This window comes from Corynebacterium sp. HMSC072G08, from assembly GCF_001809185.1.
In the GTDB taxonomy this organism is placed as follows: domain Bacteria; phylum Actinomycetota; class Actinomycetes; order Mycobacteriales; family Mycobacteriaceae; genus Corynebacterium; species Corynebacterium phoceense.
On record NZ_KV796404.1, the window covers coordinates 1 to 57,031 of the forward strand.

The 57,031-nt window shown below is 63.7% G+C and carries 49 protein-coding genes and 1 tRNA gene (1 of these 50 cut by a window edge); 13 read left to right on the top strand and 37 right to left on the bottom strand.

Annotated features, from left to right (window positions below):
* Positions 1-299: 299 nt before the first annotated feature.
* From tyrS to uvrA, 21 genes are all read right to left on the bottom strand, one after another.
* On the bottom strand, positions 300-1,559 hold the full coding sequence (tyrS, locus tag HMPREF2559_RS03310) for a tyrosine--tRNA ligase (protein ID WP_066484386.1): 1,260 nt from the start codon (positions 1,557-1,559) through the stop codon (positions 300-302).
* Between the two features lie 66 nt (positions 1,560-1,625).
* Positions 1,626-1,808 carry a Trm112 family protein gene (locus HMPREF2559_RS03315; protein WP_066484388.1) on the bottom strand — a complete coding sequence of 61 codons (183 nt, stop codon included), beginning with the start codon at positions 1,806-1,808 and terminating at the stop codon, positions 1,626-1,628.
* A gap of 112 nt (positions 1,809-1,920) precedes the next feature.
* Positions 1,921-2,949, bottom strand: coding sequence for an ornithine cyclodeaminase (locus HMPREF2559_RS03320; RefSeq protein ID WP_066484716.1), 1,029 nt, complete (start codon positions 2,947-2,949; stop codon positions 1,921-1,923).
* A 61-nt stretch (positions 2,950-3,010) separates the two neighbouring features.
* Positions 3,011-4,519, bottom strand: coding sequence for an amino acid permease (locus HMPREF2559_RS03325; protein ID WP_066484395.1), 1,509 nt, complete (start codon positions 4,517-4,519; stop codon positions 3,011-3,013).
* A 219-nt stretch (positions 4,520-4,738) separates the two neighbouring features.
* The gene (gene argH, locus HMPREF2559_RS03330; protein WP_066484398.1) at positions 4,739-6,178 is read right to left on the bottom strand and encodes an argininosuccinate lyase; all 1,440 of its coding nucleotides are present in this window, start codon (positions 6,176-6,178) and stop codon (positions 4,739-4,741) included.
* Between the two features lie 6 nt (positions 6,179-6,184).
* Complete coding sequence (locus HMPREF2559_RS03335) at positions 6,185-7,399, bottom strand: argininosuccinate synthase (RefSeq protein ID WP_066484400.1); 1,215 nt, start codon at positions 7,397-7,399, stop codon at positions 6,185-6,187.
* Between the two features lie 219 nt (positions 7,400-7,618).
* Entirely contained in the window at positions 7,619-8,098 is a 480-nt protein-coding gene (locus tag HMPREF2559_RS03340) for an arginine repressor (protein ID WP_066484402.1), read from the bottom strand.
* Between the two features lie 21 nt (positions 8,099-8,119).
* Complete coding sequence (argF, locus tag HMPREF2559_RS03345) at positions 8,120-9,043, bottom strand: ornithine carbamoyltransferase (RefSeq protein ID WP_066510300.1); 924 nt, start codon at positions 9,041-9,043, stop codon at positions 8,120-8,122.
* A 3-nt stretch (positions 9,044-9,046) separates the two neighbouring features.
* The gene (locus HMPREF2559_RS03350) at positions 9,047-10,240 is read right to left on the bottom strand and encodes an acetylornithine transaminase (RefSeq protein ID WP_066510302.1); all 1,194 of its coding nucleotides are present in this window, start codon (positions 10,238-10,240) and stop codon (positions 9,047-9,049) included.
* Positions 10,237-11,172, bottom strand: coding sequence for an acetylglutamate kinase (argB, locus tag HMPREF2559_RS03355; RefSeq protein ID WP_066510304.1), 936 nt, complete (start codon positions 11,170-11,172; stop codon positions 10,237-10,239). Before argB ends, HMPREF2559_RS03350 begins: the two co-directional genes overlap by 4 nt.
* A gap of 13 nt (positions 11,173-11,185) precedes the next feature.
* The gene (gene argJ, locus HMPREF2559_RS03360) at positions 11,186-12,340 is read right to left on the bottom strand and encodes a bifunctional glutamate N-acetyltransferase/amino-acid acetyltransferase ArgJ (protein WP_066484418.1); all 1,155 of its coding nucleotides are present in this window, start codon (positions 12,338-12,340) and stop codon (positions 11,186-11,188) included.
* Between the two features lie 58 nt (positions 12,341-12,398).
* Positions 12,399-13,445 (bottom strand): N-acetyl-gamma-glutamyl-phosphate reductase, encoded by a 1,047-nt coding sequence (gene argC, locus HMPREF2559_RS03365; RefSeq protein WP_070539529.1) that lies wholly within the window; start codon positions 13,443-13,445, stop codon positions 12,399-12,401.
* A 149-nt stretch (positions 13,446-13,594) separates the two neighbouring features.
* Positions 13,595-14,074: a hypothetical protein gene (locus HMPREF2559_RS03370; protein ID WP_148138769.1), complete on the bottom strand. Its 480-nt coding sequence runs from the start codon at positions 14,072-14,074 to the stop codon at positions 13,595-13,597.
* Positions 14,075-14,333: 259 nt separating this feature from the next.
* Complete coding sequence (gene pheT, locus HMPREF2559_RS03375; RefSeq protein WP_070539531.1) at positions 14,334-16,868, bottom strand: phenylalanine--tRNA ligase subunit beta; 2,535 nt, start codon at positions 16,866-16,868, stop codon at positions 14,334-14,336.
* 29 nt (positions 16,869-16,897) lie between these two features.
* Positions 16,898-17,944 carry a phenylalanine--tRNA ligase subunit alpha gene (pheS, locus tag HMPREF2559_RS03380; protein ID WP_066484436.1) on the bottom strand — a complete coding sequence of 349 codons (1,047 nt, stop codon included), beginning with the start codon at positions 17,942-17,944 and terminating at the stop codon, positions 16,898-16,900.
* Positions 17,945-18,194: 250 nt separating this feature from the next.
* Complete coding sequence (locus HMPREF2559_RS03385) at positions 18,195-19,004, bottom strand: TrmH family RNA methyltransferase (RefSeq protein ID WP_066510321.1); 810 nt, start codon at positions 19,002-19,004, stop codon at positions 18,195-18,197.
* A 375-nt stretch (positions 19,005-19,379) separates the two neighbouring features.
* Entirely contained in the window at positions 19,380-19,763 is a 384-nt protein-coding gene (rplT, locus tag HMPREF2559_RS03390; protein WP_066484446.1) for a 50S ribosomal protein L20, read from the bottom strand.
* 57 nt (positions 19,764-19,820) lie between these two features.
* Positions 19,821-20,015: a 50S ribosomal protein L35 gene (gene rpmI, locus HMPREF2559_RS03395; RefSeq protein WP_066484451.1), complete on the bottom strand. Its 195-nt coding sequence runs from the start codon at positions 20,013-20,015 to the stop codon at positions 19,821-19,823.
* Between the two features lie 38 nt (positions 20,016-20,053).
* On the bottom strand, positions 20,054-20,623 hold the full coding sequence (infC, locus tag HMPREF2559_RS03400) for a translation initiation factor IF-3 (protein WP_141629043.1): 570 nt from the start codon (positions 20,621-20,623) through the stop codon (positions 20,054-20,056).
* A gap of 219 nt (positions 20,624-20,842) precedes the next feature.
* Positions 20,843-21,886 carry a serine hydrolase gene (locus HMPREF2559_RS03405; protein WP_068801747.1) on the bottom strand — a complete coding sequence of 348 codons (1,044 nt, stop codon included), beginning with the start codon at positions 21,884-21,886 and terminating at the stop codon, positions 20,843-20,845.
* A gap of 27 nt (positions 21,887-21,913) precedes the next feature.
* Positions 21,914-24,757, bottom strand: a complete 2,844-nt coding sequence (gene uvrA / locus HMPREF2559_RS03410; protein ID WP_070539533.1) for an excinuclease ABC subunit UvrA — start codon at positions 24,755-24,757, stop codon at positions 21,914-21,916.
* A 113-nt stretch (positions 24,758-24,870) separates the two neighbouring features.
* On the opposite strand from uvrA, the gene HMPREF2559_RS03415 reads away from it, so the two are divergent.
* From HMPREF2559_RS03415 to HMPREF2559_RS03430, 4 genes are all read left to right on the top strand, one after another.
* Positions 24,871-25,473 carry an MBL fold metallo-hydrolase gene (locus HMPREF2559_RS03415; RefSeq protein WP_066484466.1) on the top strand — a complete coding sequence of 201 codons (603 nt, stop codon included), beginning with the start codon at positions 24,871-24,873 and terminating at the stop codon, positions 25,471-25,473.
* A gap of 106 nt (positions 25,474-25,579) precedes the next feature.
* Entirely contained in the window at positions 25,580-26,518 is a 939-nt protein-coding gene (locus HMPREF2559_RS03420) for a DoxX family protein (RefSeq protein WP_066484467.1), read from the top strand.
* A 146-nt stretch (positions 26,519-26,664) separates the two neighbouring features.
* Complete coding sequence (locus HMPREF2559_RS03425; RefSeq protein ID WP_070539535.1) at positions 26,665-28,953, top strand: HelD family protein; 2,289 nt, start codon at positions 26,665-26,667, stop codon at positions 28,951-28,953.
* Between the two features lie 45 nt (positions 28,954-28,998).
* Positions 28,999-30,036 (top strand): App1 family protein, encoded by a 1,038-nt coding sequence (locus HMPREF2559_RS03430; protein WP_066484478.1) that lies wholly within the window; start codon positions 28,999-29,001, stop codon positions 30,034-30,036.
* Between the two features lie 115 nt (positions 30,037-30,151).
* Here HMPREF2559_RS03430 and HMPREF2559_RS03435 read toward each other — a convergent pair whose 3' ends face one another.
* From HMPREF2559_RS03435 to uvrB, 3 genes are all read right to left on the bottom strand, one after another.
* Complete coding sequence (locus HMPREF2559_RS03435; RefSeq protein ID WP_066484484.1) at positions 30,152-30,592, bottom strand: universal stress protein; 441 nt, start codon at positions 30,590-30,592, stop codon at positions 30,152-30,154.
* A gap of 60 nt (positions 30,593-30,652) precedes the next feature.
* Positions 30,653-31,096 (bottom strand): universal stress protein, encoded by a 444-nt coding sequence (locus HMPREF2559_RS03440; protein WP_066484488.1) that lies wholly within the window; start codon positions 31,094-31,096, stop codon positions 30,653-30,655.
* A gap of 149 nt (positions 31,097-31,245) precedes the next feature.
* The gene (gene uvrB, locus HMPREF2559_RS03445) at positions 31,246-33,357 is read right to left on the bottom strand and encodes an excinuclease ABC subunit UvrB (RefSeq protein WP_070539537.1); all 2,112 of its coding nucleotides are present in this window, start codon (positions 33,355-33,357) and stop codon (positions 31,246-31,248) included.
* A gap of 399 nt (positions 33,358-33,756) precedes the next feature.
* Here uvrB and HMPREF2559_RS03450 point away from each other — a divergent pair, with 399 nt between their 5' ends.
* Positions 33,757-35,142 (top strand): DUF4185 domain-containing protein, encoded by a 1,386-nt coding sequence (locus tag HMPREF2559_RS03450; RefSeq protein WP_066484499.1) that lies wholly within the window; start codon positions 33,757-33,759, stop codon positions 35,140-35,142.
* 137 nt (positions 35,143-35,279) lie between these two features.
* On the opposite strand, the gene coaE is transcribed toward HMPREF2559_RS03450, so the two are convergent.
* The 3 genes from coaE to rpsA form a co-directional block, all read right to left on the bottom strand.
* A complete protein-coding gene (gene coaE, locus HMPREF2559_RS03455; RefSeq protein ID WP_066484502.1) occupies positions 35,280-35,879 on the bottom strand; it encodes a dephospho-CoA kinase in 600 nt (199 codons plus the stop codon).
* An 85-nt stretch (positions 35,880-35,964) separates the two neighbouring features.
* Entirely contained in the window at positions 35,965-38,031 is a 2,067-nt protein-coding gene (locus HMPREF2559_RS03460) for a glucose PTS transporter subunit IIA (RefSeq protein ID WP_066484727.1), read from the bottom strand.
* A 341-nt stretch (positions 38,032-38,372) separates the two neighbouring features.
* Positions 38,373-39,830 (bottom strand): 30S ribosomal protein S1, encoded by a 1,458-nt coding sequence (gene rpsA / locus HMPREF2559_RS03465; protein ID WP_066484734.1) that lies wholly within the window; start codon positions 39,828-39,830, stop codon positions 38,373-38,375.
* 287 nt (positions 39,831-40,117) lie between these two features.
* On the opposite strand from rpsA, the gene HMPREF2559_RS03470 reads away from it, so the two are divergent.
* Complete coding sequence (locus HMPREF2559_RS03470) at positions 40,118-40,858, top strand: class I SAM-dependent methyltransferase (protein WP_066484504.1); 741 nt, start codon at positions 40,118-40,120, stop codon at positions 40,856-40,858.
* An 11-nt stretch (positions 40,859-40,869) separates the two neighbouring features.
* Positions 40,870-41,295 (top strand): RDD family protein, encoded by a 426-nt coding sequence (locus HMPREF2559_RS03475; protein ID WP_070539539.1) that lies wholly within the window; start codon positions 40,870-40,872, stop codon positions 41,293-41,295.
* Here HMPREF2559_RS03475 and HMPREF2559_RS03480 read toward each other — a convergent pair.
* Both HMPREF2559_RS03480 and polA read right to left on the bottom strand, forming a co-directional pair.
* Entirely contained in the window at positions 41,292-42,227 is a 936-nt protein-coding gene (locus HMPREF2559_RS03480) for a DNA glycosylase AlkZ-like family protein (protein WP_066484515.1), read from the bottom strand. The two genes, HMPREF2559_RS03475 and HMPREF2559_RS03480, sit on opposite strands and share 4 nt — an antisense overlap.
* Positions 42,211-44,886 (bottom strand): DNA polymerase I, encoded by a 2,676-nt coding sequence (gene polA, locus HMPREF2559_RS03485; protein ID WP_066484518.1) that lies wholly within the window; start codon positions 44,884-44,886, stop codon positions 42,211-42,213. Before polA ends, HMPREF2559_RS03480 begins: the two co-directional genes overlap by 17 nt.
* A gap of 99 nt (positions 44,887-44,985) precedes the next feature.
* On the opposite strand from polA, the gene HMPREF2559_RS03490 reads away from it, so the two are divergent.
* A tRNA-Leu gene (locus HMPREF2559_RS03490) sits at positions 44,986-45,059 on the top strand.
* Positions 45,060-45,346: 287 nt separating this feature from the next.
* Positions 45,347-46,159, top strand: coding sequence for a DUF368 domain-containing protein (locus tag HMPREF2559_RS03495; protein ID WP_070539541.1), 813 nt, complete (start codon positions 45,347-45,349; stop codon positions 46,157-46,159).
* On the opposite strand, the gene HMPREF2559_RS03500 is transcribed toward HMPREF2559_RS03495, so the two are convergent.
* Positions 46,156-47,715 (bottom strand): hypothetical protein, encoded by a 1,560-nt coding sequence (locus HMPREF2559_RS03500; protein ID WP_070539544.1) that lies wholly within the window; start codon positions 47,713-47,715, stop codon positions 46,156-46,158. The genes HMPREF2559_RS03495 and HMPREF2559_RS03500 overlap by 4 nt on opposite strands.
* A 66-nt stretch (positions 47,716-47,781) precedes the next feature.
* Between HMPREF2559_RS03500 and HMPREF2559_RS03505 the strand changes: the two genes are divergently transcribed.
* From HMPREF2559_RS03505 to HMPREF2559_RS03520, 4 genes are all read left to right on the top strand, one after another.
* Positions 47,782-48,069: a hypothetical protein gene (locus HMPREF2559_RS03505; RefSeq protein WP_066484536.1), complete on the top strand. Its 288-nt coding sequence runs from the start codon at positions 47,782-47,784 to the stop codon at positions 48,067-48,069.
* Between the two features lie 97 nt (positions 48,070-48,166).
* A complete protein-coding gene (locus HMPREF2559_RS03510; protein WP_068801740.1) occupies positions 48,167-49,048 on the top strand; it encodes an ABC transporter substrate-binding protein in 882 nt (293 codons plus the stop codon).
* Positions 49,041-49,964 (top strand): amino acid ABC transporter permease, encoded by a 924-nt coding sequence (locus HMPREF2559_RS03515; RefSeq protein ID WP_066484544.1) that lies wholly within the window; start codon positions 49,041-49,043, stop codon positions 49,962-49,964. The genes HMPREF2559_RS03510 and HMPREF2559_RS03515 overlap by 8 nt, the downstream gene beginning before the upstream one ends.
* Positions 49,965-50,729 (top strand): amino acid ABC transporter ATP-binding protein, encoded by a 765-nt coding sequence (locus HMPREF2559_RS03520; RefSeq protein ID WP_066484552.1) that lies wholly within the window; start codon positions 49,965-49,967, stop codon positions 50,727-50,729.
* A 318-nt stretch (positions 50,730-51,047) separates the two neighbouring features.
* Here the strand turns inward: HMPREF2559_RS03520 and HMPREF2559_RS03525 are convergent, their stop codons facing one another.
* The 7 genes in view from HMPREF2559_RS03525 to HMPREF2559_RS03555 are tightly spaced (at most 27 nt apart) and all read right to left on the bottom strand, a layout consistent with a single transcriptional unit that may run on beyond the window.
* Positions 51,048-51,788 carry a sulfite exporter TauE/SafE family protein gene (locus tag HMPREF2559_RS03525; RefSeq protein WP_066484555.1) on the bottom strand — a complete coding sequence of 247 codons (741 nt, stop codon included), beginning with the start codon at positions 51,786-51,788 and terminating at the stop codon, positions 51,048-51,050.
* The gene (gene coaD / locus HMPREF2559_RS03530; RefSeq protein ID WP_070539546.1) at positions 51,788-52,261 is read right to left on the bottom strand and encodes a pantetheine-phosphate adenylyltransferase; all 474 of its coding nucleotides are present in this window, start codon (positions 52,259-52,261) and stop codon (positions 51,788-51,790) included. The genes HMPREF2559_RS03525 and coaD overlap by 1 nt, the downstream gene beginning before the upstream one ends.
* Entirely contained in the window at positions 52,254-52,835 is a 582-nt protein-coding gene (gene rsmD, locus HMPREF2559_RS03535) for a 16S rRNA (guanine(966)-N(2))-methyltransferase RsmD (protein ID WP_066484562.1), read from the bottom strand. Before rsmD ends, coaD begins: the two co-directional genes overlap by 8 nt.
* A complete protein-coding gene (locus HMPREF2559_RS03540; RefSeq protein ID WP_066484565.1) occupies positions 52,832-53,059 on the bottom strand; it encodes an acyl-CoA carboxylase biotin carboxyl carrier protein subunit in 228 nt (75 codons plus the stop codon). Before HMPREF2559_RS03540 ends, rsmD begins: the two co-directional genes overlap by 4 nt.
* Before the next feature lie 27 nt (positions 53,060-53,086).
* On the bottom strand, positions 53,087-55,159 hold the full coding sequence (locus tag HMPREF2559_RS03545) for an ATP-dependent DNA helicase RecG (RefSeq protein WP_070539549.1): 2,073 nt from the start codon (positions 55,157-55,159) through the stop codon (positions 53,087-53,089).
* Positions 55,160-55,163: 4 nt separating this feature from the next.
* Entirely contained in the window at positions 55,164-56,501 is a 1,338-nt protein-coding gene (locus HMPREF2559_RS03550) for a DAK2 domain-containing protein (RefSeq protein WP_066484578.1), read from the bottom strand.
* A gap of 11 nt (positions 56,502-56,512) precedes the next feature.
* Positions 56,513-57,031, bottom strand: partial view of a uracil-DNA glycosylase gene (locus tag HMPREF2559_RS03555; RefSeq protein ID WP_066484584.1) — the 3' portion only. 84 nt of this gene lie beyond the right edge of the window; 519 of the gene's 603 nt are visible here — the last part of the coding sequence; its start codon lies off the right edge, out of view — the gene reads right to left on this strand; the stop codon is at positions 56,513-56,515.

The following is a 57,031-nucleotide window of genomic DNA, read 5'->3' on the forward strand; positions in this document are numbered from 1 at the left end:
TGGCACACTATTGAGTTCTCAAACATCATCCGCACTCAAAAAGTTTCATCCTATCGGGATACCCCTTCTCGAAGCAGTCGCACACTCACTGTAGTGCAAGTCTTTAAGGCTTGTCAACCTGCAGTTCATGTCGTTGTCACCTCGTTTCCGCGGCGACTTGAAATAATCTACACAGCTCCGTTGTTTCCCACAAATCTGCAGGTTAAAGACGAAGTCCCCCACGTCACGAGGGCGAGGGGGACGAACTTAGGGCGGTGAATCTGTGGAAACCACAGCCAACGACCTTGCAGCTGTGCTAGCTAGGCAAGCTTCGCACCAGCGAAGTTCTTCTTACCGCGGCGCAGCACGAGCCAGGAACCGTGGAGCAGATCCTCGTCGGCCGGCTCCCAGTCCTCGGACTCAATGCGTGCATTGTTCACGTAGGCACCGCCTTCCTTAATGGTGCGGCGAGCCGCACCCTTAGAGTCGGCGAGACCGGAGGCGACGAGCAGATCGACGATGGTGCGCTGTTCACCAGCGGCGATCTCGGCGACGGTGGTCTCTTGGAGAGCACCGGCAAGGGTGGCCTCGTCCAACTCGGTGAGTTCGGCCTTGCCGAAGAGAGCCTGGGCGGCGAGCTCTACAGCCTTGGTGGCATCCTCGCCGTGAACGAGGTTCGTCATCTCCTGTGCCAGGCGGCGCTGGGCTTCGCGGCGGAAGGGCTCGTTGGCGACCTTCTCCTCGTACTCGGCGATTTCTTCCTGGGTGAGGAAGGTGAACCAACGCAGGTAGTCGATGACCACGGAATCACCGGCGTTGAGGAAGTACTGGTACCAGGCGTACGGGGAGGTCTTCTCCGCATCGAGCCACAACTTGCCGCCACCGGTGGACTTGCCGAACTTCTGGCCTTGCGCGTCGGTGACAAGAGGAACGGTCAGGGCGTGGGCCTTGTCGCCGTCCACGCGACGGATAAGGTCGACACCGGAGACGATATTTCCCCACTGGTCGCCGCCGCCGATCTGCAGGTCGCAACCCTTCTCGCGGTGCAGCGTGAGGAAGTCGTTGGCCTGGAGCAGCATGTAGGAAAACTCCGTGTAGGAAATGCCGTCGGACTCCAGGCGGCGCTTGACCGTGTCACGGTCGAGCATGGTGTTGAGCGAGAAGTTCTTACCCACGTCGCGCAGGAAGGTGATGACGGACATGTTCGCAGTCCAATCAGCGTTGTTGACCATCTCGGCGGGGTTCTCACCGTCGAAGTCGACGAAGCGGCGCAGCTGCTTCTTAATGGCCTCGAGATTGTGCTGAATGGTTTCTTCGGAGAGCATGGAGCGCTCCCCCACGTCGCGGGGATCACCAATGAAGCCGGTTGCGCCACCGGCCAGCGCCAGCGGGTGGTGTCCAGCTTTTTGGAAACGCCGCAACATGATCATTGGGACAAGGTGGCCGGCGTGCAAGGAATCGCCCGTCGGGTCGAACCCACAGTAAAGCGTGATGGGGTTCTCGCACGCTTCACGGAGCGTATCAAGGTCGGTGGACTGATTAATGAGGCCGCGCCACTGCAGCTCATCAATGATGTTCATGGAAGTGTGATCTTTCTCTTCGAAGTAGCCGCTGTGCGCGGCTGTGACGTGTGGAAAATTTCGCGCCTAGGCGGCGTCCGGTGGCCAGGCCATGGCGGAATCGACGAGCATGACAGGGATGCCATCTTCGATGGGATAGGCAATCCCCTTGCGCTCATTGACAAGCACCTGCTTGTCCTCCAGATACGTCAAAGGGCCCTTGTCCTGCGGGCAAACAAGGACCTCTAGCAACTTCGGATCGAGACTCATAACTTCATAGGGTACACGGGACGCCGCGCGCAGACTGCGTCAGGCACGCGCGGCGTACTCACCCCCTCGAGCGGTCGCACCAGTCATCCGGTACGACCCGGGTCAGACCAGATCAGAGCGGAGCTGGGACGTGGGCAACGAGTGAGAAGAGATCCTTTGGGTCGTCGGGATTAGCGATGATGTCGATCTCAGATTCTAGATCCGTCCCCGCAACTGCATCGCGCACATAGCGCAGCGCAGAGAAATCATTGATGGCAAATCCGACGTCATCGAACAACGTAATCTGCTCAGGATTATCGCGACCTGTCTCTTCGCCGGTAAGCACCTTCCAGAACTCGACGACTGGGAAGTCTGCTGGCTTTTGCTGGATTTCGCCCTCGATACGGGTCTGCTCGGGGAACTCGACGAACACCTTCGACATATCAAGGATCTTTTCCTCGAGCTCCGTCTTTCCTGGGCAGTCACCGCCCACCGCGTTGAGGTGCACGCCGGGGGCGACGTGACGCTCGGCCAAGATCTGGTTTTGCGCTTTGTCGGCCGTGCATGTGGTGATGATGTCGGCACCTACCACTGCTTCATCAACACTCGAGCACACCGTGATGTTGAAGCCAAGCGGCTCGAGGTTGCGCTTGAATTTCTCTACCGCCGCTGGGTCAATGTCATAGATGGTGAGATCCTCAATGCCGAGGACACCGCGGAAGCCCAAGGCCTGGAACTCGGATTGAGAGCCAGCGCCGATCATGGCCATGCGCTTGGAATCCGGGCGGGCGAGGTGTTTTGCCACCATCGCGGACGTTGCAGCAGTGCGCAAGGCGGTGAGAAGGGTCATCTCCGCTTCGAAGGTCGGATAACCGTTATCTACGTCCGCAAGAACTCCAAAAGCAGTCACGGTCTGGAAACCGCGTGCGGGGTTGGAGGGATGGCCGTTGACATATTTGAACGAGTATTCCTCGCCGTCGGACGTCGGCATGAGCTCGATTACGCCAAAGGGCGTATGCGAAGCTACTCGCGGGATCTTGTCGAAACGAGCCCAGCGCTTGTAGTCGCGCTCGAGGTAGTCGACCATGCCGGTGATGATGTTTTCAACTCCATCACGCTGGATCCAGCGGGCCATATTGGTCACGTCGACAAACTTAATCATCATTGGGGAAATGAGTCCTTTCTCAAAGTCAAAATGTGTTCAGCGTGGCCGAAGCAAGATGTTACCGCTTCGGGTGCAGATCTTGGTGCGGATCCGCCGTAAAGCGGAAGCTTGGCAGATGCGTGCGCTTGCGCTCCTCCGCGATGGCGTTGATGCGGTCACGCCACAAGAACCACAGGCCAACGAAGACGGGAATGAGGCCGATGGTCGCGAGCAGCGTATAGGAGCCGATGGGATAGTCGAAGGCCATGAGCACGAGGACGATGCCTACGAAGATCACCGTCACCCAATCCCCAACGACGCCAAAGGGCGAGCGATAATCCGGGCGGGTAAACTTCCCGCGCGCGGCTAGACGAACAAAGCGCTGGTGTGCCAAAACGATGGCGACCCACGACGCGAGGGTGCCAAGAGCTGCGAGGTTCAAGACGATTTCGAAGGCCATTTCGGGCACCACGTAGTTGAGGAAAACTCCAGCTAGTGCGACGAGCACAGCCATGACGATGCCGCCGTAGGGCACGCCGGAGTCTGACATGCGCTTGCCAAAGGCAGGGCCGGAGCCAGCCTGCGACATGTTGTACATGATGCGCCCAGTCGAATACAGCCCGGCGTTGAGCGACGAGATGGCGGCGGTAATCACGACCAACTGGAAGATAGCGGCAGCGTACGGGATGCCGAGTGACTCGAAGAATACGACGAACGGTGAGGTATCCGAGGCGTATGCCGTGTAGGGAAGAACGAGCGTGAGCAACAGGATAGAACCGAAGTAGAACACCACGATGCGGAAGAGAACCGAGTTCACGGCCGACGGGATGTGCTTTTGCACGTCCTCAGTCTCACCCGAGGTGGTGCCAACGAGCTCGATGCCGGCGTAGGCGAACACGACGCCCTGAATTACGATCACTGCGGGCAGCAGGCCGTTCGGCATCCATCCGCCGTTGTCCGTAATGAGGCTAAAGCCGGTGGGAGTCCCCTCTGGGTGGCCGAGAATGAGGACGCCGATGGCAATGAGCATGAAGATCACCAGTGCAACGACCTTGATCATCGAGAACCAATACTCGAGCTTGCCGAAGATAGCGACGGAGAGCATGTTGAAGAAGAAGATGAAACCGACCACGACGAGGGCGAGTGTCCACTGGGGAATTCCATCAAGCCACGTGGTGTACTGGCCAAACCACTTGATGTAAATCGCGACCGCCGTTGCGTCGGCAACGAGGGTCATAGCCCAGTTGCCCCAATAGAGCCACCCCGTGACGAAGGCGGCCTTTTCTCCATAGAACTCACGAGCGTAAGAAACGAAGGAACCAGAGCTCGGGCGGTAGACAATAAGTTCGCCGAGGGCCCGGAGAATGATGTAGCCAAAGAAGCCACAAATGAGATAAAGGATGGCGAGCGAGGGGCCAGCAGTTTGCAGACGGCTACCTGAGCCAAGCAAAAGACCTGTGCCGATGGCGGAGCCGATGGCAATCATCTGCAGCTGGCGCTTGCCCATTCCCTGCTGAAGACCATGATCCTCAGCGTCAAAGACCGCGCGTCCCTCTTCTGAGGGCGCCGGACGAGAAGTTATAGACATGCGGTGTACCTTCACAGACAGTTAGTAAATTTCTTCGCGAAAACCTTCGCCGACATAGAAGAGTAACGAAAAGCACGCTTTTCAGTGACTGGTTTCACTTATTTTAAGTCGTGTCTCACTTGACACAGAGTAGCGAGACACAAAAAAGCCCAGCACACTACGTGCTGGGCCATTTTCAATAGGACTATCGTTAACCCCCACGTCCGGGGGATATGCCGTTTACTTGTGGGGTATCACCGGGGTGGCGGCCCACGACCGAAAGTCGGCGGCAAGTTCATCGACATTGGCTCGCTGCTCGGCGACGCGGACACCGGCGGTGCCGCCCTTCGTTGAGCGCGACGCAACCGCACCGTCGATAGTAAGTACCTCGCGTACAGCCGGTGTCAGTCGCGCGTCGACACTGGCGAGCTCCTCATCGGTCAGCTCGATAAGGTCAACGCCACGGGACTCGGCGATGCGCACGCATGCTCCCGATGCCTCATGTGCCTCACGGAACGGCACCCCTTGGCGCACCATCCACTCGGCCAAGTCAGTGGCCAAGGTGTAACCACGAGGGGCCAGTTCGCGCATGCGGTCCTCGTGGAAGGTCAACGTAGAGACTAGGCCGGTCAACGCGGGCAGCAGCAGGTTGAGGTTCGCCACGGAGTCCACGATGGGCTCCTTGTCCTCCTGCAAATCGCGGTTATACGCGAGTGGCTGCGCCTTCAGGGTTGCCAGAAGGCCGGTGAGGTTTCCGATGAGGCGGCCGGTCTTGCCGCGCGTGAGCTCGGCGACGTCCGGGTTCTTCTTCTGCGGCATAATTGACGAGCCCGTCGACCATGCGTCGTCGAGAGTCACATAGCCGTACTCCGGCGTGCACCAGTAGACGATCTCCTCCGCCAGACGCGACATGTCGATCGCAATCTGAGCCAGGACGAAGGCCGTCTCGGACGCGAAGTCACGCGAGGACGTACCGTCAAGGGAGTTCTCCGCAGCGGAATCGAAGCCGAGCTCCTCCGCAATGGCTTCCGGGTCCAGGTGCAGCGAGGAACCCGCCAGGGCACCCGAGCCATAGGGCGAGATGGCCAGGCGTTTGTCAAGATCCTGGATACGCTCGCAGTCACGCAGCAGCGGCTGCGCGTGCGCGAGCAGCTGGTGCGCAAGCAGGACGGGCTGGGCGGCCTGGGAGTGGGTCTTGCCCGGCATGATGGCATCGGGGTGGGCTGCGGCCTGGGCCGAGAGGGCATCGACAAGCTCAGTGACCTGGATGGCGATGTCGCGCACGGCGTCGCGGACCCACATGCGGAAGAGGGTGGCGACCTGGTCGTTGCGGGAACGGCCCGCGCGCAGGCGGCCGCCGACCTCGGGGCCAACGATATCGATGAGGCCGCGCTCCATGGCGCCGTGGACGTCCTCGTCTGTGGGCAGCGGGCGGAACTCGCCCGAAGCGACCTTCTCGCCGAGCTGCGTGAGCCCGTTGAGCATGGTGGCAAAATCCTCGTCCGTGAGCAGACCGGCGTTGTGCAGGACCTTGGCGTGGGCCTTGGAGGCCAGCACGTCATAGGGAGCGAGCACCCAGTCGAAATGCGTGGACACGGACAGGGCAAACATGGCCTCAGACGGGCCGCCGGAGAAGCGGCCGCCCCACAGCGCGCCTTCGTTCGTCTTGTGCTGCTCCATGTGAACCTACTTTCCGGTGGGGAAACCGCCCTCGCGGTCACGCTGGTTGGAGATCTGGGTGGACAGGCCGTGAAGCTGGACAAAGCCCTTGGCTGCGGTCTGGTCGAAGGTGTCGCCCGTGTCGTAGGTGGCCAGATCGTAGGAGTACAGCGACTGGGAGGAGCGGCGGCCGTTGACGGTGGCGGTACCCGCGTGCAGAACCATGCGGATATCGCCCGAGACGGTCTTCTGGGTCTCGCCAATGAAGGCGTCGAGGGAGCGCTTGAGCGGGCTGAACCACAGACCGTCGTAGACCTCCTCGGACCAGCGGGAGTCGACGAGGCGCTTGTAGCGGCCGAGCTCGCGCTCCACGGTGACGTCTTCGAGGGCCTCGTGGGCCTTGATGAGGACGATGGCGCCCGGTGCCTCGTAAATCTCGCGGGACTTAATGCCCACGAGGCGGTCCTCGACCATGTCGAGGCGGCCGATGCCCTGAGCGCCGGCGCGGCGGTTGAGTTCCTCGATAATCTGCAGGACGGTCATCTTCTTGCCGTCGATGGCGACAGGCTTGCCTTCCTCGAAGGAAATGACGACCTCGTCCGGGGCGTTGCCCAGGGCAGGATCCTCGGTGTAGGCGTAGAGATCCTTCGTGGGCGGGTTCCACAGGTCCTCGAGGAAGCCGGTCTCGACGGCACGGCCCCAGACGTTCTGGTCGATAGAGAACGGCGAGGACGCAGACTGCTCGATGGGCAGCTTGATTTCCTCAGCGAAGGCAATCGCCTTATCACGAGTCCAGGCGTAGTCACGCGCCGGTGCAATGATCTCCAGGGACGGGTCGAGGGCGCGGAAGGAGACCTCGAAGCGGACCTGGTCATTGCCCTTACCGGTGCAGCCGTGGGAGACATGCGTGCCGCCGTGCTCCTGGGCAGCTTCAACGAGGTGCTTGACGATGAGCGGGCGGGAAATAGCAGAGACCAGCGGGTACTGCTTCATGTACATGGCATTGGCCTGGATGGCCGGCAGGCAGTAGTTGTCTGCGAACTCGTCCTTGGCGTCCACGACGATGGACTCCACGGCGCCACAGTCCAGTGCGCGCTGACGCACGGACTCCATATCCTCGCCACCCTGGCCTAGGTCGAGCGAGACGGCAATGACCTCGCCGCCGGTCATCTTAGCGAGGTACGGAATGGCGACCGAGGTATCCAGGCCACCGGAGTACGCGAGCACAACGCGTGCAGTCATGGTTTCTATCTCCTTGCGAGATTGTGGAAATAATACAATAGACTCGATAATATACGAAACGTATGCGGGATGTAAAACACTCCCTTTCGATGATGACTGCGCGCGCACTGTGCAACCGCCTGACCGCGGAAAATGGTCTATGACGGTGGAGGCACTCATGCCCTGCCACCCGCGGGAGCCGGACAGCGGCGCAGCGCGGGAGCAGGGCTAAAACATCAACTAATTACGCACCAAATTGCGCACCAATTCCTCACCAGTGATCGGATCTCGAGCCAGGATGAAGATCGTGTCATCGCCAGCAATACAGCCCACAACATCTGGAATCCCAGCACGGTCGATATAGGACGCCAGGTATTGCGCCGCGCCCGCGGGTGTGCGCAGCATGCCGATATTGCCTGAGTGATCCGTGGTGGTGACGAGCTCATCGAGCATGCGACGCAATTTCTCCCGCGGTCCATTGACCTGGTCATCGAACTGCTCGAGCTCACCACCCACCATGTAAAACGAGCGACCACCGTCCCGCTTGACCTTCTTGGCCCCCAGCTCATCTAAGTCACGCGACAGCGTGGCCTGCGTGATGTCGATGCCTTCTTCGAGCAGCATTTCAGACAACTGCACCTGGCTCGTCACGCGCGAGCGATCAAGGATTTCCAAAATCTTTGCTTGGCGCGCGTTGCGATTGGCCGGGTTGGTGGGCATGGGGGTTGATCTCCTCGTTTGTTAATCGTTTTGGTGGCGAAGCAGCCACGCAAGCACGGCTTTTTGCGCGTGCAGGCGATTTTCTGCTTCGTCGAATACCCGCGACTGCGGGCCGTCGATGACACTGGCCGCCACCTCATTGCCGCGGTACGCCGGAAGGCAATGCAGGAAGATGGCGTTTTCCGCCGCACGGTCCATGACAGCGCCGTTGACCTGGTACGGCAGGAACGGCGTCCGGCGGTCGATCCCGTCATTTTCGTGTCCCATCGACACCCAGGTATCAGTGATCACAACATTGGCACCTGCAACGGCGTCAAGCGACTCCGTAACCGTCACGGTCGCCCCCGTAAGCTCCGCTCGCGCTTCGGCGCGCTGCACGTACTCTGCGCGGGGTTGGAACTCCGGTGGCGCGACAATAGCGATGTCCATACCGGCGGTGGCGAAACCAATCATGTACGAGTTGGCCATGTTGTTGCCGCCATCGCCGAGGTAGACCGCCTTTAACCCTTGGGTGGCTCCAAAGTTCTCACGGATCGTCTGCAAGTCGGCGAGGATTTGGCACGGATGGAAATCCTCAGACAGCGCGTTGATGAGCGGCACGCGCGTAGTCTCCGCCATAGCCGCAAAATTGGCGTGGTCATAGGTGCGCCACACAATGGCCGAAACATAACGGGAGAGCACCGCCGCCGTGTCTTGCAGCGTCTCTCCTTTGCCCATTTGCGTCGATCCAGTGTTGGTCACAACAGCGTGGCCGCCCAGCTCCGCGATACCTGCTTCAAAGGAGAAGCGAGTGCGCGTCGATGTCTTATCGAAGAGCACGGCAACCGACTGCGGGCCTTCGAGAGGGCGGTGCGCAAAGCGGTCCACCTTCATCTGTGCAGCAAGGTCGAGCACCTCTGCTTGCTCCGCCGGCGACAGATCATCGTCTACGAGAAAATGGCGCATGGTCTAGGCTTCCTCCTTTTCAATCTCCTCGACAACGGCTGCCAGTCCCGCGGCTGCCCGAGTAATTTCCTCGTCGGTGATGATGAGCGGCGGCGTCAAACGAATAACGTCAGCTGCCGGCGCGTTGAGGATGAGTCCGTGCTCAAGCCCCTTCGCGACAATCTGCTTGGCCACGGGTGCATTTAATACGGCTCCCAGCATAAGCCCTCGTCCGCGGATCTGCATAATATACGGTATTGTGCTCAGCTCACGCACAAATAGCTCGCCCTTGCGCGCTACCTCTGCCAAGAAGTCCTCGTCCAATAAGTCCAGTACAACGTTGGCCGCTGCGCAGACTACCGGGTTTCCGCCGAATGTCGTACCGTGCGATCCCGGCGTGAATAGTTTCGCTGCCGCTCCCCGTGCTATACACGCGCCAACAGGTAACCCGGCGCCGAGCCCTTTCGCCATAGTGATGACATCGGGCTTAACCCCGGCCGCCGTGTGCGCAAAAAATTCGCCCGTACGGCCGACTCCGGTCTGCACCTCGTCGACGATCATGAGCATCCCATTTTCATCACAGAGAGCGCGCACCCCCTGGAGAAAGCCCTCCGGCGCCGGGATGACCCCGGTTTCGCCCTGAATCGGTTCCAGGATGATAGCTGCGGTGTCCGAGGGGTTCATCTCTACGAGCTTTCGCAAGTAGTCGATATCCCCGTAGGGATAAAACTCCACTCCACCGGGCATCGGTTCAAAGGCCTTCCGCTTGCTGGGCTGCCCCGTCATCGCGAGCGAGCCCATCGTGCGGCCATGGAAACCGTGTTCAGCGGCCAGTATGCGCCGGCGGCCAGTCAGACGCGCGAGTTTGAAGGCCGCCTCGTTGGCTTCGGCGCCGGAGTTGGCAAAGATAACGCGGGCAGAAGTATCTCCGACACGAGCCCGCAGTTTTTCCGCCACGTCGATAACCGGCTGCGACGCGAAGAGGTTAGACACGTGACCCAACGTAGAGATCTGTTCCGTGACGGCCTCAACGACCTTGGGGTGTGCCTGTCCCAGCGCATTGACGGCAATGCCGGCGAGTAAGTCGATGTATTCCTTGCCGTCTTCGCCTACGAGGATGGAGCCGTAGCCGGAGACAATGCCAATGGGCGGCGTGCCGTAGTTGTCCATGAGGTTGTCGCCCCACCGGGCTACGAGGCCCTTGTTGTTGTCGCTCATGCGCGATCGTCCTTCCTGAAGATGGTTCCGTCGGGGTATTCGTTGCGGTTGTAGTCATCGGGCAACACCATCGTGCCGATGCCGCCGGGGGTAAGCAGCTCAAGGAGCACGGCGTGGGCCGAACGGCCGTCGATGACGTGGGCAGCGGCGACGCCACCTTCGACGGCCCGCAGGCACGACTCCATCTTGGGGATCATGCCCGAATCGAGCCGCGGCAGCAGGGACGCGAGTTGCGCCGCTTCAATCTTGGACACCAAGGAATCGCGGTCTGGCCAGTCGGTATAGAGGCCCTCAACATTGGTGAGGATGAGCAGGCGCTCCGCGCCGATTGCTTGGGCCAGCGCACCCGCTGCGGTGTCAGCGTTGATGTTGTAAACCTCGCCGTCGGTGCCCGGCGCAATCGTCGAGACCACCGGAATCCGGCCCGCATCGATGATATCCATCAAGGCTGCTGGATTAACGTCAACGATATCGCCGACTTGGCCGATATCCGTGGGAGTCCCGTCGACTTCTACCAGTCGTTTTTCGGCGGTAAAGAGCCCGGCATCCTCGCCGGAGGTGCCCACCGCATAGGGGCCGTAGGAATTGATGAGCCCCACGAGTTCGCGGCCCACCTTTCCAAAGAGCACCATCCGTACGACCTCAAGAACCTCGGGAGTGGTGACGCGAAAGCCACCTTTGAACTCGCCTTCCAGGCCCGTGCGTGCCAGCATCTGGGAAATCTGAGGCCCGCCGCCGTGAACGACCACGGGCTTGACGCCCACGGTGCGCAGGAAAACCATGTCTTTGGCGAATGCTTCCCGCAACGAGTCGTCCACCATCGCGTTGCCGCCGTACTTCACGACGACGATCTTGTCGCGGAAGTGTTGAAGCCACGGCAGTGCCTCAGAGAGGACTGTCGCACGATCCTGATCGGTAAGACCTTTCATCATGGTATCGGCCGCCTTAGGAACTGTACGCCGAGTTGATCTCGACGTAGGCGTGGGAGAGGTCAGTCGTGCGCACGAAGGCGGAGCCCGGTCCGCCGGTGCCGAGGTCGACGCGCACGTCGATATCCTCGCCGGAGAGGTCCACATCGCGGGCACCAGGCGCGCTAGTGGAGTTCACGCACACCGGCTGGTCATTGAAGAAGACGGAAATCTTCTCCGGTTCCATGGCGGCATCCGCCATGCCCACGGCTGCGAGTACGCGGCCCCAGTTCGGATCTGAGCCAAACATCGCGCACTTAAACAGGTTGTCGCGGCCAATGGTGCGCGCGGCGTTGAGCGCCTCGGCGTCCGAATCGGCGCCCTCGACGGTGATCTTCACGCGCTTGGTCACGCCCTCGGCATCAGCCTGCATCATGTCGGCTAGGCCGGCACAGGCCTCGAGTACCGCCGCGTTGAGCTCCTCCTGGGTAGGTTCCACGCCGGACGCACCGTTGGCCATGATGATGACGGTGTCGTTCGTCGACGTCGAGCCGTCCACGTCCAAGGTATTGAACGTTACTGCCGATGCCGCCTCCAGCGCCGCACGCAGAGCCTTCGGCGTCACCTTCGCGTCCGTGGTGAGACACACGAGCATGGTGGCGAGGTTTGGCGCCATCATGCCCACGCCCTTGCCCATGCCGCCGAGGGTCCACCCGTTGCCTTCGACACCGACTTCCTTAGAGACCGTATCCGTCGTCATAATTGCCATCGCGGCGTCGTTGCCCGCCGCGCCGAGCTTTGTTACGGACTCGATACCCGCGAGCACCTTGTCCATAGGCATGGGCTCGCCGATGAGGCCCGTCGAGCACACCGCGACGTCCGTGCCATCAACGCCTAGCGCCTGCGCCGTGGCCTCGGCCATCGCCTGCGCGTCCTCGTCACCTTGAGCGCCGTTGCACGCATTCGCGTTGCCTGCGTTGATGACGAGCGCGTGGAGCGATCCATCAGCAATAATCTTCTGCGACCACTTCACGGGTGCGGCCTTGACGCGGTTGCGCGTAAAGACGCCGGCGGCGTTGAATTCCGGGCCCTCATTGACCACGAGTGCCATGTCTGATTTTCCGGACGGCTTGATTCCTGCCGTCGTCGCGCCGGCCGCGAAACCCTGCGCTGCGAGTACACCGATAGTCATGTTTCTATTTTCCTCTTCACCCTGCATCTAGTTGGCTCAATATCGTCAATCCGCCCCTTTAGGGGACCACCGCCGCCTGCGGCAGCCCTGCGGTCTCCGGCAGGCCGAGCGCCAGGTTCATGCACTGCACCGCGCCACCGGCGGTACCCTTGCACAAGTTGTCGAGCGCTGCCGTGACGATGAGGCGACCCGTGATGCCATCGACGTGCGCCTGGATGTGGACCATGTTGGACCCCACCACGTTTTGGGTCTCCGGCTGCTGGCCTTCCGGCAGCACGAGGCAGAACGGTTCGTCTGCGTAGAACTCTTCGTATGCTGCGCGCACCGCCGCAGCGTCCACGCCTGGGGCAAGCTTGGCTGTGATCGTCGCAAGGATGCCGCGCGACATGGGCGCCAGCACAGGCGTAAAGCTCACGGCGACTGGACCCTGCTGCGAGTACTCGGAGAGGTTCTGCACCATCTCCGGCGTGTGGCGGTGCGAGCCGCCCGGTTTGTACGCGCGCACGTTGCCCATCGTCTCTGCGCCCAGTTGCGCCACGGAGGCCTTCTTGCCCGCGCCGGACACGCCGGTCACGGCGATTACCGAGATGTCCGGCTCGATGAGCCCCTTGGCGACGGCCGGCAACGCACCCAGCGTTGTGGTCGTGGGGAAACATCCGGCCACGGCCACGCGCTTGGATTGCGCGATGGCTTCCCTGTGCCCCGGCATCTCCGGGATGCCGTAGGGCCAGCTGCCCGCGTACTCGCCGTCGTAGTAGGCGTCCCAGGCCGCCTTATCCTTCAAACGGAAGTCCGCGGCACAGTCGATGACGAGAACCTCCTCCCCCAGCGTCTTGGCGATCTCCGCGGAGTGGCCGTGCGGCAGACCCAAGAAGACAACGTCGTGGCCGGCGAGGTTCTCGACAGTCGTATCGACGATACGTCGCTCGCGCAGCTGCGGAAGGTGCGGCATAAGCGCGCCCACGGACTCCCCCGCGGTGGAGTGTCCGGTCAGGGCGCCAATCTCGAGCTCACCCGACAGGTACGCCGGGTGATTCAAAAGAAGGCGCAAGACTTCGCCACCGGCGTAACCGGAGGCGCCTGCAACTGCAACTGTGATAGCCATGGAGACATCCTAGCAAATATGCAATCGACTGTAAATTATGCAGGCGCTATTTCTTTCCCCCGACCGAATCCCCCACGCCGCACGACGCACCGCCCCGAGTCGCACGCGGCGTCACTCGAAGCGGCGCGGTGTCGGCCCGATGCGCTTCCTTAGACAGCGCGGGAAGACACCTTGCCCATGCCGGAGGCATCATCAATAGCCGTCTTGCCCACGTAACCGGCGTAACCACTAGGGCTCACCAGGTGCAGGCCACCCTGCAGGTCAGCGATGACCGCAAGCTCCTTGAACTGGAATACCTCGCCCGGGCGCAGCTTCTTAGAGTTCGTCACCGACAGCCCCTGATTGAAGCAGTCCGCCCACGACTCACCGTTGGAATACTGAACGCGCGGAACGAGATAGTTGGGTGGATTGCACTCAGTGCGCGTGGCGCGTGCGCCCGGGCTGTGGCAGCGGATGTACGTGCCACCCACGTCGCCGTATTCACACTGAATGGTGCCGTCCGCGTTCGACAGGCCGCGCAGATTCTGCGCCTGAGCAGCCGGGGCTCCCAACAGCGCACTGGCCAGCACGGTACCGCCGAGGACGGCGGCTGCCCTGCGGGCCAAAGAGGAAAAGAAGCGATGGGTCATGATAGGTCCTTGAGTTTGGGAAACAATTCCACTCCCAAAATATGATCCGCATCACCCTGTGTGCAACATTATTTCGTCGAACACCTCACTGGACACCGCTCCGTGGCACACAACATTCCGTCAGCACAGACAGCGCAACGCACTCCGCCCGCGCTCCGGTGCCATGGTCGACCACAGGCGCGTACGCTCGGCTCCGCCCACGACAGGCAAACGGCACGACCATCGACATGGTCGTGCCGTTCCTCAGACGCAAACGTAACTACGCGCGCATCTCAGCGCCGAGACGCTCCTTGGCCAGCTCGGCCGCGGCGAGGCGGTGCTCGTTGGCCTCTTCATCGGTGAGCGTGCGGTCGCCCGCGCGGAAGAGCAGCGTGAAGGCCAGAGACTTCTTACCCTCGCCCAGCTGCGCTCCACGGAAGACGTCGAAGAGCGCAGCGTTTTCGAGCAAGTCGCCCGCGCCCTCTTCAATCACGCGACGCACGTCCTCGGCCGGTGTCGCTTCGTCGACGACAAGGGCGATGTCCTGGTGCAGCGCCGGGAAAGCGGAGAGCACCGGCGCCGGGAAGCGCTCCTCGAGCGGCAGCGCCGTGACGTCGAGCTCCATGGCGCAGGTACGGGCCGGAAGGCCCAAGGCCTCAACGACCTGTGGGTGGAGCTCGCCGGCGTAGCCGACGATGGGGGCATCGGCAGCAACCGTGCCGTCCGCGTTCGCGACCTTGAGGGCGGCGCAACGGCCCGGGTGCCACGGCAGCTCGGAGGCCGACTCAACGGCCAGGTCCAGGCCAGCGGCGCGCGCGACGAGGCGTGCGGACTCGATGGAATCGGCGTAGGTGTACGCGCGGCCCTGGCCCCAGGGACCCTCGTGTTCAATGTTGCCGGAAGCGACCGTCGCGACGTGTAGCGGCTGGTACGGAAGGGTGCCCAGCAGCTCCTCGACCGTGGACTCGGACGGACGGGACTCGACCGACGGCATCGGCGAAGCATCCGCACGCTTGAAGGAGACCTGCTGCAGGCCGTAAAGGGCCAGATCCGTGCGGCCGCGAGCGACGTTGCGAGCGATGGTCTCGAGGAGGTTCGGCAGCAGCGTCGTGGACAGGATAGCCTTGTCGGCCTCGAGCGGGTTCTGGACCTCGACGGTCTTGCGGCGCTCGTCATCAGCGTCCAGGCCCCACACGTCGAAGGTGTCGTTGCGGACGAACGGCGCCGGGATGACCTCGGCGTAGCCCGCGTAGGCCAGGCCGTGGCCTATGGCGCGGCGACGTTTCTGAGCCGGGGTGAGACCGCGGCCGCCCACCGGGGTCGGCAGGATGGTCGGGATATCCTCCAGACCCCCGAGGCGCAGGATTTCCTCGATGAGGTCGACGTCCATCGTGATGTCGGAGCGCCACGTCGGCGGGGTGACCAGGAGGTTCTCACCAGACTGCTCGATCTCGCACCCCACCTCGTAGAGACGGCTCATGACGGTCTCACGCGAGTAGTCAACGCCCGCGTACTCGGCCGGCTTCGCGGCCCGCAGCGTGATCTGCTCGCGCGCAGGAACCTCGCCCACGAGCGTACGGCCGGACTCGATGGTGCCGCCGGCGATCTGCACCAGCAGCGCGCAGGCGATATCGAGGGCAGCCTCGACGATGGCCGGGTCCACGCCGCGCTCAAAGCGGCGCGACGCCTCAGAGGACAGCTTGTGCCGGCGCGAGGTGCGCGCCACGGTGATCGGATCCCAGTTCGCGGCCTCGAAATAGACGTCCATGGTGTCGTCCGCGATCTCGGACTTGGTACCGCCCATGACGCCCGCGAGGGACTGGATGCCATTGTCATCGCAGATGACGACGTCTTCTGCGTCAAGCTCGCGCTTCACATGGTCGAGGGTCTCGAACTTCTCGCCCGCCTGCGCGTTACGCACGACGAGGTTACCCTCGATGGCGTTCGCGTCGAAAGCGTGCATGGGCTGGCCGAGCAGGAGCATGACGTAGTTGGTCACGTCCGTCGCCGGGTTGACTGGGCGCTGACCGCACAGCATGAGCTCGCGCTCCATCCAGAACGGCGTGCGGGCGTTCGGGTCGATGCCGGTGACCTTACGCAGGCCAAAGCGCACGGCCTTGGTCTCCGGTTTGAGGTCGACATCGATGAGCTCACCGCTCGGTGCCGGAACGCCGGAGACATCGATGCCCACGACGGAGGGATCTTCGGCCGGGCAGGCGTACTCGAGGCCGAAGGCAGAGGCAACCTCGCTGCCGAGGCCACGCAACGAAAGCGCGTAACCACGGTCCGGCGTGATGTTGACGTCGAAGACGGTGTCGTCGAGTCCGATAACCGGACGGGCGTCCTGGCCCACGAGGTCAGCGACCTCCTCGCCCAAGGTGATAATGCCCGCGGAGTTCTCGGACATGCCGAGCTCCGCGGCCGAGCACATCATGCCATTGGAGATGTGGTCGTAGGTCTTGCGCGCAGCGATCTTGAAGCCGCCGGGCAGCTCCGCGCCCGGAAGCGAGACGACGACGTAGTCGCCGAGACGGAAGTTGCGGGCGCCACAGATAATGCCCTGCAACTCACCCGTGCCGTTGGCGTCGCCCACGTTGACCTGGCAGTAGCGGATGGGCTTCTTGAAGCCCTCGAGCTCCTCGAAGGACTCGACGCGGCCGATGACGAGCGGGCCCTTGATTTCGGGCAGGTGCTCGTAGCCCTCGGTCTCGAAGCCGACGCGGACGTAGCCAGCGTCGAGGTCCTCGGCGGTAACGGACCAGCCCGGGTTCTTTGCATCCAGCAGGCGGGTGACCCAGCTCTGGGAAATAAGCATTGTTCTTTTCTTCCTTTCTGGGTTCTTGGTTATGCCTGCACGCCGAACGGCAGGGTGAAACGAACGTCGCCTTCGACCATGTCGCGCATGTCAGTAAGGCCGTTACGGAACTGGAGGGTGCGCTCCAGGCCCATGCCGAACGCGAAGCCGGTGTACTCCTCCGGATCCACACCCACGGCGCGGAGCACGTTGGGGTTGACCATGCCGCAGCCACCCCACTCGATCCAGCCGGCGCCGCCCTTCTTGTTCGGGAACCAGACGTCGACCTCGGCCGAGGGCTCGGTGAACGGGAAGTAGTTGGTGCGCATGCGCGTCTTCGTCTCCGGACCAAAGAGGACCTTGGCCAGGTGGTCGAGCGTGCCGCGCAAGTGCGCCATGGTCAGACCCTTGTCCACGGCAAGACCCTCAACCTGGTGGAAGACCGGAGTGTGCGTCGCGTCGAGCTCATCCGTGCGGAACACGCGGCCCGGGCAGGCGATGTACAGCGGAACGTCGCGCGAGAGCATCGTACGCACCTGCACCGGCGAGGTGTGCGTGCGCAAAACCTGCTTGGATCCTGCCGTCGAGACGTGGAAAGTGTCCTGCAGGGTACGGGCCGGGTGGTCCGGCTTGAAGTTCAGCGCGTCGAAGTTGAAGTACTCGGCCTCGACCTCGGGACCGTCCGCGATCTCCCAGCCCATGCCGATGAAGATGTCGGCGATGCGCTCGGACAGCGTCGTAATCGGGTGCAGCGCACCGGTCTGTGCGCGAGTGGTCGGTACCGTAACGTCAACGGTCTCGGCCTTGAGCTGTGCCTCACGCGCCTGCGCCTCGAGCACCTCCTTGACCTGTGCGAAGCGCTTTTCCATGCGGCCGCGGGCCATGTTGACGGCCTTGCCGGCGTCCTTGCGCTCGTTCTTCGGCAGCTGGCCCAGCGACATGCGGGCCCGCGGGATATAGCCCTGGTCACCCAGGTGCTCGCGGCGAGCGGCATTGAGCTCATCGAGCGTCGTAGCGGCGTCGAAGGCCGCGATGGCGGATTCGGCAGCCGCGCCCAGCGCAGCTTCGGTCAATTCGATCTGAGGAGTGTCGGACACGTGCCTTAAAACCTTCTTCTTGCGCGAAAACTAACGCCCGCTATCTTAGCGCAGTTCAATAGTCCGACAGGCAACCGGGATAGGCGCCCCGTGCACAGGCATAGTAGAACGGTCCCGGCGGGCGTGGTACGTCATCTTCCGCCACACATAGCCACCAGCTCCTTCCGCGGCAATGACGCAGAGGGTCACGGCTCCCGCCCCAGCGACTTGGGGGTTGTCAAGAGCAAGCGCACGGCGCACAAGCGACGCGTTAGGCGCCTGAAGAATTCAGCGCTTGCGCAGACTCGTACAGGCAAATCGATGCCGCCGTCGCGAGGTTGAGGGACTCAGCGCGGCCCCGGATGGGAATGCGCACGCGGACGTCGGCTTCCTCGAGCAACTCGCCCAAGCCGTGGGCCTCATTGCCAAAGAGCCAAGCGGTGGGTTGGGTGAGGTCAGCCTCCGCGAGGTCTACTTCCCCATCGGCCGCCGTAGCGAGGATCTGCATGCCGGACTTTCGCAGCTGTCCCAGCACGTCCTTAATGTTCTGCTCGCGCGCAACGGGGACATGGAACAGCGAGCCTGCCGATGCCCTCGCCACCTTACAGCCCAGAGGGTCCACCGTCTCCCCCGCGAAGATGACGCCGTCCGCGCCCATCGCGTCCGAGGTACGGATGAGCGTGCCCGCATTACCCGGCTCGGAGGTCAGCACGGGCACGGAGACCAGCCGCGGCTTGCCAGCGAGGATCTTGCCGGCGGACCACAACACGGGCTTGCACAGCGCGAAGAGGCCCGTGGTCGTTGCGGTATCGGACAGGTGCCTCGCCGCCTTATCCGTAATCGGGTGGACGTAGACGTCCATGTAGCCAGCGGCCGTCAAGATATAGTCAAAGCGCTGCGCGGCGGCCTCGGTGACAAAGATATCCGTGGCGGCGCCGGTCGACACTGCTGCGTCGACGGCATTTTCGCCCTCGATAATGAACTTTCCTGCCTTCTTGCGCTCCTTGGAACGGTGCAGCTTGGCGGCGTTGACGATGCGCGGGGTGCGCTCAGTAAAGGCATTATCGAAGTCGAGGTTCATGCCCCCAAATCTATCAGCCACGCCAGAGCCCCTTCCAACCTCCTCGCTCGCGGAGCCGCGCCGGGCGCAACCCCGAGCCAGACATAGCGCGCTACTGCCACACGACGCCAACTTTGGTTTTATGGCGCCTCAGGCCCAAACGGAGGCCCCAAGGCGCCATAAACCCAAAGCTGCGAGCCGCATCGGTTGAGTGTTCCAACGCAACGCCTTAAAAGCACACGGGCGCGCCAGCGAATCCGCCCCACGCTCCGAGCAATGCCCCCCATCCAACTCTTTGCCTTCATGCGTGTTTCCTTACAAGCCTGCTTAGACAACGCAAACGCCTCCTTCCACGAGAAACGTGGAAGGAGGCATAAGAAGCTTCAGCCTAAGTAATTAGGCAGCCTTCGGAGCGTTGACGTCCTCCGGCAGCGCAGCCTTAGCGGCCTCGCAGAGAGCGGAGAATGCCTCGAAGTCGTTAACGGCAAGGTCAGCGAGGATCTTGCGGTCAACCTCGATCTCAGCCAGGCGCAGGCCGTGGATGAGACGGTTGTAGGTGATGTCGTTCATGCGGGCAGCAGCGTTGATGCGCTGGATCCACAGCTTGCGGAACTCAGACTTACGGGCGCGACGATCGCGGTAAGCGTAGGTCATGGAGTGCAGCCACTGCTCCTTGGCCTTACGGTAAAGGCGGGAACGCTGGCCGCGGTAGCCCTTAGCGGACTTGAGGATTGCGCGACGCTTCTTCTTAGCGTTAACGGAGCGCTTGACTCGTGCCACAGTAATACTTCCTTAAAAAATCTAGTGGTTTATTGAGTGTGGGTTGATTCGGCGCTATTAGGAGCGGCCGAGCAGGCGCTTAACGCGCTTGATGTCGTTCTGAGCGACATCCTTCTCGCCCTTGAGGCGACGGGTCTGCTTGGAGGGCTTGCCCTCGAGCAGGTGGCGACGACCAGCCTGCTCACGGCGCAGCTTGCCGGAACCGGTCACCTTAATACGCTTGGCCATGCCCTTGTGGGTCTTCTGCTTCATGAGAGTTAAGTCCTTAATTCCCGAAAGTTCTGTTCGTTCTACTTCTTGCCCTTGCGGACTGGTCCCAAAACCATGGTCATGTTGCGACCATCCTGCTTGGGGCGCGACTCGACGACGCCAACTTCTTGGACGTCCTCGGCGAGACGCTCCAGCAGGCGGAAACCCAGCTCCGGACGCGACTGCTCGCGGCCACGGAACATGATGGTCACCTTGACCTTGGAACCCTTCTCCAGGAAGCGCACCACGTTCGACTTCTTGGTCTCGTAGTCGTGTTCATCGATCTTCGGACGGAACTTCTGTTCCTTCACCACAGTCTGCTGCTGGTTCTTGCGAGCCTCGCGAGCCTTCTGGGCCTGCTCGTACTTGTACTTGCCGTAGTCCATGATCTTGGCGACCGGCGGCTTGGCCTTCGGTGCAACCTCGACCAGATCTAGGTCTGCTTCATAAGCGAGCTTGCGAGCATCATCGGTACGGACGATGCCCACCTGTTCACCGCCCGGGCCGACGAGTCGGACCTCGGGCACTCGGATACGCTCATTAATGCGAGCTTCAGCGCTGATTGTGGTCTCCTTGATAAAGATGATTCGTAGTGTGCCTACCTCGACCACAAACGAAAATCCCGGTCTGTGCGTGCACAGCCGGGAGCTCTCGAAAGAATTGCCAAACCCGAAAGCCTGGTGACCCTTTTACCTTGAGCCAACGCGTGAGACGCGGCATCAGGTGGGAGAAACTCCGCTTGTGACCCGAGACCTCCTGGAAGGTTCTGCGGGCGGTAGTGGAACTAAGACTAACACCACCGACCCGCGGAACCAAATTCGCCACGCCGCCTAGTTCCGCGCCGAGTTCGCCGCTGGCCTACGGCTCGAGCTGGCGGGTTCGGAACTCGTCGCCGCGCTTACCGATGCCCCTTTCTCCGAGGCGTGCTCCGGCGCAGAGGTTGCATGTGCACGCGGCAAGCCGTCGCAGTCGTGAACTGGGGTGAGCGTTCCGTCGTCGATACCCTCGGAAATCATGTCCTTGAGGTCGCCCGCTGCGTCGTCAAGGGCCTTGACCGCGTCGTCGTAGGCGTCTTGCTCGGAACCAAAGTCATCCATATCGTTGTAGACCACGGTGAGCGCTATACCGATGGAGCCATGCGCGTCTGACTTCGTGTCCCCCACGTCAAGGACACCGAACTGACGCTGGGTATAGCGTCCGCTGTCCTCGTCAAAGCCCCAGCCGCCCTTCGCACGCGTGTTGTCCAGTGCGGTGAGACCATACTGCTGCCACTCGACGATATCGCCCATTGCGCGCGAGACCTGCTTGTGATCGGCCACGCAGTTGAGGTGCGCCGCAAAGGTCGCCTGATCCTTGATGAGCCATTCGGCATAGCCAAAACTCACGTCGCCGTTCGCGTCCGGCTTTTGCCACGTGGCTTTCGAGCCGCCCTCGGCGAGCACTTCGTCGATGGCGGCGGTGGCGTTGTCCTCGCTCCACTTCACCTTGGACCACAGTGCGTAGGCCGCGTCGTTATCGGACTCTGTGATCGCTGCGTCGACGAGGTCGGTCGTCGCACCGTCGCGCAGCGCGGTAATAGCGATGGGAACCTTGATGGTGGACCACGCTGGGCCCTTGCCGGGCGCACCGGCGGCGAGCGTACCCTGCGCATCCGTGAGCGCGATGCCCACCTCCGCACCGTGGTGTTCTTTAACGAGGTCGGCCACGAGGTCGTCGAGACGCCGTTCAATCCCCGCGCGGCCTGACTCGCCCGACACAGACGCCGCGGCGGAGGCCCCAGCGGCGGCTGCGGGGGCATCGGAAGGCTGCTCCTGCGCTGGCGAGCATGCGGCGAGCGGGAGGATGAGTCCTGCGCACAGAAACGACTTTTTCATTCGCATGAGTCTAAAGCACGCCGCGGGCTAGTGCGGCAGCAACTCCTTGAGGAATTGTCCCGTGTAGGACTCTTCCACCTTCGCGACGTCTTCCGGCGTGCCTTGCGCCACGACGGTGCCGCCGCCGGCGCCACCCTCCGGCCCCATGTCGACAATCCAGTCTGCAGCCTTGATAACGTCCAGGTTGTGCTCGATGATGACCACCGAGTTGCCCTTGTCCACGAGCCCCTGGATGACGAGCATGAGCTTGCGGATGTCCTCGAAGTGCAGGCCGGTGGTTGGCTCGTCGAGGATGTAGATAGTGCGGCCGTTGGTGCGCTTCTGCAGCTCGGAAGCAAGCTTGACGCGCTGGGCCTCGCCGCCGGAGAGCGTGGTCGCGGCCTGGCCCAGGCGCACGTAGCCGAGGCCCACGTCAACGAGCGTGGCGAGGTAACGGTGGATGGAGGTAATCGGCTCGAAGAACTCGGCGGCCTCGGAAATCGGCATGTCGAGGACCTCGGCTATGTTCTTGCCCTTGTAGTGAACCTCGAGCGTCTCGCGGTTGTAGCGCGCACCGCCGCAGACTTCGCACGGGACGTAGACGTCCGGCAGGAAGTTCATCTCGATCTTGAGCGTGCCGTCGCCGTGGCAGGCCTCACAGCGGCCGCCCTTGACGTTGAAGGAGAAGCGTCCCGGCTTGTAGCCGCGCACCTTCGCCTCCTGGGTTTCGGCGAAGAGGTTGCGGATCTTGTCGAAGACTCCCGTGTACGTCGCCGGGTTGGAGCGCGGCGTGCGGCCGATGGGCGACTGATCGACCTGGACGAGCTTGTCCAGGTGCTCGATGCCTTCGACGCGCTTGGCGCGGCCCGGCACCTGGCGGGCGCGGTTGAGCTTATTGGCCAGGGTCTTCGCCAAAATCTGGTTGACGACGGTGGACTTGCCCGAACCCGAGACGCCGGTGATGCACACCATGACCCCCAGCGGTATTTCCACGTTGATGCCCTTGAGGTTATTCTCGCGGGCGCCGACGACCTTGAGCGTGCGGTCCTTATCGATCTCACGGCGGTGATCCGGCACGGCGAGCTCGCGGCGGCCGGAGAGGTAGGCGCCTGTGAGCGAGTCCTCGACCTTCTCAATGCCGGCCGGCTCGCCCTGGTAGACGATCTCGCCGCCGTATTCGCCGGCGCGCGGACCGACGTCCACAAGCCAGTCGGCTTCGCGGATAGTGTCCTCGTCGTGCTCGACGACGATGAGCGTGTTGCCGATGTCGCGCAGGCGCTTGAGGGTCTTAATGAGGCGCTGGTTATCGCGCTGGTGCAGGCCGATGGACGGCTCATCGAGGACGTAGAGGACGCCGGCGAGGCCGGAGCCAATCTGCGTGGCGAGGCGGATACGCTGGGCCTCGCCGCCAGACAGCGTGGAAGCGCCGCGGTCGAGCGTCAAGTAGTTGAGCCCCACATCGAGGAGGAAGCGCAGGCGGGCCTGGATTTCCTTAAGGACGGCGCCAGCGATGATTTCCTCGCGGGATCCGAGCACGAGCGAGTCGAGAAACTCCGCGGCGTCCTCGATGGACAGCGCCGTGAGACCCGCGATGGACTGCTCGCCATGCGCGGTGGATTCCAGGCGCACCGCGAGAATTTCCGGCTTGAGACGCGTGCCGCCACAGGTCGGGCAGGCGACGCGGCGCGTGTACTGCAGGAGGCGGTCCTTCTGCGAGTCGGAATCCGCGGTCTCGAGCTTGCGCTCGAGGAAGCCCACGGCGCCTTCGAAGGGCGCGGTCCAGTTGCGGGTGCGGCCGTAGCGGTTCTTATACCGGACGTTGACTTCCACGTCCGTGCCATAGATGAGCGCGTGGCGCTGCTCCTCGGTAAGTTCACTCACCGGGGTCTGCGGGTCGAAGCCAAGCGTCTTGCCCAGGCCTTCGACAAGTTTTACGAAATAGCGGGAGTTCGGCGAGGAATGCCACGGCTGAATGGCCTCCGTGGCAGGAGCGTCCGGGTCCGGGATGAGCAACTCCGTGTCCACCTCGAGGCGCGTGCCCAGGCCGTCGCAGGCCGGGCAGGAGCCGAAGGGCGCGTTGAAGGAGAACGCGCGCGGCTCGTATTCCTCGATGGTGAGTGTGTGCCCGTTGGGGCACGAGGTCTTCTCCGAGTACGTGTGAGTGAGCTCCTCGTTGTCCACGTATTCGATGGTCACGAGGCCATCGGCCAGCTTGAGCGCGGTCTCCACGGAGTCCGTGAGGCGCTGCTTCGCCGAGGCCTTGACCTGCAGGCGGTCGACGACCACATCGATAGTGTGCTTGATCTGCTTCTTCAGCTTCGGCGGATCCGTGAGCTGGTGGATCTCGCCGTCCACGCGGACGCGGGAGAAACCTTGCGCGGACAGGTCCGCGAAGAGGTCGACGAATTCGCCTTTGCGCTTGCGCACCACGGGCGCGAGGACCTGGAACTTGAGCTTCTCCTCGTTCTCCAGCACGGTATCAACGATCTGCTGCGGGGTCTGACGCTCGATGACGGCGTCACACACCGGGCAGTGCGGCGTGCCCGCACGAGAGAAAAGCAGGCGCAGATAGTCGTAGACCTCCGTAATCGTGCCCACCGTCGAACGCGGGTTGTGGTTCGTCGACTTCTGGTCGATGGACACCGCCGGCGAGAGACCGTCGATAAATTCCACGTCCGGCTTGTCCATCTGGCCCAAAAACATGCGCGCATAGGAGCTCAGCGACTCGACGTAGCGGCGCTGGCCCTCCGCGAAGATGGTGTCAAACGCGAGTGAGGACTTTCCCGAACCGGACAAGCCAGTAAAGACGACCATCTTGTCGCGGGGGATGTCGATGTCGACGCCTTTGAGGTTGTGCTCGCGGGCGCCGCGGACGATGAGGCGATCTGCCACTAGTTTTCTTTCCCTTCTTAGCGGGCGCGTCATCCCGTTCCCGCGCGACGCGAGAAGGGGCGGCCCGGTTGGGTTGTGCTCCGAACTTTAAAAATACCCGTAGGGTTGTCACTATGACTAACGCACTGAAATTAGAACATATTTCCGTCAGTGAGATGGACAACAACTGCTACCTGCTTCACGACGGTACACACGGCCTCCTCATCGACGCCGCCGATGACGCCCCGGCCATCCTCCAGATGGCGCGCGATACCGGCGTGACCATCGAGGCCGTCCTCACCACCCACCGCCACTGGGATCACGTCCGCGCACTCGAGGAGATCCTCCGCGAGACCGGCGCCACGCATTACGCGGCCTTCCTCGACTCTCCCGCCCTGCCCGCGCCCGTCGACGTCGAGCTGCAGCACGGCGACCACATCGACTTCGCCGGCGAGGAGCTGCCCATTATTATTCTGCGCGGCCACACGCCAGGCGGCGCGGCGCTGGCGGCATCGATAGACGGCATGACCAACCTCTTTGTGGGCGACAGCCTCTTCCCGGGTGGCGTAGGCAAGACCAATTCGGAGAATGATTTCGTTCGTCTTTATAAAGATGTAACCGAGCGTCTTTTTGATGTTTACCCGGACGAGACCATCGTGCACCCTGGCCACGGCAAACCCACGACGTTGGGCGACGAGCGCCCGCACCTGCCTGAGTGGTGGGAGCGCCGCTGGTAGGCCATTCGGTTCACCCCACCCCTGTGTTTTTCGCCCCGTCACGCAGTAATCCCGCGTACTCTAGGCACTAGTTAGTAATCCAATAAACCGCAAGGAGAAATTAGGCATGATCCGCAAGATTGCTCGCCCCGCGCTGGCTTCCGTATTCGTCTGGGACGGTGTCGACACGCTGCGCAACACCTCGGACCACGTCAAGGAGACCGAGTCGCTGCTCAAGAAGATCCGCACGGTCGTGCCGGCCCAGTACAAGGGCTACATCCCCAACGACCCGGTGCTCGTTGCCCGCGGGCTGGGCAGCGCTAAGGTCGGCGCTGGTTCCCTCTTCGCCCTCGGCAAGGCCCCGCGCACCTCGGCCGGTATCCTCGCTGCTACCCAGCTGGCGACCCTCCTGGGACGCAATGCTTTCTGGGAGGCCAAGGATAAGGCCGAGAAGGAATCCCAGCGCAACGGTTTCGTCACCAACGCCGCGCTCCTCGGCGCCCTGGCCATCCTCACCCAGGACACGGAGGGCAACCCGTCCCTGCGCTGGCGCGCACAGGATGTCACCAAGCGCACCTCTAAGAAGGTTCAGGCGGCGCTACCCACCAAGTCCGAGTCCGAGAAGTTCGCAGACAACGTCTCCAACCGCGCCCAGGAGTTCTCCTCCCAGGCCCAGGATTGGTTCACCGAGACCTCGGAGAAGGCTCAGGCCTACGTCGACGACAACCGCGACGACTGGGAGAAGGCCGGCCGTAACTTCCTCGACACCGCCAAGTCCTACGTCGAGGACGCACGTGAGGCCGTAGAGGGCTTCATCGATGACAACGCGGATGACTGGAAGAAGCAGGGCCAGGACTTCCTCGCCGCTGCCCAGGACAACTCGAAGACCGCCCGCAAGGCTCTGGTGAAGAACGCCTCCAAGGCACAGGCCCGCGCCGATAAGGCCGTCTCCCAGATCGACGTTGCCCGCAACCAGCGCAAGGCAGCAAAGAAGGCCGACCAGCTGCAGGCCAAGGCTGACAAGGCTATCGCTAAGGCCCTGAAGAAGCTGGGCGACCGCATCTAGTCTCCCGCTCCCACGCGGCGAACGACACCACGTCGTTCGCCGCGTGCCGCGTTTTTCTTCGCACAGGCGTATGCTTATCCGTCTGCATTTCTTATGCCGGCGCACTCGCGCCGCCTATGTCCGCGTCACGCCAAGGAGTCTGCCTCATGCCGAATTCATCCCCAGATTCTTCCCAGCATCTCGACGCCACCACCCACGCCATCGGCGCCGAGCAGGCGTATGTCGACGGCCTGTTCCAACGCCTTGACGACGAAGTCGCCGCCTCCAACGAGCGCCTGCGCAAGGTCATGCTCGACGTCGATCCGCAGAACCCGGACTCGGACGCCCTCGTGCGCCGCGAGACGGAGTACCACGCCCTCCAGGGCAAGCTGGACAAGCTCAACCTCGCGCAGCTCGGCCTCGTCTTCGGCCGCATCGATATCGACGCCCCAGGCGATAACCCAACGCCCGAAGGCCTCGACCGCCGCTACATCGGTCGCATGGGCCTGGACGACCGCGAGGACGACTACCGTACGCTGCTGCTCGACTGGCGCGCGCCCATGGCCCGCCCCTTTTACCTCGCGACCACGGCCCAGCCCGAGGGTGTTACCATCCGCCGCCACATTCGGACGAAGGGTCGCACCGTCACCGGCATCAACGACGAGGTGCTCTCCGGCGCCGAGCTTGGCCGTGCCGCCTCCAGCGACGTCGCTGGAGAGTCCGCCCTCCACGCCGCACTGCAGCGCGCCCGCACGGGCCACATGGCCTCCATCGTCGAGACCATCCAACGCGAGCAGGACGAGATCATTCGTGACGCCACACGCGGCGTCATGGTCGTCGAGGGCGGCCCCGGCACCGGCAAAACCGCCGTCGCGCTCCACCGCGTGGCCTACCTCCTCTACAACCACCGCGATCTGCTCGCTAGCACCGGCGTGCTCATCATCGGGCCGAACCCGACGTTCCTCGATTACATTTCGCGCGTCCTGCCCGAGCTCGGCGAGACCGGCGTCGTGCTCGCCACCGTGGGCTCGATGTTCCCCGGCGTGGAGGGCACGCAACCCGAGTCGCTCGACGCCCGCGAAGTAAAAGGCTCGGAGGCCATGGTTGAAATTCTCACAAACGCGGTGCGCGCCTACCAAACGCCCCCCGAATCAGCCGCGACCCTGCGCGTGGATAACCTCGACCTCACTGTGACACCGGCGATGGTCAAGGCCGCGCGCACCCGCGCACGGCGCTCGCGCCGCCCGCACAATGACGCGCGCGGCGCCTTCGCGGAACACCTTATCGATCAGCTCGCCCGCCAACTCGCAGACAAGATCGGTGCTGACCCGCTCGGCGGCGAGAACCTCCTCGGCCAGGCGGACATCGATCAGCTCCACGACGATCTCGCGGAGACCCGCGTCGTCACTGACTTCATTGACGAGCACTGGCCGGAGCTTACGCCCACGCAGGTCCTCGCGGAGCTCCTCGGCGACCGCGACGCCATCGACTTCGCCGCGGGCGACTACGACGACGAGACGCGCGAGGCGCTCTACCGCGCCGACGCGGAGGCGTGGAGCGCCTCCGATGCTGCACTCCTCGACGAGCTCGCCGTCCTCATCGGCATGCCCGACCCTCAGCAACAGCAGGAGGCCGAAGACCGCGCGTGGCGCGAGCAGATCGCGGACGCCGAGGACGCCCTCGACATCCTGTCCTCGTCAGATTCCACAGATAACGACGACGACATGTTTGACGCGGAAATCCTCTCCGCTGCCGACGTCATCGACGCTGAGCACCTCGCCCGCCGCCAGGAGGTCCGCGACCACCGCACGACGGCGCAGCGCGCCCAGGCTGACCACACGTGGGCCTACGGCCACGTCATCATCGACGAAGCCCAGGAGCTCACGCCCATGGAGTGGCGCATGGTCTTCCGCCGCAGCCCCTCGCGTTGGATGACGCTCGTCGGCGACACCGCGCAGACCGGCTCCCCCGCAGGCGTCGACTCCTGGGCCGAAACCCTCGAAGCCTTCGTCGGCACCCGGTTCCGCCACCACGCGCTCACGGTCAATTACCGCACGCCCGAGCCCGTCACCGAGGTTGCCAATCGCCTGCTCGCCGTCATCGACCCCGACGCCACCCCGGCCCAAGCCGTCCGCGACGGCGAGCCAGTACGCTTCCTCGCGGGCGCCGACGAACTCGACGCCGAGACCGCCGCCGCGCTCGACGCCGCGCGAGACGCGGTGGGCTCCGAGACAGTTTCATTCACCGATTCCGAAGGCCGCCTTCACGCCGTGGTCACCGCCGCCACCGCGGAGTCAGTCAAGGGCCTCGAGTTCGACCACGTCACCGTCGTCGAGCCGCGGGCCATTGTCGAGGCCTCGCCACAGGGCTGGCAGAACCTCTACGTCGCCGTGACCCGCGCGACGCAGACGCTCACCGTCGTCGGCCCGCTGCCCGCCGAGGTCCCCGAAAGCTAACGCAGCCGAGGGACACGGTCGGGCGAGATTCCGTAGTCTGGGGCCATGGCACTCTCAGATATCGTCCGTAAGGCTGAACGCACCATCAACGACTACAACGTGCGGCGCAGCGCCGCGCGTGGCTGGCTTCCTCAGGTCACTGCCTACAAGGGCTATGGCTCCGAAGAGACTGTCCACGTGCTGGGCCGCATGCTTTACGGCGATCCCGCAGCCCCCGAGAACGAGGCGTGGGCACAGCGCGGCTACCGGCAGTTCTTCACTGTCCAAGCCCCCGGCATCCCCGTCCGCGTGACCGCGGGCGAGGCCTCCGCCACGACGCACTCCACGGCCCAGGGCTACGTGGACGTCCAGCTCCATGGGCACGGACTCACACCCGGCTGGCACGACGTGACCATCGAGGTCCTCGCAGATCCCAACGCTGGTATCCCCACTGACCAGCCGCCCACGACGGCGGAGGTTCTCATCGTCGGCGACGACCAGGATGTCGGCATTGTAAGCGATATCGATGACACGGTGCTCATCACCTGGCTGCCTCGCGCCATGACCGCCGCCTGGAACTCCTGGGTCAAGCGCACAAATACCCGCCAGCCGGTACCGGGCATGGCGCGCTTCTACGAGAAGCTACGCGAAGACCACCCCAACGCGCCCGTCATCTACCTGTCGACCGGTGCCTGGAACACCTTCGATACCCTCGAGACTTTCCTGGAGCACAATGGCCTGCCCAAGGGCCCCATGCTGCTCACGGACTGGGGGCCCACGCCCACTGGCTTGTTCCGCAGCGGCAAGGAACACAAGCGCGTCCAGCTGCGCAACCTGTTCATTGCGTTCCCGCAGATTAAGTGGATTCTCGTCGGCGACGACGGCCAACACGACCCGCTCACGTACGGTGACGCAGCCGAGGAGCACCCAGACCGCGTCCGAGCCATCGCTATCCGCAATCTCACCCCGGGCGAGCAGCTGCTCTCCCACGGTTCGCTCACCCCGCTCGTGGACGAACGCGACTCCGCGCTCGGCCCCCTCCCCTTCATCCAGGGCGCGGACGGCAACAAACTCCTCGAGGCCTACCGCGCGAGGGAATTCTAAACCGGTGTTTCTCCACCTTGGTTTCTAAAACCGGACACGACGAAGCCGGCCGGACTGAACGAAAATTCAGTCCGGCCGGCTTTCTGTTCGCGGCGCGCTCGGCGCGGCCACCGTCTTAGTTGACAGTGTGGACGATCATCACGTCGCAGTCGGACTGGCGAGCAACGTCGGCCGGGACGGAGCCCAGCAGACGACCGGTCAGGGAGTTGATGCCGCGGTTACCCACAACGAGGAGGTCGGCGCCGAACTCGTTAACGATGGCCATGAGGGCCTGCACCGGGGTGCCCGGGCGCACGGCGGTCTCGATGCTCTTCACACCGAACTTCTCTGCATGCTCGCGACCTGCGGAAAGGTTTGCCTTCGCCTTGTCGTCACCCAGAATGGTTACGGAGTCCTGACGCAGGGTCTTGGACGCCTCTTCCTTGTTCTCGTAGTACGCGCAGCCGATAATCAGCGTGGCATCGAAAGCGGCAGCCATCTTGGCTGCGCGCTCCACTGCAAGCAGGGAGGACTTGGAACCATCGGTACCGACGACAATCTTGTTGTAATCGCTCATGGCGGCCTTTCATAGAGGGGGATCTCAGTCGATGTTCCAGTCTAGCCCCATTTGGCAGGTTTAGCGATCCTCCGTTGTGTGCGCCACAACGACATCGACGTATGCCTTGCGCATCAGCTCCGTCGCCACGGACCCCATGACGCGGTCGCGCACAGAATTGCGCCCCTTGTTGCCCACCACGAGCAGGTCAACCCGGTGATACTTGCCCACCTCGAGCATCGTCGCCACCGGGTCGCCGGACTTCGCGATAATGCGCACCTTGCTCGCGCCCTCCTCCGCGGCAACATCCTGGGCAGACTTAAGGAAGGTCTGCGACATGTCTTCGGAGATAATCGGCGTTTCCGCAGTTCCGCCCGAGCGCGTGCCCACGTTTTCGTGGCTGCCGAACGCGGAGACAATGATGAGCTCCGCGTCGTACGCCGCCGCCATCGACGCAGCGGTGCGCACGGCACGCAGCGAGGTATCAGAGCCGTCCGTTCCCACCGCAATAGTCTTATACCGCATGAGAGAATTCCTTTCACATCAACACTTGAGAAAAAGTGACGGCGCCCCACTCATGGTGCGATTCGTCACACACTACTGTTGAGTATAAACGCGCGCACGAACCCGCGGCGAGCTTTTGCCGCGCCAGCTGCTGCGCGCGACATCCGTCGCTAGATGCCCGCCTCCTTGAGACCGCGCAGCTCCTTCTTCAAATCCATGATCTCATCGCGCAGGCGGCCGGCAAGTTCGAACTTGAGCTCGCGCGCTGCCTCGCCCATCTGCGCCGTGAGGTCGTCGATGAGTTTCTGGACCTCCTCCGTCGCCATGGACGAAACATCCGGACGCTCCACCATGGACGCCGGGTCGGACGCGGCCGCCGCGCCCTCGGCGACATCGGCAGCATCCGCGTTCTCGTAGACCTGGTCAAGGATGTCCGCGATCTTCTTGCGCAGCGGCTGCGGGTCGATACCGTGTTCCCTGTTGTACGCAATCTGCTTCTCGCGGCGGCGCTCCGTCTCCTCGATGGCCTCGGCCATGGAGTCAGTGACCTTATCCGCGTACATGATGACCTCGCCGGAGACGTTACGCGCGGCGCGACCGATGGTCTGGATGAGCGACGTCGTGGAACGCAGGAAGCCTTCCTTATCCGCGTCGAGGATAGCCACGAGCGAGACCTCCGGGAGGTCGAGGCCCTCACGCAGAAGGTTGATGCCCACGAGCACGTCGTATTCGCCCATGCGCAGCTGACGCAGGAGCTCGACGCGCTGGAGCGTATCGATATCGGAGTGCAGGTAGCGTACCTTAATGCCGTGCTCGAGCAGGTAGTCCGTGAGGTCCTCGGCCATGCGCTTAGTGAGCGTCGTGACCAACACGCGCTCCTTCTTCTCCGTGCGGGTGCGGATTTCGTCAATGAGGTCGTCGATCTGGCCCTTGGTCGGGCGCACCGTGACCTTCGGGTCGATGAGGCCGGTCGGGCGAATGACCTGCTCCACGTACTCGCCGTCGGATGCGGTGAGCTCGAAGTTGCCCGGCGTCGCCGACATATAGACGGTCTGTCCCACGCGTTCCTCGAACTCGTCGAAGGTGAGCGGCCGGTTATCCACCGCCGAAGGCAGGCGGAAGCCGAACTCCACAAGGTTGCGCTTACGCGACATATCGCCTTCGAACATGCCGCCAATCTGCGGCACGGTGACGTGGGACTCATCGATGATCGTAAGGAAGTCTTCTGGGAAGTAATCGAGCAGCGTCGCTGGCGCCGAGCCCGCGGGGCGGCCATCGATGTGTCGCGAGTAGTTCTCGATGCCGGAGCAGAAGCCGACTTGCTCGATCATCTCGAGGTCGTACTCCGTGCGCATGCGCAGGCGCTGGGCCTCGAGCAACTTGCCGCGGTTTTCTAGGTCTTCGAGGCGTTCCTTGAGCTCCGCCTTGATGTCCTCGACCGCGCGCGCCATGCGCTCCGGGCCCGCCACGTAGTGCGTCGCGGGGAAGATGCGGACCTCGTTGACCTGCTCGATGACGTCGCCGGTGAGCGGGTGGATGTAGTAGAGACCGTCGATGTCATCGCCAAAGAACTCGATGCGCACTGCGCGCTCCTCGTAGGCCGGAATGATATCCACGGTGTCGCCCTTAACGCGGAACGTGCCGCGGGTAAAACCAACGTCATTGCGCTCGTACTGAATATCCACGAGTAGGCGCAGGAAGCGGTCGCGATCCACCTCATCGTCGACATCGAGCACCACCGAGCGGTCCAAGTAGGACTGCGGCGTACCCAAGCCATAGATACAGGACACCGAGGAGACGACCACGACGTCACGCCGCGAAAGCAGCGCCGAGGTCGCCGAGTGGCGCAGACGCTCCACGTCCTCATTAATCGAAGAGTCCTTCTCGATGTAGGTATCCGTCTGCGCGATATACGCCTCCGGCTGGTAGTAGTCGTAGTACGAGACGAAGTACTCCACCGCGTTATTCGGTAGCAACTGGCGCAGTTCGTTGGCCAGCTGCGCGGCGAGCGTCTTATTCGGCGCCATGATGAGCGTCGGGCGCTGCTGCTTCTCGATGAGCCACGCGGCCGTCGCCGACTTACCGGTACCGGTCGCACCCATGAGGACGACGTCGCGCTCGCCGCGGCTCAGGCGCTCGTCGAGCTCCGCAATCGCCGCGGGCTGGTCGCCCGACGGGTTGTATTCGGAGACGACCTCGAATTTCTTCTCTCTGCGCTCGATGTCGCCAACGACGCGGTGCTCGGATTCGGGAAGCAGGGGGTGTTCAGCAGCAAAAGCCATGCCGCCCAGTCTAGCGCCCGCGCACCTTCAGGCTTAGCCGATAGCATCGCCCGCGGCCAGCGCTCCGCCTCGCCTGTGGCTTCCCACACGGCGTCGATCCGCCACCGGCTGGCTCGCGTGCGCCCCGAGCGCCACACAGGCCTCGACTTCCCCATCCATGCACCTGCTTTCCGATGCCGCCTCACCCACCGGCACGCACGAGCGCCGAAAGTCCGCGAGGCAAAAGGTCCCGGTGCGCAGGGCGGAGAGCAGCTCGACGGCCGTGTGATTATTGAAAAGCCCACAATCCCACGTTCCTCTGGCCCTGGACCTTCATCCCCCACAATGAACAACTCACAGCGAACAACTCACAGCGGCAACATGAACATTCGCGCCGCAAAACGTTTAGACTAAGGCTCCATGAAGAAGTCCTCTCTCCTCAAGCTGTCTACGACCGCGGCAGCGATTGCCATCTTGCCGTTTACTACCCTTGCACCCACTCCGGTCGCGCAGGCGGAGCAGTGCACGTCCCAGTCCACCTCCCAGGTGGGAAGCCCCAAGGCCAATGCTGCTGCCGATCTCCTCGGTTCCTTCGCCGGCTCCTCTTTCGGCGGTTCCTCGCTCAGCCCCGCCCAGGCCGACGCCGTCAAGCAAGCAACGTCCACGGGCGTCGCCAAGCAGCTCATCACGGCTGAGGGCCCAACGCGCTCCATGCACTTCCTCACCGGCCCCTCCTCTCCGGACCGCACGGACCGCAAGTGGGGTATCACAAGCACGGACTTGGGCATCGCCTACCTCGATGACTCGGAAGAAAATACGCCGCGCATGTACCTCGCCTTTGGCGACACCTTCTCCTGCAGCGGCTCGGGCAACGGCTGGCGCTCCAATGTCTTGCTGCGCACCCGCGACTTCAACTACGGCGACGGCGTGAGCCTCCACCAGGCGCTCACCTCCGACGGCTGGCAGAGCTCCGGCACGGCCCGCGAGTTCATCTCCTCGGAGAAGAACCCAGGCGTCGAGCACACCACCATCCCCACCGCCGGCATCGAAATCAACGGCACCCACTACATCGACTACATGTCCGTCAAGAAATGGCCGAAAGATGCACCGTGGGTCACCAACTACGCTGCGACCATGAAATCCACGGACGACGGCCGCACCTGGTCCGTCGTCGGTGACTCCACCCGCGTCAACGAGCACGCCACAAACGACATCATCCTGCCGGGCCGCAAGGGCTACGACACCGGCAACGAGAAGCTCCAGATGTCCGCGTTCCTCCAGACCCCGGACAAGGACGGCTACGTCTACCGCTACTCCACCCCGAACGGCCGCGCGGGCACCGCGTATCTCTCCCGCGCCAAGGAAAGCGAGTTCCCGTCCGAGTCTGCTTTCGAGTACTGGGACGGCCACAGCTGGAGCTCCGATCGCCGCGACCTGGAGCCGGTCTTCGGTCCTTCGAACCCTGGCAAGCTCGGCGAGATGTCCGTTGTCTACAACAAGTACATCAACAAGTACGTGGCGCTGTACTTAGACTCCGCCAAGTACGCACTCGTCATGCGCACCGCCGATACGCCCGAGGGCGAATGGTCCGCGCCGCGTGAGCTCATCTCCGGCCACGATGTCCCGCAGCTCTACGGCGGTTTCATTCTGCCGAAGCTCGACGACCAGAACCTCTACTACGTCCTGTCGACGTGGGGCGACTACAACACCTACGTCATGCGTACCGACCTCGATTACGCCGTGAACAACCCATCGGCGGATATCAGCGTCAAGGTCGTCGGCGACGTCGTCGCTGAAGGCAAGTAGCCTTTCTTCGCTTCTTCACGCGCACACCGCACGCCGCCGGTCCTCGGACTGAGGCGCGCGGTTGCCGCATTTTTCGCAGCGGAGGGGACAAGGATCGGCCGCGGCAGCGAGACTCGTCGGGCAGCAATGCGGGTGCGTTACTCGGCCTTCTCGATGGCGGCGGCGACGCGATCGACCTGGAGTGCCAAGTCCTCGAGCACGCCGTTGTTGTCGATGACGTAGGTCGCCGCGGCCAGGCGCACCTCGTCGGGCACCTGCTGCGCGATGCGGCGGCGGGCGTCGGCCTCGTCGAGTCCGCGGTGGGCGACGAGACGCCGCACGCGCTCCTCCACGTCGACGTTGACCACAAGGACCTCGTCCATGTCCCTATCGAGCCCATTGTCCACGAGCAGCGGCATATCGTAGACGCAGTACTCCACGCCGGCGACGCGCGCCTCGGCGAAGCGCTCCTGTGTGCGCTCCTGGATGCGCGGGTGGGTAATAGCGTTGAGTTTCGCAGTGTGCTCAGCGTCGACGAAGGCGCGGCGGGCGAGCTCGGCACGCTGAAGCGTGCCCGCCTCGTCGAGGATGTCTGCACCGAAGGCCTCCACGAGTTCCGCGAGGGCCGGCTCCCCCGGTTCCACGATCTCGCGCGCTATCTGGTCAGCGTCCACGACGCTCCACCCGCGTTCCGCGAGCAGCCTCGCGACCGTCGACTTGCCGCTGCCAATACCGCCAGTGAGTCCAATGAGCTTCATGGTGTTCAAGCCTACGACAGCTGCGGGCCACCGGCAGGAAAAACGCGAACGCCGCCGCGACGAGCGCGGCGGCGAAGCGAGCTGATTACTCTTCGGACTTTGCCTTCGGCGTGACCGTGAGCAGCTGGTCAGACGGGGTCACCGCGCCGGCCTTGCCCTCGATGGAGAAGAACTTGGAGGTATTCGTGACGACAACCGGGGTGATGAGGTTGTAGCCCTTGGACTCGATGAACTCATGGTCGAAGGTGATGAGTTTGTCGCCTGCAGAGACGCGCTGCTTCTTCTCGACGTGGACGGTAAAGCCCTCGCCGGCCAGCTCGACGGTGTCGAGACCGACGTGGATGAGCAGCTGGACGCCGCTATCGAGGCTCAGGCCGACCGCGTGGCCAGACTTCTGGACCGTGAGGATCTTGCCGTCAGCCGGAGCGTAGACCGTGTTGCCGGTCGGCTTGATGGCCATGCCCTCGCCGAGCTTGGCGCCAGCAAAAATTGGGTCCGGAACCTCGGACAGTTCTACAGCTTCGCCTTCGAGCGGCGAGTCGAGATTGATGGCCTCGGAAGCCGGAGCGGCAACGGCTACGGCGGCCGGGGCTGCAGCGGCGGCTGCGGCAGGGGCGGCATCGGCAGCCGGAGTGAGAACCTCGACCGGCTCCTTGCCCTCAGCCTCGCGCTCGGCCGCAATCTGGGCGCGGATTTCGTCGCGCTCCTCCGGGGAACGGTAGTCGAAGAAGAGGACGAGGAAGAAGGACACGAAGAATGCGACGGCGACACCGAGCAGGTAACCCAGAGCCGGGGTCATGGCCGGGATAGTAAGCAGCGAGGTAAAGACGAAGGCGTTGGCCTTAATGTTGAAGATACCCATGACGACACCGCCAGCGAAGCAGCCCGGCAGCAAGCGCGGGTAGGTCTTCTTAAAGCGCAGAACGATACCGTACAGGGACGGCTCGGAAACACCACCAAGCAGACCTGCGGCGAGGCCACCCGTGGCGACCTGGCGCATGGCCTTGTTGTGCTCCTTGATGGAGACAACGAGGACGCCGGCGACGAGACCGAAGCAGGCAAAGTTCCAGGCACCCATCGGCCCCTGAATGAAGTCGTAACCCAGCGTGGCGAGGTTTTGCACCATAATCGCGTTGAGCGGCCAGTGCAGGCCAAGCGGGACGAGGAACGGGTACAGCAGCGGAATGACGATAGCGAGGACGAACGGCGAGAAATTATTGACGGCGGCCAGGAAGTTGGAGATGCCGTTGCCGATACCAATGCCGAACGGGCCGAGCAGGAAGGCCGTGAGCGGGATCATGATGAGCAGGGAGAAGAACGGCACGAACACCATGTGCAGAGAGCTCGGGATGATCTTCTTCAGGCCCTTTTCCACCCAATACAGACCGATAGCAGCGAGCAGCGGCGGGAAGACCTGGGACGAGTAGTCGTTGAGAATGAGCGGCAGGCCGAAGATCTCGACCTTCTGTGCGTCGCCACCCAGGAACGTGGTCGTCTCTGCGATATTGGACAGACCCATGAATTCCGGGGTGAGCAACGCGGCCGGAATAGCAGCGCCAACCCACTCGTTCGCGCCCAGCTTCTTCGACGCCGTGGCGCCAATCATGATGGGCAGGAAGTAGAAGACTGACCTCCACATCGCATGCATGAGCTGGTAGCCCGCCGGCTGGTCTTCCATGTCGGCGCGGAAGTCCTGCAGGCCGAAAGTATCGGCCAGAATGAGCAAGGTGATAATCAGCGAGGCACCGAGCAGCGCCCACAGGATGGGGCGGAAGGTGTCAGACAGGAACTCGAAGCAGTAGTCGACCCACCCGGTCTTGCGGATGCCGCCGTACTCCTTCTTGCCGTCGGCACCGATCTTCGGGCCGCGTGCGTTGCCCTTGTGCTCGCCCGACGGATCGACGCCTGGCTCCTTAATGATTGCCCGATAGTAGTCAGCGACGCCGCCGCCCATGACGACCTGGTATCCGTGCTCGCCTTGGTGCACGGTGCCGAGAACGGCTTTGTCAGATTCGAGAGTCTTCTCGTCAATCTTGGATGGGTCAGCAAGCTGAAAACGCAAGCGCGTTGCGCAGTGCGTCAGAGACGTAATGTTGTCAGCGCCACCAATATTTTTGATGATGTGCTGCGCGGTATCTTTGGTCGATGCCACGGCGTACTCCTCTTCATTGAGACGTATGGTGATAACCACTCAGTGTGCGGCTATATCATTGTGAAGATTACTCTAATCCGGGCATGATCAAAAGACCGTAGACGCCCGATTGTGCCTTAACGCACGCTTAACAGAGACAAAAGGCAAGGTCACTATTGAACAAACGTGCCTATGCCCCGCGTGGGCGTCTTAAAGATCACAGCAGCGCGTTGCATTTCTCACGCGTGGCGAGCCATAGCAAGACGCGCGAAGGCCGCCGCCTGATTGATTCCTCAATCAGACGGCGGCCTCGTTCATGCACGGTGCGTTAGACACCGGCACGAGCGAAAGGCGTAAAGCCTTTAGTTGCCAGCGAGCTTGTCGCGCAGAGCAGCGAGCTGCTCATCGGAAGCCAGCGAACCGTGAGTCTCGTTGTCGTTCGATGCCGGAGCTGCATCGGCGGACTCGGAGGAGTAGTTCGAAGCCTCGGACTGCTGGGCAGCCTCGGCGGCAGCTGCACGGTTGCGCTCGATCTGAGCGGTGTGCAGGTTGAAGCGACGCTCGGACTCGGCGTAGCGAGCCTCCCAAGCCTGACGCTGCTCGTCGAAGCCTTCCTTCCACTCGTTGGTCTCCGGATCGAAGCCCTCGGGGAAGACGTAGTTGCCCTGCTCGTCGTAGGAGTCGGCCATGCCGTACTTCGACGGATCGAACTCGTCGGTGTAGTCCTCGTCTGCCTGCTTAACAGACAGGGAGATACGACGACGCTCGAGATCGATGTCGATGACCTTGACCATGACTTCCTGGCCAACGGTGACGACCTGGTCCGGAACCTCCACGTGGCGCTGAGCCAGCTCGGAGATGTGAACGAGGCCCTCGATGCCCTCTTCGACGCGAACGAACGCACCGAACGGAACGAGCTTGGTGACCTTGCCCGGGACGATCTGGCCCACAGCGTGGGTGCGGGCGAAGACGCGCCACGGATCTTCCTGGGTAGCCTTCAGGGACAGGGAGACGCGCTCGCGGTCGAGATCGACGTCGAGAACCTCAACAGTGACCTCGTCGCCAACGGTGACGACCTCAGACGGGTGGTCGATGTGCTTCCAGGACAGCTCGGAAACGTGAACCAGGCCGTCGACACCGCCGAGATCGACGAAGGCGCCGAAGTTGACGATGGAGGACACGACGCCCTTGCGGACCTGGCCCTTCTGCAGCTGGTGCAGGAACTCGGAGCGGACCTCAGACTGGGTCTGCTCGAGGTATGCACGGCGGGACAGAACAACGTTGTTACGCTGCTTGTCGAGCTCGATGATCTTGGCTTCCAGCTCCTGGCCGATGTACGGCTCCAGGTCGCGGACGCGACGCATCTCGACGAGCGATGCCGGCAGGAAGCCGCGCAGGCCGATGTCGAGGATGAGGCCGCCCTTGACGACCTCGATGACGGTACCGGTAACCGGCTCGTCCTTGGCCTGCAGATCCTCGATAGCGCCCCAGGCACGCTCGTACTGAGCACGCTTCTTGGACAGGATCAGGCGGCCTTCCTTGTCCTCCTTGGTAAGAACAAGTGCGTCGATGGTGTCACCGACCTCGACGACCTCGTCCGGGTCAACGTCGTGCTTGATGGACAGCTCGCGGGACGGGATAACGCCCTCGGTCTTGTATCCGATGTCAAGCAGAACCTCGTCGTGGTCGACCTTGACGACGGTGCCCTCAACGATGTCACCATCGTTGAAGTACTTGATGGTCGCGTCGACGGCGGCGAGGAAGTCCTCAGCGGTTCCGATATCGTTGATCGCAACCTGAGGGGTGTTAGAAGTAGGCATGTAAGAAATGCTCCGAATGTGGTGTAGGAGGTCGTAAATGGACATTTACGTGTCATCTCAAAACGTCCCGCGACCAGCGCAAAGCTGCACTAGTTGGAGGATGGTTTTGATCCCGTCGCTGCACCCTTCGAGGCTCTCCTACGGTAGCCGGGAAGCGCGCGCGGCATAGACACGCCTTTAACATCTTACATACTCGCAGCTCACTACACAATGGTGACGCGCCCACCGCACACAATCGACGCTACGCGCGGCCAGCGCGGCTCGCGACAATAACAATCGGAGAAACAATGCCTATTCGGACGCCATCGCAGGCAAATCGGACATTTTGGGACCAGGACGCCGCCCGATACCACTCGGAACATCCTGAGTATCTCTCAAGTTTCTATTGGTGCCCGGAGATGCTGCACGAGCGCGACGCCCACCTGTTAGGCGACGTCCGAGGCAAGCGCGTCCTGGAGCTCGGCTGCGGTTCCGCGCCGTGTACCGCATGGTTGCGTGGCGAGGGCGCCTACGCCATCGGCATGGATATCTCGCGCGCCATGTTGGACCGTGCCCCGGAAGGCGCTCCCCTCGTCCAGGCCGACGGGCTCGTCCTCCCCTTCGCCGACAACACCTTCGACGTTGTCTTCTCCGCCTTCGGCGCGCTCCCCTTTATTGAAAATCTCGACGCTGCGCTTGCCGATGCCGCCCGCGTCCTGCGCCCCGCAGGCCGCTTCGTCGCCGCAGTCCCCCACCCCATGCGTTGGATTTTCCCGGACGACCCGCAGGCGCTTACCGCCGAGATGAGTTACTTCGACGGCGCCTACCTCGAGCACTCGCCCGACGGCGAGCTCACCTACGCCGAGTTCCACCGCACCATGGGCCAGTGGCTGCGTGCCCTCCAGACCGACGGGCCGTTCCGCATCGTGGACCTCATCGAGCCGGAGTGGCCCGAGGATCTCACCACGACGTGGGGCCAGTGGTCGCCGCTGCGCGGGGAGATCTTCCCCGGAACCGCCATCTTCTGCTGCGTGAACGAGAAACGCTAGGCTTATCCACCATGCGTGATAATGCCCTCTTGCTCGTGCGCCGCGGACTGGCGTGGTGGATCGACGGCCTCCTCGTCGCCGTCGTTGTCATCGCGGTGCGCGCGGCCTGGCTTGCACTCGCCGACCCGGCCTTCAACGTCGAGGCGCTGCTCACTCCCCTGGTCTTCTTCGCCTACCGCGTAGGCCTCGAGGGGTGGAAGAACACCTCGCTAGGCAAGTGGTCTCTGCGACTCGAGATCCTCGCAACACGCCACGGCGTCGTGGGCGCGGCGCTGCGCAACGCATACCTCCTCCTGCCGCTGCTCACCCTCACCGGCGCGGGCTGGGCGCAGTACACGACCGAGATCATTGTCGCGGTCCTGGCGCTCAGCGTGCTTGCCGTGGGCCAGACTCCCTTCGACCTGCTCGCGGGCGCGATGGTCGAACGACACTCCTAGAGTGCTTTAAAGGCGCGGCGGAGCTTCGGCTGCGCGTAAGCCGGGATGCCACGGTCCTCGATGCCTGCCTTCGTCCACATGCCGCGCACCTGGCCGTCGACGACGACGGGCCGACGGAACACCCCGCGGTTGCCGGGCACGAGGACCTCGTGAGTCTGCACGTCCATCGCGAAGAGACGGTCCTGGTAGCCAAGGATGTATTCGTCGAAACCACCGAGAAGGAAGGCCGTGCGCGGAGTGGGTGCGGGCGCGTCAAGGGCGATGACCTGACCATCACGCACTTCGAGGTCATCCGGCAGGTCGCGCGCGGCCGCGGCGATGGTGCGCTTGGGTAGCTTCGACCACCACGCGAAGTCATCGAGCGTCGCCGGCGCATGCGTCCGGAAGTAGCGCGTGGCGAGCTCCGTGACGGCCGCCCGGCGCGCGGCCTCCGTCTCGCCGAAGACCTCGGCGAGACCCGGCAGGCGCAATCGCGTGACGAGCTGCTCCCGCCCCGTGTAATAGACGAGGTTTTCCTCCATGAGCGTGCGCAGCACCCGGTACTGCGGCAGCTCCGGATGAAGGCGCGTGGCCAGGGCCTTAAACTCGGCGCGGCTAAAACCGGATTCCGGAATCTCTTCGAGGACGTCGCGGAATTGCCCGACGTGTTCCTTGAACGGCCGCGCGCAGAGGTCCGTCATCCAGCCCATGTCCGCGCGCGTCCCCACGAACAACGTGTTGCGCATGGGATAACCGCGCACCAGCTCGGCCCAGTCCGCATCGGTGAGCTGACCGCCACGCAGCTCCAGCGAGAGCAACGCCGAGGCGACGTCTTGGCCTTGCATGAGACCGAAGGCGGAGGCGGCATCGGCAGGCGAGGCCCAACGGCGAGTGCTCAGGCCTTGGGTGGCGAGGCGGGCGCGGCCGAGCGCGCGGTTAGTGGCCTGCGGCATCCCAGTCCGTGCCCTCGCCGGTGGAGACCTCGAGCGGAACCTTGAGCTCGATGGCGGAATCCATCTCGCGCTCGAGGATGGCCTTGACCTCGTCGCGCTCGCCCGACGCGACCTCGACGACCAATTCGTCGTGAACCTGCAGCAACACGCGGGACTTCATGCCGCGCAGCTCACGGTCAACGCGGATCATGGCGATCTTGATAATGTCCGCCGCCGTGCCCTGGATCGGCGCGTTGAGTGCGGCGCGCTCAGCGTTCTCGCGGGCCAGGCGGTTATCCGAGTTGAGCTCCGGCAGGTAACGGCGGCGGCCGAAAATGGTCGCGGTGTAGCCGTCCTTGCGGGCCTGCTCGACGACCTCGGAGAGGTAGCGCTTCACGCCGCCGAAGCGGTCGAAGTACGCCTCCATGATGGTCCTCGCCTCGCCAGCCGGGATGCCCAGCTGCTGGGACAGGCCGAAGGCGGACAAACCGTAGACGAGACCATAGGACATAGCCTTGACGCGGCGGCGCAGCTCGGGCGTGACCTCGTCGACGGGGACGTCGAAGACCTTCGAACCGACGTAATTGTGGAGGTCCTCGCCCTCGCGGTAAGCCTCGATGAGCCCCGGGTCGTCCGACAGGTGAGCCATGACGCGCATCTCGATCTGTGAATAGTCCGCGGTAAGCAGCGTCTCGTAGCCCTCGCCGACGATGAAGGCGGAGCGAATCTTGCGACCGGCCTCCGTGCGCACCGGGATATTCTGCAGGTTCGGCTCGGCGGACGAGAGTCGACCGGTCGAGGCAACTGTCTGGTTGAACGTCGTGTGAATGCGCCCGTCCGGCTGCACCGTCTTGATAAGGCCCTCGAGGGTGACCTTGAGCTTTTGGTACTCGCGGTGCGCGAGGAGGTAGTCGAGGAACGGATGCGGGTGCTCCGCGGCAAGCTGCTCGATTTCCTTCGCGGCCGTGGAGTAGCCGGTCTTTGTCTTCTTCGTCTTCGGCAGATCGAGCGTCTCGAAGAGGACGACCTGAAGCTGCTTGGGCGAATTGAGGTTGAGCTTGTCGTCTTCAGCAATCTCGCGCGCGGCCTGCTCCTGCTGCGCGACCTGCTCGGCAAAGAGCTCGAGTTGGTCCTCCAGGCGACTCATGTCCACCGCGATGCCGGTGGCCTCCATGCGCGCGAGGATGCCCGCGAGCGGCAGCTCGAGGTCGGCGTAGAGTTCGAGCGAGTCGATCTCCTCGAGGTCCGCCGTGAGCGCCACGGCCAGCTCCGCGATGGCGAGCGCCGAATCGACGAGCGAGGTGTCCTCTAGCAGCGAGAGTTGATCGCTGGGCGTGCCCAACGTGCGCTGCAGGTGGCGCTGGTACACGTCCGAGAGCTCGTAAGTGCGTTGACCCGGGCGCAGCAGGTACGCGGCCAGCGCCGTGTCGTGCGCGACGCCCGCCAGTTCAATGCCGCGGCCCAGCAGCATGTGGTACGCCGCCTTGGAGTCGTGCAGATACTTCTGCGCTTCTTCGTCTTCAAGCCAGGCCTTGAGCGCCTTATCGTCCGCGGCATCCAAGTCCGCGAGCTCGAGCTGGATGCCGTGATGTTCCGCATCGACGAGCGCAAGGGCCGACGCATCGCCACGACCGGGCTGACCGTTGCCTTGGAGGTAGACGGCGACTCCACTCTTTCGCTCGCCGGCGGAGCCGGTGAGCCAGCTGGCCAGTTCGCCGGGGTTGAGCTCATCCACAGTCACTGTCGGCGCGTCGGCCGGCTGCGCCTCCGGCGCGCTGCCGCCGTCGTTGGGGATAGCGGCCAACACGCGCTCACGCAGGTTAGTACCGAACTCGAGCTCATCGAACTTCGCGGCGACCTCGGCGACAGCCGCGCCCCTAAATGCGAGATCGTCCGGGCCGACCTCAAGGTCCATGTCCGTGATCATCTGCGTGAGCGTGCGGTTCATCTTCACCTGCTCGATGCGGTCGCGGAAGTTCTGGCCCGCCACGCCCTTAATCTCATCCGCGTGGGCGACGAGCTCGTCGAGCGAACCGTACTGGAGGATCCACTTGGTGGCGGTCTTCTCGCCGACCTTAGGCACGCCCGGCAGGTTATCCGACGGGTCGCCGCGCAGCGCCGCGAAGTCCGGGTATTGCGCCGGGGTGAGCTGGTACTTCTCCTCCACCGCGGCGGGCGTAAAGCGATGCAGCGTCGACACGCCGCGCATAGGATAGAGCACCGTCGTCGTGTCGTTGACGAGCTGCAGATAGTCACGGTCGCCGGTGACGATGAGTGTGTCGTAGTTCGTCGCCTCCGTTGCGAGCGTGGCCACGATGTCGTCGGCCTCAAAGTTCTCGCGCGAGAGCGTCGTAATGCCCAGCGTCTGCAGGACCTCACGGATGAGCTCAACCTGGCCGCGGAACTCCTCCGGCGCGGCCTCGCGCTGCGCCTTGTACTCCGGGAACATCTCCGTGCGGAACGTCTTGCGTCCCACGTCGAAGGCCACGGCCATAGAATCCGGTTTCTCCTCGGCCACGATATTGGCCAGCATGGACAAAAATCCGTAGACCGCGTTGGTGTGCTGGCCGCCAGTCGTAGAGAAGTTCTCCGCCGGCAGCGCGTAGAACGCGCGGAAAGCCATGGAGTGGCCGTCGATGAGCAAAAGGCGAGGCGTCGTTGAGTCAGTCACCTGGCCCATCCTAGAGGCCATGGGCTGCTGCCCGCCGGATGGGTGTACCGATTAGGACGCAAGGATCGAATTCCGCTAAAGTATGTCCCAGCGTTGAAGGACGCGTGCGCCCCTGTAGCCCAATTGGCAGAGGCAACGGATTCAAAACCCGTTCAGTGTGAGTTCGAGTCTCACCAGGGGCACAATCATCGCCGGTCAGAGAAATTTCTGGCCGGCGATTGTGCATGCATAGCGCACGAATCGACTCAATGTCCCAAGAAATCCTCCCGCCAGCGAACCGCTGGGGAGAAATATCAGCCCGTGTACGCTCGGTTATCATCAACGCAAAGGACGAGCAGACGGCGCCTCCTCCACGGTTGCGCTGACCGGATCCGCGCGACGCAGCATTTCAGATCGCCCTGGTGGTTTCACCAGTACTCACCCGCGCGGCAGTCCCCTTCGTGCACCTGTCCCCTATATCTTGAGGCGCATGCATTACATACTCAACGCCGTGCGCGGCGCTCTCATCGGCATGGCCGAGCTCGTCCCGGGCATTTCGGGCGGCACGGTGGCGCTCATCGTCGGCATCTACGAGCGCGCCCTGCACAACGCCAACTTCATTTTCTCGTGCAAGTTCAAGAAAATCGAGTGGGGCTTCCTCATCTCGGTCGCAGTGGGCATGCTCGCCGCCGTCTTTGGGTTCTCCACGATCCTCCACATTTTCGTCGAGTCCCAGGTGTCGGTGTCCAACGCGCTCTTCTTCGGCATGGTCGCCATCTCCATTATCGTGCCGCTGTCCATGCTCGGCGCGGAAGAAAAGAAGAAGCCCTCGGGCTGGATTGCGCTCATCGTCGCGGCCGTCGCCATTTTCTTCGTCACCGGCTTCACCTCCGCCCCGCACGAGGACCCGAGCCTCATCATCGTCTTCTTCGCCGCCGCCATCGCGGTGTGCGCGCTCATCCTGCCGGGCGTATCCGGCTCGCTCATCCTGCTTACGATGGGCCTCTACGCCCCCATCATCGGCGCAGTCTCGGACCGCCACATTCCCACGTTGCTTATCTTCATGGCGGGCGCGTTGTGCGGCCTCGCGGGCTTCGTCAAGCTCCTCAATTACCTGCTCGATAACCACCGTGCGCCGACGCTGATGGCGATGTCCGGCTTTATGCTCGGCTCCCTGCGCGCGCTGTGGCCCTTCGGCGAAGGCCAGGATGCGGGCATCGGAAGCATTGTGCTCGCCATGGCGGCAGGTATCGCCATCGTCGGTGCTTTCATCCTCATCGACCGCCGCATGGCGAAGAATTAAAGCCCGACCTGGCTCACGCCGAAGCACGTGCCCGCCGGCGCGCTCACCCGCAGGGTTGAGCCGCCGCCGGTGACGTGCAAATACACCTGGTGCAGGCCCTCCTTCCCCGTGAAGGTCGTGGCCGCGCCGTCCAGCGCCACCGCGATGTCCCCCTCCGCAGGCGCGAGATAATTAAGACGCACCGTCCACTCGCGGTCCATCAAGGGCCCATCCAGGGCCAGCTCCCCCGCGCAGGAGCTTTCCGATGCCCTCATATTCCACATCTCCACATCCCTCACCGTCCCATCAGGCTGGACGCGCTGGAGCCGCTCGACGGCCGGCGCCACCTTCTCCGGAGCCAGGGCCGCCACCGTGTTGTACGGCGCGACCGCCGGGCTGAGCACATCCCAATCCACGTCCTGGTTGAGGACCGGGCCTTCGGCCGCGCGCAGGGTGCCCACATACTCGCGGGCGGGCTGGTCCCACCACCGCGCGCCGAAGGCCACGAGGCCCACGAGCGCGCTCGCCGCGAGCACCGCCCCCACCGCTTTGTGCACCGTTGTGTACGCCGCATGGCGGACCGGCCGCCAGCCCGCCGCCACCGCGAACGCCGCGACCACCGCGCCTTCCGCGAACTGGCGCAGCGCCATGGCCTGCTCTACGCCTGCCTCTGCATTCGAACGCGCGAGGTAGAGCGCCACGAGCGGCACGATCGGATAAAGCAGCGGCAGCAACGCCCAGCGGCGCAGCCGCCACGCGGCGTAAGCGAGTACCGCGACACCCGCCGCGAGGGACCACCACGCAGCATCAAGGAACGGCGGGCCCGGATGCCAGCGCTGCCACTGCCAAGCGGTCCCACTTATGCCCGGCACGGCCGCCCGCAGGTAGCCTTCCGCCACGAAGCCCAGCAGTCCGCCCACCGGCTCTGTCTCCCGGCGCACGAGCCACAGGTAGAGCGCGCCCCACACAAGCGTCGGCACGCCGCCGGCCACGGCCACGGGCCACCACGGCCGCCGCGCGAGCAGCAGAACCGCGACCACCACCGGCGCGATAAGCAAGGCCTTCTCCGAGAACGCCGCCGCACCCAGTACGGCCGCGGGCACGATCCACAGTTCCCGGCCCGTGCGCACCCACCGCGCTGCGGCCCACATCGCCAGGCCCAGGCCCGCCTGCACCGGCAGCGACGCAAGCCCCGCCGCGAACCACGCCGCCGCGGGCCAGCCCACCGGCAACAGGAAATACACCGCGAGCCCCGTATCGACGCGCCACGTCGGACCATCCGTGAGCCGCACGACCTCGCGCAACCCTGCGAACACCGCCACCGCCGCTCCTGCCTGGAGAACGAGCAACGCCGCCAGCGCCGCCGGCCACGACAGATACGCCGCGTGCGCCAGCACCTTAACCACGATCCAGCCCGCCGGCATAAGGTGCCCGTCATGCGGCGTCCACATGAGCTCCCACCAGCCGGTCTCACGCGCCTGCGCCTGCAGTGTGAAGTCGTCCCAGTAGAACCATCCGCCCGCGGCCAGCGCCGCGTGCGCGGCGAGTCCCAGGGCAACGAGGATCCACGTCCTCATACGTTCGCCTCCTCCGGTGCTAGGGTTAGACCCCAGACTGTAGACGCTTTACCCCAAGGAGTTTCCATGCGCCGCACTCTCGTCGCCATCGCTACCGCCGCCACGGTCACCCTCGCCCCGCTGCAGGCCATCGCCGCTGACCAATCCTCGTCTCAGGTATCCCAGTCGGACGCCTCCAGCGAGTCCAACCTCAAGGGCTCGTCCTACATCAAGTGGCTCGACGAAAACGTCTCGCCCACGGACAACGAGGCCACCAATAAATTCCTCCAGGTGCTCGTCGACGGCGCCTTCGCGCTTCTCGGTTTCGTGGTCGTCGGCTCCATCGTCGGCGAAATCATGCGCCTGATCCCTTAGTTTCGGCAGCCCCGTGCTAATTTGGAAATAATACATCCCACCGCAATTCATTCATTGCGGCCGGATTCCACTTTGAGCTTCGACAAGGGCTGCACATATGAAACACACGCTTCCGCTGGCCGCGGTTCTGCTGAGCGCTTTCGCGCTGACAGGCTGCGTGACCAACGTCGAGCCCGCCGTCCCCGACGGCTGGCAGCAGATCGACGTCAAGGCGGTCCCCGAGATCGCCGCGATGGTCTCCGACTCTGACGGCATCCTGTCCGTCGGCACCAACCCGCCCTTCGCGCCTTTCCAATTCAAGGACTCCGAGGGCAACATCGTGGGCTTCGAGATGGATCTCGCCCGCGCCGTGGCCCAAACCATGGGCCTCGAATTCAAGCCGGTGCAGCAGGACTTCTCCATGATCCTGCCGGCCATTTCCTCCGGGCAGACCGATATGGGCGGCTCCGGTTTTACGGACAACGAGGAACGCCGTAAGAACTACGACTTCATCGACCACCTCTACGCCGGCATCCAGTGGGTCCAACGCCCGGATAATCCGGTCGATCCCAACAATGCCTGCGGCTTGACCGTCGCTGTGCAGCGCACGACGGTCTCCGAAACCGACGACGTTCGCCCGAAGAGCGAGGAATGCCTCGCGCAGGGCAAGGACGAAATCACCATCCTGTCCTACGACACGGCCGACAACGCGGCGCTCGCCGTGCTCACCGGCCGCGCCGACGCCCTGTCTGCCGACTCCCCTGTCGCCGCCTGGGCTGTCAACCGTGCGGACGGCAAGATGGAGACCACCGGCGAAATTTTCGATGCCGCCCCCTACGGCTTCGCAGTTCCCAAGGACTCTTCGCTCGGCCCCGCCGCCGCAGCGGCTCTCCAACATCTCATCGACACCGGCGTCTACGCCGAGATTCTCCACCAATGGGGCATCGACGAAGGACTCGTCGAGCACGCCATGATTAACGAAAGGCCGATCAATGCCTAATTCAGCTCCTGAAAAGATCGAGGCGCGCCCGCTGCGCCATCCGTGGCGCGTGTGCTTCGCCGTCCTCCTCGTCGTCCTCGCCGCGTGGTTTATCATCGACGCTGCCCGCAACGAGGCCTACGGTTGGGGCACGTACTTCCAGTACCTCTTCGACACGCGCATCGCAGTGGCCTCGCTGCACACTATCGCCATTACCTTGCTGGCGATGATCATCGGCGTCGTCGGCGGCGTGCTCCTCGCCGTCCTGCGTCTCTCGCCCAACCCGGTTTTAAGCGCCGTCGCCTGGGTCTTCCTGTGGATCTTCCGGGGCACCCCAGTCTACGTCCAGCTCGTCTTCTGGGGCCTGCTCTCCGCGCTCTACCAGTCCATTAACCTGGGCTTCGCCGAGATTTCCCTCGAGGGCGTGCTGACCAACGCCTTTGTACTCGCCGTCCTCGGCCTCGGTCTTAACGAGGCCGCGTACATGTCCGAAATCGTCCGCTCTGGCATCTCCTCCGTCCCCGAGGGCCAGAAGGAAGCCTCCAAGGCCCTCGGCATGGGCTGGGCCATGACCATGCGCCGTACCGTCCTCCCCCAGGCCATGCGCATCATCATCCCGCCGACCGGCAACGAGTTCATCTCTCTGCTCAAGACATCGTCTCTCGTTGTCGCCATCCCTTACACTCACGAGATCTTTGGCCGCGCCACGGATATCTCGGCCGCTCTTTTCGAGCCCATCCCGCTCCTCCTCGTCGCCGCGACCTGGTACCTGGTCATCACGTCCATCCTCATGGTTGGCCAGCACTACCTCGAGCGCTACTTCGAGCGCGGCGCCACCCGCGAGCTCACTGCCCGCCAGCTGGCCTCCCTCGCCGACGCCGAAGGCACCATCCCCCGCAATATCTCCGTCATCCCCGACACCCAGGAGGGCAAGTAAATGACTACTCCCATGATTGAGGCGGTTAACGTCCACAAGGCCTTCGGCCAGCTCGAGGTCTTGAAGGGCATCGATCTCACCGTCCAGCCCGGCGAAGTTGCCGTCCTCCTCGGCCCCTCCGGCTCCGGCAAGTCCACTTTCCTGCGCTGCTGCAACCACCTGGAGAAGGTCACCGCTGGCCGCCTCTACATCGACGGCGAGATCATCGGCTACAAGGAGCGCGACGGCGTCCTCTACGAGATCTCGGAGAAGGAAGCCGCCCGCCAGCGCCAGGACATCGGCATGGTCTTCCAGTCCTTCAACCTCTTTAGCCACCGCACGGTCCTCGAGAACATCATCGAGGCTCCCGTCCAGGTCAAAAAGCAGCCTGCCGATGCCGCCACAAAGCGCGCCATGGAGCTCCTCGACCAAGTAGGCCTCGCCCACAAGGCGGATGCCTACCCCGTCCAGCTCTCCGGCGGCCAGCAGCAGCGCGTGGCTATTGCCCGCGCCGTCGCCATGGATCCGAAGCTCATGCTCTTCGACGAGCCGACTTCTGCCCTCGATCCCGAGCTCGTGGGCGAAGTCCTGCGTGTCATGAAGGACCTCGCCGCCGGCGGCATGACCATGCTCGTTGTCACTCACGAGATGGGCTTTGCCCGCGAGGTCGCCGATACCGTCTACTTCATGGACGGCGGCCGCGTCCTCGAGCACGGAACTCCGGAACAGGTCTTCGACCACCCGCAGCACGATCGCACGAAGTCTTTCCTGTCCTCCCTGCTGTAAAGTTATCGCCGCCGCGACCCCGTTCGCGCAGCTTGTGCCCCAGTATCTTTTGGGTTCCACAAAAAATGTGCAGTCCTCCGCTTGCCGGAGGACTGCGTTCGTTTGAGTGTATGGTGCACGACCATTATGGGGAAGCTGGCCAGCCTGTTGGCCCGGGGCTCGACATCGCAGACGAGGTACGCGGCTTGACCGAGTCGGAGAAACTTACGATTGCGTGCCACTATCACAACGCCGTCAACGAGATGGATGGTCGCGGGGTCTTAGAGCGGCGTGGGTGGAAGAAGAAAGGCAACTGCTCGAGGAGGAATTCGCGAACAGCTAGAGCTGACCCACACCACGGAACATCGCCACGGCGGCACCCGCTGCGGCCACGGCGAGCGAGAGCATGTGCGCCTTGTCGCGCGGAATGCGCCCAGCCAGGCGCGTGCCGATGGCGATGCCCAGAATCATGCCCAGGATGCCCGCCGGCCATACGAGCCACGAGGCGTGTGAGAGCGATCCCGCACCCGTGACGAGTTTTGCCGTCACAGAGATGGCGCCGCCGACCATGAAGATGGGCTGAAGCGTCGCCGTGTACATGGAGTGCTCCCAGCGCGCCGCCTGCGCGTAGACCGTGATGACGGGGCCCGCGATGCCCGCGAGCGTATTCGTAAAGCCGCCCAGCACGCCGGCCGAAAGCATGGGACCCAGGCCGTGCAGGTGCGGCACATACTTCTTGCCAAAGGTCACCACGCCGAGCGCGATGAGCAGCGCCGCGCCCGCGATGACGAGCAACGGTGCGGTATCGATGGAGCGAATGAGGAACGCCGCCGGGATGGAGCCAAAGACCATGACGGAGGCAATGGCACCGAACTTGCGCCAGTCCACGCGTTCGCGCGCGGTGTAGGTGAGCATCGCCGCGTTGATACACGCCAACACGTTAATGACCATGATGCCTTGCACCGGACCGAGCAAGAGCATGAGCAGCGGCCCGCCCACGAGTCCCATACCCATGCCAGACACGCGCTGAAGACAGGAGCCGAGGAAGATAGAGACAAAAACACCCAGAGCGACGAGCATTACGCGAGTTTTTCCACGACTGCTCGATGGACGGGCTCTGGGAAGAGCCCGGTGACGTCGCCGCCGAACTGCGCGACCTGCTTGGCCAGCGAGGACGAGATGTAGCCGTACTTCTCATCCGTGAGCAAGAAAGTAGTCTCTACGCCGGTGAGACGACGGTTCATCTGCGCCATGGGCAGCTCGTACTCGTAGTCGAGCGAGGAACGCAGCCCCTTTACGATCGTGTCGATGTGGTGCTCCGAGGTGTAGTCCACGAGCAAGCCCGACCAGAAATCGACCTTGATATTCTCCGGCACGACCTCGCGGATAAGCGCGACGCGCTCCTCTACCGTGAACAGCCCTGACGGCTTATCCGGGTTACCTGTCACGAGCACTGTCACCTCATCGAAGAGGTGGCTCGCGCGGGTGAAAATGTCCAGGTGCCCCATCGTCATCGGGTCAAAGGACCCCGGGCACACGGCCTTCTTAGTCATTGCTCGCCTCCAGTTCGCTTCGGTCGAAAATCGCCATATCCATGCGCGCGATACCAAACGTGCGCTTCTTCAACTTCTGGCCCGTCTCCGTAAACCCGGCAGGCCAGACCGTCGGCGCCGAGTCCACGGGCCGCTCGATGACCACGATGGCGCGGTCCTCAAGCACCGGCTCAATGGCGGCCACGAGCCCGTCCACGTCATCAAACGCATAGGGCGGGTCCGCGAGCACCATGTCGAAGTACCCGCGCGGCGCCGTCGCCAAATACGTGCCCACCTTCATTTCCTTGAGCGTCACGCCTGGATGCTTGACCACCCCGATGTTATGGCGGATGACGCGGGCGGCAGCGGAAGACTGCTCGACGAGCACGACCTCGTCGGCACCGCGGCTGGCGGCCTCGAGTCCCAACGCGCCGGAGCCCGCAAAGAGGTCGAGCACGCGCGATCCCTCAAAGCCCCAGCGCATGGTGAGCGAAGAAAACAGGCCCTCGCGCGCACGGTCCGAGGTCGGCCGGGTGCCTTCCTCGGGCACCTTGAGCCGGCGTCCGCGCGCTTCGCCTGCGATAATGCGCGTCATGCCGCACCTGCTTCCAATGCCCCCACGACGGCCAGAACGTCTCCCCCATGGACGTCATCAAAGTCCGCGTGTGCCAAGGACGTGACGACGCCGGGCCCAGGCGTAGCGACGGGAGACTCAAGCTTCGTGGCCTCGACCGTGGCGATGACCTGCCCGGCCTCGACGGCTTGGCCCGCGGCGACGTGGTAGCGCACGATACCAGCAAAGGGCGCGCAAATATTCATGCGTAACACCTTAGCGCACGGCTTCCGCTAGGACTTGTCGAGATACGCTTGCTCGTCCTCCGTGAGCTCCGCAACGAGTTCTCGCGCAAGCTGCTCGTTGCGCGCCACGAGCCCGGTGGCGTCGAAGCTGGCCCGCGAGATGGTCTCGCCGTCGGTAAGCAGGTTGAGCAACCGCAGCGTGCGGTGCTCGCCGGACTGCAGCGTGCCCAGGATGTCACCCTCCTTGCGGTTGGCGAGGTCGAGCTCGGCTAAGTCGAAGCCGGAGCTCGTCTGAGCAATGGCGTTCACGCGCTGGAACGACGCCGACCCGGGCGCGGCGAGCGTGTGGAAGAGACACAGCGAGGCGTTGCCGCCACGGCCCACACGGCCGCGCAGCTGGTGGAGCTGGGAGACACCGAAGTTCTCGGACTCGCGAATGAGCATGATGGTCGCATTCGGCACGTCGACGCCGACCTCGATGACGGTCGTGGCGACGAGCACGTCGTACTCCCCGCGTGCGAAGGCGGCCATAACCTCGTCTTTATCGGACATCTTGCCGTGGAGCATCGCCAAGCGCAGCCCCCGCAGCGGCCCGAATTCAAGTTCCTCCATGAGCTTTTTAACGCCGCCGGCCTCCTCGATGCGCGGCGCCACGATATACGCCTGGTGGCCCTTGGCGACTTCCTCGCGGATGCGCGCCCAACCGCGCGCGACCCACGCCTCGTTGGACTCCGGCACGACGAAGGACTGGATGGGCTTGCGTCCGCCGGGCAGCTCGCGCAGCGTCGAGACGGACAGATCGCCAAAGACCGTCATGGCGATCGTGCGCGGAATGGGCGTCGCCGTCATCACGAGCATGTGCGGATACTGCTGTGCCTTGCCGCGCAGCGTGTCGCGCTGCTCGACGCCGAAACGGTGCTGCTCGTCGACGACCACGAGACCCAGGTCGTAGAACTCCACGGTGTCCTGGATGATCGCGTGCGTTCCGATCACGATGTCGGCCTCGCCGCTGACGATATCGAGCAACGCCTGGCGCTTGGCCGCCGTCTTCATCGAGCCGGTAAGCAGCACGACGTTGACCCCCGCCGGAGCCTGCGCGGAAATCGACGCGAAATGCTGCGCGGCCAGGACCTCCGTGGGCGCGAGCAGCGCGGACTGGTAGCCGCAGTCCGCGGCCTGAAGCATCGCAAGCAGCGCGACCATCGTCTTACCCGAGCCGACCTCGCCCTGGAGCAGGCGTTGCATGGGGAAGACTTGCGAGATATCGTGCGAGATTTCGCCGAGCACGTCGCGCTGCCCCTGGGTGAGCTCGAACGGCAGCGAGGACAGCAGCGCCGCGCGCAGGCCGTCCTCGCGCGGCGGCAAAGCCGGGGCGACGTGGCCCAGCGCATCGCGGCGGCGCAGCGCCATGACGAGCCCTACCGTTAACGCCTCGTTGTACTTCAAGCGGTGGATTGCCATATACGGGCCCTCGAAGGGCGGCTCGTGGACCTGGCGCAGCGCCTGGTCATAGCTCAGCGGCACCTCGTAGTCGAGGGGCTCCGGGATCTCCGGCAGCGACTCGAGCACCTGGTGAATGGCACCGAGCAGGAACCACGAGCTCACCTTGTCCGTCGCCGGGTAGATGGGAATCCACGGCCGGTCCGCGAGCAGCTCGGCGAGCGAGCCGAACATCGCCAGCTCCCGAAACTCCTTCGTCCCCTGGGCCTTCTTCGCATCCTTGCCCAGCAGCATGAACTTGGGGTTCTGCAACTGCGGCGTATGCCGGAAAAATTTCAGCTTGCCGGCGATGATCACGCGCGCGCCCGGCCGCAGCACGCGGAAGACCCACATTTGGCCGAAGAACGCGGCCTGGAAGCCGTTGTCGAGCGCCACGTTGATAACCCGCTTGCCCGTGCGCGTCTCGGACTGAGTGACGTTGACGACGGACGCGGTGACGGTGACGTACTCGCCCTCGATGGCCCCGCCGGCCCCGACATCCGTCGAGCCGCGCAGGTATGTGCGCGGATAGTGCGCGAGCAGGTCGCCACACGTGGAAAACTTAAAGGACTTCCGCAGGGTTTTTACGGCCTCCGCAGGCAAGACGTCTGCCAACGGCCGGTCGTCACGCCACCCCAACATGTGCCTACTCCACTCCGATTTCCGTTTCGATCCCCGGGGCCGTGAGCGCCATGACTTCCACCCCGAGCTTCGATGTTAGCGCCGTCGCGTCCACGGCGCGCGCGGAGAGGATCGTCACCTGTTCCCCGCCCTCGGCGAGCAGACGGCGCGTCGCCACGACGAGCGCATCAAAGGTCACCGCCGCCGGGCGCACGACCCGCATGGACCGCGCCGCATCGCGCATGGTCGACACCACGGCATCGGTGTCCGCGTTCGTGGGATCGTAGACCGACAGCGCCGCGATGCCCGCGACGTAGGAATCTGTGGGCACGACGCGCGCTTCCCCGGCGTCGCCCTTCGAGCCGTTGACCAGGAAGATATCGCCGGGGTTCGCCTCGACGGCGCGGCCGGGTTCAACGACCTCTGCGCCCGCGCCCGCGAAGAGCTCGGCCAAGGGACCGGCCGGAGCCGCAGCCCACACCGTGCGCCCCACGCTTTCCGATGCCCCCTCCGGCACGCCCGGCAGCGCCTCCAGGCGCAGGTTCGACACGGCGCCGCGCGCAAACGCGAGTTCGACGAGCGGTCCGGCCTCGGTCGTATGAATGTGCACGCGGGCGGCGCGCTCGCCATCGCGGGCGACGACGAGCGAATTGCCCCGCGGCGCGATGTCGGCCGTGAGCGCGTCGACGTCGCCTTCGAAGTAGAAGATGACTTCGAGCTCGCCGGTGGACTCGGCGGGTACGGCGGCCTCGGTGAGCTGCGCGCCGTCGAGCTCCGCGCGCAGCGCATCGAGCAGCACGAGCAGGCCCGCGCCGCCGGCATCGACGACGCCCGCCTCGCGCAGGGCAGGCAGCTGGGACGGCGTCGCATCGAGGGCTTCCTGTGCCGCGGCGAGCACGCGCTGGAGCAGCGGGTAGAGAGCTATGCCCTCGGCGAGGGCGGCATCGGCAGCAGCGGCGGCCGCGCGCAAGACGGTGACGATGGTGCCTTCGACAGGGTCGGCGATGGCGCGGTCGACGAGCTCGACGGCGAGCGAGAGGGCATCGGCAAGCGCGGCGGCGTCCACGCGGGAGTCCGTGGTGGAGTCTGCGAGCGCGCGCAGGACCTGGGACAAGACCATGCCGGAGTTGCCGCGGGCGCCACGCACGGAGCCGACGGCGAGGGCCTCGGCGACGTCACCGCCACGGTCGGCCTGCGCGAGCGCAGCCTCCATGGTGTGCGCCATATTGGAGCCGGTGTCAGCGTCCGGGACCGGAAACACGTTGAGTGCGTTGATATCGGCGCGGTGCCGGGCGAGCTCCGCCACGGCGCGCTGCGCCCAGTGGTAGAGGCCGTCCGCGTCTAAGGATTCCGGTTGAGACATAGTCACGTATCTTACAAGCGCCAGTCCACGGGGGCGGCACCTTGGTCCGCCAGAAGTTGATTCGCACGGGAGAACGGCCGTGAGCCGAAAAAGCCCCGGCGCGCGGACAGCGGCGACGGGTGCGGCGACTCGATGCGCGGGACATCCGGGATAAACCGCGCGCAGGCTTGGGCGTCTTTGCCCCAGAGGATGGCGACCATGGGCTTCCGGTTGAGCGAGCGGATGGCGGCCTCGGTCACGGCCTCCCAGCCCTGGCGACGGTGCGCGCCCGCCTGACCCGGCGCGGTGGTGAGCACGCGGTTGAGCAGCAGGACGCCTTGCTCGGTCCACTTCGTCAGATCCCCGTCGTGCGGCGCGTCGATGCCGAGGTCGTCGTAGAGTTCCTTATAGATGTTGACGAGCGAGCGCGGGGGTTTCACGCCTGCTGCGGTGGAGAATGCCAGACCCATGGCGTGGCCGGGCGTGGGATACGGGTCCTGGCCGACGATGAGCACCTTGACGTCGGGCTGCGGCATGTCGAAGGCGCGGTA

Excerpts from the sequence above, each read along its gene's own strand:
- tyrS (WP_066484386.1), bottom strand. The coding sequence starts at position 1,559 with ATGAACATCATTGATGAGCTGCAGTGGCGCGGCCTCATTAATCAGTCC.
- HMPREF2559_RS03315 (WP_066484388.1), bottom strand. The coding sequence starts at position 1,808 with ATGAGTCTCGATCCGAAGTTGCTAGAGGTCCTTGTTTGCCCGCAGGAC.
- HMPREF2559_RS03320 (WP_066484716.1), bottom strand. The coding sequence starts at position 2,949 with ATGATTAAGTTTGTCGACGTGACCAATATGGCCCGCTGGATCCAGCGT.
- HMPREF2559_RS03325 (WP_066484395.1), bottom strand. The coding sequence starts at position 4,519 with ATGTCTATAACTTCTCGTCCGGCGCCCTCAGAAGAGGGACGCGCGGTC.
- argH (WP_066484398.1), bottom strand. The coding sequence starts at position 6,178 with ATGGAGCAGCACAAGACGAACGAAGGCGCGCTGTGGGGCGGCCGCTTC.
- HMPREF2559_RS03335 (WP_066484400.1), bottom strand. The coding sequence starts at position 7,399 with ATGACTGCACGCGTTGTGCTCGCGTACTCCGGTGGCCTGGATACCTCG.
- HMPREF2559_RS03340 (WP_066484402.1), bottom strand. The coding sequence starts at position 8,098 with ATGCCCACCAACCCGGCCAATCGCAACGCGCGCCAAGCAAAGATTTTG.
- argF (WP_066510300.1), bottom strand. The coding sequence starts at position 9,043 with ATGCGCCATTTTCTCGTAGACGATGATCTGTCGCCGGCGGAGCAAGCA.
- HMPREF2559_RS03350 (WP_066510302.1), bottom strand. The coding sequence starts at position 10,240 with ATGAGCGACAACAACAAGGGCCTCGTAGCCCGGTGGGGCGACAACCTC.
- argB (WP_066510304.1), bottom strand. The coding sequence starts at position 11,172 with ATGATGAAAGGTCTTACCGATCAGGATCGTGCGACAGTCCTCTCTGAG.
- argJ (WP_066484418.1), bottom strand. The coding sequence starts at position 12,340 with ATGACTATCGGTGTACTCGCAGCGCAGGGTTTCGCGGCCGGCGCGACG.
- argC (WP_070539529.1), bottom strand. The coding sequence starts at position 13,445 with ATGGCTATCACAGTTGCAGTTGCAGGCGCCTCCGGTTACGCCGGTGGC.
- HMPREF2559_RS03370 (WP_148138769.1), bottom strand. The coding sequence starts at position 14,074 with ATGACCCATCGCTTCTTTTCCTCTTTGGCCCGCAGGGCAGCCGCCGTC.
- pheT (WP_070539531.1), bottom strand. The coding sequence starts at position 16,868 with ATGCTTATTTCCCAGAGCTGGGTCACCCGCCTGCTGGATGCAAAGAAC.
- HMPREF2559_RS03385 (WP_066510321.1), bottom strand. The coding sequence starts at position 19,004 with ATGAACCTCGACTTCGATAATGCCTTTACTGAGCGCACCCCGCGCATC.
- rpmI (WP_066484451.1), bottom strand. The coding sequence starts at position 20,015 with ATGAAGCAGAAGACCCACAAGGGCATGGCCAAGCGTATTAAGGTGACC.
- HMPREF2559_RS03405 (WP_068801747.1), bottom strand. The coding sequence starts at position 21,886 with ATGAAAAAGTCGTTTCTGTGCGCAGGACTCATCCTCCCGCTCGCCGCA.
- HMPREF2559_RS03415 (WP_066484466.1), top strand. The coding sequence starts at position 24,871 with ATGACTAACGCACTGAAATTAGAACATATTTCCGTCAGTGAGATGGAC.
- HMPREF2559_RS03420 (WP_066484467.1), top strand. The coding sequence starts at position 25,580 with ATGATCCGCAAGATTGCTCGCCCCGCGCTGGCTTCCGTATTCGTCTGG.
- HMPREF2559_RS03425 (WP_070539535.1), top strand. The coding sequence starts at position 26,665 with ATGCCGAATTCATCCCCAGATTCTTCCCAGCATCTCGACGCCACCACC.
- HMPREF2559_RS03430 (WP_066484478.1), top strand. The coding sequence starts at position 28,999 with ATGGCACTCTCAGATATCGTCCGTAAGGCTGAACGCACCATCAACGAC.
- HMPREF2559_RS03435 (WP_066484484.1), bottom strand. The coding sequence starts at position 30,592 with ATGAGCGATTACAACAAGATTGTCGTCGGTACCGATGGTTCCAAGTCC.
- HMPREF2559_RS03440 (WP_066484488.1), bottom strand. The coding sequence starts at position 31,096 with ATGCGGTATAAGACTATTGCGGTGGGAACGGACGGCTCTGATACCTCG.
- uvrB (WP_070539537.1), bottom strand. The coding sequence starts at position 33,357 with ATGGCTTTTGCTGCTGAACACCCCCTGCTTCCCGAATCCGAGCACCGC.
- HMPREF2559_RS03450 (WP_066484499.1), top strand. The coding sequence starts at position 33,757 with ATGAAGAAGTCCTCTCTCCTCAAGCTGTCTACGACCGCGGCAGCGATT.
- coaE (WP_066484502.1), bottom strand. The coding sequence starts at position 35,879 with ATGAAGCTCATTGGACTCACTGGCGGTATTGGCAGCGGCAAGTCGACG.
- rpsA (WP_066484734.1), bottom strand. The coding sequence starts at position 39,830 with ATGCCTACTTCTAACACCCCTCAGGTTGCGATCAACGATATCGGAACC.
- HMPREF2559_RS03470 (WP_066484504.1), top strand. The coding sequence starts at position 40,118 with ATGCCTATTCGGACGCCATCGCAGGCAAATCGGACATTTTGGGACCAG.
- HMPREF2559_RS03475 (WP_070539539.1), top strand. The coding sequence starts at position 40,870 with ATGCGTGATAATGCCCTCTTGCTCGTGCGCCGCGGACTGGCGTGGTGG.
- HMPREF2559_RS03480 (WP_066484515.1), bottom strand. The coding sequence starts at position 42,227 with ATGCCGCAGGCCACTAACCGCGCGCTCGGCCGCGCCCGCCTCGCCACC.
- polA (WP_066484518.1), bottom strand. The coding sequence starts at position 44,886 with ATGGGCCAGGTGACTGACTCAACGACGCCTCGCCTTTTGCTCATCGAC.
- HMPREF2559_RS03495 (WP_070539541.1), top strand. The coding sequence starts at position 45,347 with ATGCATTACATACTCAACGCCGTGCGCGGCGCTCTCATCGGCATGGCC.
- HMPREF2559_RS03500 (WP_070539544.1), bottom strand. The coding sequence starts at position 47,715 with ATGAGGACGTGGATCCTCGTTGCCCTGGGACTCGCCGCGCACGCGGCG.
- HMPREF2559_RS03505 (WP_066484536.1), top strand. The coding sequence starts at position 47,782 with ATGCGCCGCACTCTCGTCGCCATCGCTACCGCCGCCACGGTCACCCTC.
- HMPREF2559_RS03510 (WP_068801740.1), top strand. The coding sequence starts at position 48,167 with ATGAAACACACGCTTCCGCTGGCCGCGGTTCTGCTGAGCGCTTTCGCG.
- HMPREF2559_RS03515 (WP_066484544.1), top strand. The coding sequence starts at position 49,041 with ATGCCTAATTCAGCTCCTGAAAAGATCGAGGCGCGCCCGCTGCGCCAT.
- HMPREF2559_RS03520 (WP_066484552.1), top strand. The coding sequence starts at position 49,965 with ATGACTACTCCCATGATTGAGGCGGTTAACGTCCACAAGGCCTTCGGC.
- HMPREF2559_RS03525 (WP_066484555.1), bottom strand. The coding sequence starts at position 51,788 with ATGCTCGTCGCTCTGGGTGTTTTTGTCTCTATCTTCCTCGGCTCCTGT.
- coaD (WP_070539546.1), bottom strand. The coding sequence starts at position 52,261 with ATGACTAAGAAGGCCGTGTGCCCGGGGTCCTTTGACCCGATGACGATG.
- rsmD (WP_066484562.1), bottom strand. The coding sequence starts at position 52,835 with ATGACGCGCATTATCGCAGGCGAAGCGCGCGGACGCCGGCTCAAGGTG.
- HMPREF2559_RS03540 (WP_066484565.1), bottom strand. The coding sequence starts at position 53,059 with ATGAATATTTGCGCGCCCTTTGCTGGTATCGTGCGCTACCACGTCGCC.
- HMPREF2559_RS03545 (WP_070539549.1), bottom strand. The coding sequence starts at position 55,159 with ATGTTGGGGTGGCGTGACGACCGGCCGTTGGCAGACGTCTTGCCTGCG.
- HMPREF2559_RS03550 (WP_066484578.1), bottom strand. The coding sequence starts at position 56,501 with ATGTCTCAACCGGAATCCTTAGACGCGGACGGCCTCTACCACTGGGCG.